Annotated in this window: 56 protein-coding genes and 1 riboswitch (1 of these 57 running past the window's edge); of the genes, 46 read left to right on the top strand and 10 right to left on the bottom strand. The window is 42.2% G+C overall.

What is annotated here, in order from left to right:
• From IEW67_RS05690 to IEW67_RS05670, 5 genes are all read left to right on the top strand, one after another.
• Positions 1–327, top strand: partial view of a lmo0954 family membrane protein gene (locus IEW67_RS05690; protein WP_188632100.1) — the 3' portion only. The gene continues 24 nt to the left of window position 1, outside the view; 327 of the gene's 351 nt are visible here — the last part of the coding sequence; the start codon falls outside the window, past its left edge; it ends in the stop codon at positions 325–327.
• Positions 328–348: 21 nt separating this feature from the next.
• A complete protein-coding gene (locus IEW67_RS05685) occupies positions 349–978 on the top strand; it encodes a PspA/IM30 family protein (protein ID WP_188632116.1) in 630 nt (209 codons plus the stop codon).
• A gap of 297 nt (positions 979–1,275) precedes the next feature.
• Positions 1,276–2,007 (top strand): cell wall-active antibiotics response protein LiaF, encoded by a 732-nt coding sequence (gene liaF / locus IEW67_RS05680; protein ID WP_188632099.1) that lies wholly within the window; start codon positions 1,276–1,278, stop codon positions 2,005–2,007.
• Positions 2,004–3,047: a sensor histidine kinase gene (locus IEW67_RS05675; RefSeq protein ID WP_188632098.1), complete on the top strand. Its 1,044-nt coding sequence runs from the start codon at positions 2,004–2,006 to the stop codon at positions 3,045–3,047. Before liaF ends, IEW67_RS05675 begins: the two co-directional genes overlap by 4 nt.
• On the top strand, positions 3,040–3,669 hold the full coding sequence (locus IEW67_RS05670) for a response regulator (protein WP_188632097.1): 630 nt from the start codon (positions 3,040–3,042) through the stop codon (positions 3,667–3,669). The genes IEW67_RS05675 and IEW67_RS05670 overlap by 8 nt, the downstream gene beginning before the upstream one ends.
• A gap of 164 nt (positions 3,670–3,833) precedes the next feature.
• Here IEW67_RS05670 and IEW67_RS05665 read toward each other — a convergent pair whose 3' ends face one another.
• Entirely contained in the window at positions 3,834–4,853 is a 1,020-nt protein-coding gene (locus tag IEW67_RS05665) for an aromatic acid exporter family protein (RefSeq protein WP_188632096.1), read from the bottom strand.
• 375 nt (positions 4,854–5,228) lie between these two features.
• Between IEW67_RS05665 and aceA the strand changes: the two genes are divergently transcribed.
• The 3 genes from aceA (at position 5,229) to IEW67_RS05650 (ending at position 10,528) form a co-directional block, all read left to right on the top strand.
• Positions 5,229–6,509 (top strand): isocitrate lyase, encoded by a 1,281-nt coding sequence (aceA, locus tag IEW67_RS05660; protein WP_188632095.1) that lies wholly within the window; start codon positions 5,229–5,231, stop codon positions 6,507–6,509.
• A gap of 383 nt (positions 6,510–6,892) precedes the next feature.
• Entirely contained in the window at positions 6,893–8,161 is a 1,269-nt protein-coding gene (locus tag IEW67_RS05655) for a C40 family peptidase (RefSeq protein WP_188632094.1), read from the top strand.
• A gap of 867 nt (positions 8,162–9,028) precedes the next feature.
• Positions 9,029–10,528, top strand: coding sequence for a BCCT family transporter (locus IEW67_RS05650; protein ID WP_188632115.1), 1,500 nt, complete (start codon positions 9,029–9,031; stop codon positions 10,526–10,528).
• Between the two features lie 51 nt (positions 10,529–10,579).
• On the opposite strand, the gene IEW67_RS05645 is transcribed toward IEW67_RS05650, so the two are convergent.
• Positions 10,580–11,164, bottom strand: a complete 585-nt coding sequence (locus IEW67_RS05645) for a YitT family protein (RefSeq protein WP_229671681.1) — start codon at positions 11,162–11,164, stop codon at positions 10,580–10,582.
• A 96-nt stretch (positions 11,165–11,260) separates the two neighbouring features.
• On the opposite strand from IEW67_RS05645, the gene IEW67_RS05640 reads away from it, so the two are divergent.
• From IEW67_RS05640 to IEW67_RS05625, 4 genes are all read left to right on the top strand, one after another.
• A complete protein-coding gene (locus tag IEW67_RS05640; protein WP_188632092.1) occupies positions 11,261–12,484 on the top strand; it encodes a hemolysin family protein in 1,224 nt (407 codons plus the stop codon).
• Positions 12,485–12,557: 73 nt separating this feature from the next.
• Positions 12,558–12,650: riboswitch (guanidine-I (ykkC/yxkD leader) on the top strand.
• Between the two features lie 335 nt (positions 12,651–12,985).
• Complete coding sequence (locus IEW67_RS05635) at positions 12,986–13,324, top strand: DMT family transporter (RefSeq protein WP_373288492.1); 339 nt, start codon at positions 12,986–12,988, stop codon at positions 13,322–13,324.
• Positions 13,321–13,635, top strand: a complete 315-nt coding sequence (locus IEW67_RS05630; protein WP_188632090.1) for a DMT family transporter — start codon at positions 13,321–13,323, stop codon at positions 13,633–13,635. Before IEW67_RS05635 ends, IEW67_RS05630 begins: the two co-directional genes overlap by 4 nt.
• A 78-nt stretch (positions 13,636–13,713) precedes the next feature.
• A complete protein-coding gene (locus tag IEW67_RS05625) occupies positions 13,714–14,517 on the top strand; it encodes a VLRF1 family aeRF1-type release factor (protein ID WP_188632089.1) in 804 nt (267 codons plus the stop codon).
• Between the two features lie 402 nt (positions 14,518–14,919).
• Here IEW67_RS05625 and IEW67_RS05620 read toward each other — a convergent pair whose 3' ends face one another.
• The 5 genes from IEW67_RS05620 to IEW67_RS05600 form a co-directional block, all read right to left on the bottom strand.
• A complete protein-coding gene (locus IEW67_RS05620) occupies positions 14,920–15,333 on the bottom strand; it encodes a Fur family transcriptional regulator (RefSeq protein WP_188632088.1) in 414 nt (137 codons plus the stop codon).
• On the bottom strand, positions 15,320–16,171 hold the full coding sequence (locus tag IEW67_RS05615; RefSeq protein ID WP_188632087.1) for a metal ABC transporter permease: 852 nt from the start codon (positions 16,169–16,171) through the stop codon (positions 15,320–15,322). The genes IEW67_RS05620 and IEW67_RS05615 overlap by 14 nt, the downstream gene beginning before the upstream one ends.
• 17 nt (positions 16,172–16,188) lie before the next feature.
• Positions 16,189–16,944: a metal ABC transporter ATP-binding protein gene (locus tag IEW67_RS05610; protein WP_188632086.1), complete on the bottom strand. Its 756-nt coding sequence runs from the start codon at positions 16,942–16,944 to the stop codon at positions 16,189–16,191.
• 5 nt (positions 16,945–16,949) lie between these two features.
• The gene (locus IEW67_RS05605; protein WP_188632085.1) at positions 16,950–17,891 is read right to left on the bottom strand and encodes a metal ABC transporter solute-binding protein, Zn/Mn family; all 942 of its coding nucleotides are present in this window, start codon (positions 17,889–17,891) and stop codon (positions 16,950–16,952) included.
• A gap of 140 nt (positions 17,892–18,031) precedes the next feature.
• Complete coding sequence (locus IEW67_RS05600; RefSeq protein ID WP_188632084.1) at positions 18,032–18,886, bottom strand: YitT family protein; 855 nt, start codon at positions 18,884–18,886, stop codon at positions 18,032–18,034.
• A gap of 354 nt (positions 18,887–19,240) precedes the next feature.
• On the opposite strand from IEW67_RS05600, the gene IEW67_RS05595 reads away from it, so the two are divergent.
• From IEW67_RS05595 to IEW67_RS05480, 25 genes are all read left to right on the top strand, one after another.
• Positions 19,241–21,640, top strand: a complete 2,400-nt coding sequence (locus IEW67_RS05595; RefSeq protein ID WP_188632083.1) for a 3-hydroxyacyl-CoA dehydrogenase/enoyl-CoA hydratase family protein — start codon at positions 19,241–19,243, stop codon at positions 21,638–21,640.
• 20 nt (positions 21,641–21,660) lie between these two features.
• Positions 21,661–22,836, top strand: a complete 1,176-nt coding sequence (locus IEW67_RS05590; RefSeq protein WP_188632082.1) for an acetyl-CoA C-acetyltransferase — start codon at positions 21,661–21,663, stop codon at positions 22,834–22,836.
• A 117-nt stretch (positions 22,837–22,953) separates the two neighbouring features.
• Positions 22,954–24,738: an acyl-CoA dehydrogenase FadE gene (locus tag IEW67_RS05585; protein ID WP_188632081.1), complete on the top strand. Its 1,785-nt coding sequence runs from the start codon at positions 22,954–22,956 to the stop codon at positions 24,736–24,738.
• A gap of 248 nt (positions 24,739–24,986) precedes the next feature.
• The gene (locus IEW67_RS05580; protein WP_188632080.1) at positions 24,987–25,343 is read left to right on the top strand and encodes an arsenate reductase family protein; all 357 of its coding nucleotides are present in this window, start codon (positions 24,987–24,989) and stop codon (positions 25,341–25,343) included.
• Between the two features lie 83 nt (positions 25,344–25,426).
• A complete protein-coding gene (gene gcvH / locus IEW67_RS05575) occupies positions 25,427–25,810 on the top strand; it encodes a glycine cleavage system protein GcvH (protein ID WP_188632079.1) in 384 nt (127 codons plus the stop codon).
• 261 nt (positions 25,811–26,071) lie between these two features.
• The gene (locus tag IEW67_RS05570) at positions 26,072–26,425 is read left to right on the top strand and encodes a toprim domain-containing protein (RefSeq protein ID WP_188632078.1); all 354 of its coding nucleotides are present in this window, start codon (positions 26,072–26,074) and stop codon (positions 26,423–26,425) included.
• 10 nt (positions 26,426–26,435) lie between these two features.
• Positions 26,436–26,750: a thioredoxin family protein gene (locus tag IEW67_RS05565; RefSeq protein WP_188632077.1), complete on the top strand. Its 315-nt coding sequence runs from the start codon at positions 26,436–26,438 to the stop codon at positions 26,748–26,750.
• 197 nt (positions 26,751–26,947) lie between these two features.
• The gene (locus IEW67_RS18565) at positions 26,948–27,154 is read left to right on the top strand and encodes a YuzK family famiily protein (RefSeq protein ID WP_505735173.1); all 207 of its coding nucleotides are present in this window, start codon (positions 26,948–26,950) and stop codon (positions 27,152–27,154) included.
• Positions 27,155–27,377: 223 nt separating this feature from the next.
• Positions 27,378–28,322 carry a fumarylacetoacetate hydrolase family protein gene (locus tag IEW67_RS05560; RefSeq protein WP_188632076.1) on the top strand — a complete coding sequence of 315 codons (945 nt, stop codon included), beginning with the start codon at positions 27,378–27,380 and terminating at the stop codon, positions 28,320–28,322.
• A 201-nt stretch (positions 28,323–28,523) separates the two neighbouring features.
• Positions 28,524–31,757, top strand: a complete 3,234-nt coding sequence (gene carB / locus IEW67_RS05555; RefSeq protein ID WP_188632075.1) for a carbamoyl-phosphate synthase (glutamine-hydrolyzing) large subunit — start codon at positions 28,524–28,526, stop codon at positions 31,755–31,757.
• The gene (gene argF, locus IEW67_RS05550; protein WP_188632074.1) at positions 31,758–32,720 is read left to right on the top strand and encodes an ornithine carbamoyltransferase; all 963 of its coding nucleotides are present in this window, start codon (positions 31,758–31,760) and stop codon (positions 32,718–32,720) included.
• 141 nt (positions 32,721–32,861) lie between these two features.
• Positions 32,862–34,124 carry an argininosuccinate synthase gene (locus IEW67_RS05545; protein WP_188632073.1) on the top strand — a complete coding sequence of 421 codons (1,263 nt, stop codon included), beginning with the start codon at positions 32,862–32,864 and terminating at the stop codon, positions 34,122–34,124.
• Positions 34,121–35,527: an argininosuccinate lyase gene (gene argH / locus IEW67_RS05540; RefSeq protein ID WP_188632072.1), complete on the top strand. Its 1,407-nt coding sequence runs from the start codon at positions 34,121–34,123 to the stop codon at positions 35,525–35,527. The genes IEW67_RS05545 and argH overlap by 4 nt, the downstream gene beginning before the upstream one ends.
• A 251-nt stretch (positions 35,528–35,778) precedes the next feature.
• On the top strand, positions 35,779–36,564 hold the full coding sequence (sufC, locus tag IEW67_RS05535) for a Fe-S cluster assembly ATPase SufC (RefSeq protein WP_188632071.1): 786 nt from the start codon (positions 35,779–35,781) through the stop codon (positions 36,562–36,564).
• A gap of 18 nt (positions 36,565–36,582) precedes the next feature.
• Positions 36,583–37,893 (top strand): Fe-S cluster assembly protein SufD, encoded by a 1,311-nt coding sequence (gene sufD, locus IEW67_RS05530; protein WP_188632070.1) that lies wholly within the window; start codon positions 36,583–36,585, stop codon positions 37,891–37,893.
• Positions 37,893–39,113: a cysteine desulfurase gene (locus IEW67_RS05525; protein WP_188632069.1), complete on the top strand. Its 1,221-nt coding sequence runs from the start codon at positions 37,893–37,895 to the stop codon at positions 39,111–39,113. Before sufD ends, IEW67_RS05525 begins: the two co-directional genes overlap by 1 nt.
• Positions 39,103–39,534 (top strand): Fe-S cluster assembly sulfur transfer protein SufU, encoded by a 432-nt coding sequence (gene sufU / locus IEW67_RS05520; RefSeq protein ID WP_188632068.1) that lies wholly within the window; start codon positions 39,103–39,105, stop codon positions 39,532–39,534. Before IEW67_RS05525 ends, sufU begins: the two co-directional genes overlap by 11 nt.
• A 68-nt stretch (positions 39,535–39,602) precedes the next feature.
• Positions 39,603–41,000: a Fe-S cluster assembly protein SufB gene (gene sufB / locus IEW67_RS05515; protein WP_188632067.1), complete on the top strand. Its 1,398-nt coding sequence runs from the start codon at positions 39,603–39,605 to the stop codon at positions 40,998–41,000.
• Between the two features lie 350 nt (positions 41,001–41,350).
• On the top strand, positions 41,351–41,638 hold the full coding sequence (locus IEW67_RS05510; protein WP_188632066.1) for a DUF4282 domain-containing protein: 288 nt from the start codon (positions 41,351–41,353) through the stop codon (positions 41,636–41,638).
• Positions 41,639–42,035: 397 nt separating this feature from the next.
• On the top strand, positions 42,036–42,818 hold the full coding sequence (locus IEW67_RS05505; protein ID WP_308430710.1) for a sulfite exporter TauE/SafE family protein: 783 nt from the start codon (positions 42,036–42,038) through the stop codon (positions 42,816–42,818).
• A 122-nt stretch (positions 42,819–42,940) separates the two neighbouring features.
• Complete coding sequence (locus IEW67_RS05500) at positions 42,941–44,341, top strand: bifunctional metallophosphatase/5'-nucleotidase (RefSeq protein ID WP_188632064.1); 1,401 nt, start codon at positions 42,941–42,943, stop codon at positions 44,339–44,341.
• Positions 44,342–44,408: 67 nt separating this feature from the next.
• Complete coding sequence (locus IEW67_RS05495; RefSeq protein WP_188632063.1) at positions 44,409–44,711, top strand: YunC family protein; 303 nt, start codon at positions 44,409–44,411, stop codon at positions 44,709–44,711.
• A 52-nt stretch (positions 44,712–44,763) separates the two neighbouring features.
• Positions 44,764–45,564, top strand: coding sequence for a sporulation protein YunB (gene yunB / locus IEW67_RS05490; protein WP_188632062.1), 801 nt, complete (start codon positions 44,764–44,766; stop codon positions 45,562–45,564).
• Positions 45,565–45,739: 175 nt separating this feature from the next.
• Positions 45,740–47,278: a sodium-dependent transporter gene (locus IEW67_RS05485; RefSeq protein ID WP_188632061.1), complete on the top strand. Its 1,539-nt coding sequence runs from the start codon at positions 45,740–45,742 to the stop codon at positions 47,276–47,278.
• A complete protein-coding gene (locus tag IEW67_RS05480; protein ID WP_188632060.1) occupies positions 47,279–47,386 on the top strand; it encodes a methionine/alanine import family NSS transporter small subunit in 108 nt (35 codons plus the stop codon).
• A gap of 96 nt (positions 47,387–47,482) precedes the next feature.
• Here the strand turns inward: IEW67_RS05480 and IEW67_RS05475 are convergent, their stop codons facing one another.
• Together IEW67_RS05475 and IEW67_RS05470 are read right to left on the bottom strand one after the other, a co-directional pair.
• Positions 47,483–48,424, bottom strand: coding sequence for a M23 family metallopeptidase (locus IEW67_RS05475; RefSeq protein WP_308430709.1), 942 nt, complete (start codon positions 48,422–48,424; stop codon positions 47,483–47,485).
• Positions 48,425–48,501: 77 nt separating this feature from the next.
• On the bottom strand, positions 48,502–49,080 hold the full coding sequence (locus IEW67_RS05470) for a YhcN/YlaJ family sporulation lipoprotein (RefSeq protein ID WP_188632059.1): 579 nt from the start codon (positions 49,078–49,080) through the stop codon (positions 48,502–48,504).
• A 142-nt stretch (positions 49,081–49,222) separates the two neighbouring features.
• Between IEW67_RS05470 and IEW67_RS05465 the strand changes: the two genes are divergently transcribed.
• The gene (locus IEW67_RS05465) at positions 49,223–49,498 is read left to right on the top strand and encodes a YutD family protein (protein WP_188632058.1); all 276 of its coding nucleotides are present in this window, start codon (positions 49,223–49,225) and stop codon (positions 49,496–49,498) included.
• Positions 49,499–49,616: 118 nt separating this feature from the next.
• Here the strand turns inward: IEW67_RS05465 and IEW67_RS05460 are convergent, their stop codons facing one another.
• Positions 49,617–49,889 (bottom strand): hypothetical protein, encoded by a 273-nt coding sequence (locus IEW67_RS05460; protein WP_188632057.1) that lies wholly within the window; start codon positions 49,887–49,889, stop codon positions 49,617–49,619.
• Positions 49,890–50,248: 359 nt separating this feature from the next.
• On the opposite strand from IEW67_RS05460, the gene IEW67_RS05455 reads away from it, so the two are divergent.
• The 8 genes from IEW67_RS05455 to IEW67_RS05420 all read left to right on the top strand — a co-directional run.
• The gene (locus tag IEW67_RS05455; protein ID WP_188632056.1) at positions 50,249–51,025 is read left to right on the top strand and encodes a flagella basal body P-ring formation protein FlgA; all 777 of its coding nucleotides are present in this window, start codon (positions 50,249–50,251) and stop codon (positions 51,023–51,025) included.
• Positions 51,026–51,055: 30 nt separating this feature from the next.
• Entirely contained in the window at positions 51,056–52,186 is a 1,131-nt protein-coding gene (locus IEW67_RS05450) for a CpaE/TadZ family protein (RefSeq protein ID WP_188632055.1), read from the top strand.
• 21 nt (positions 52,187–52,207) lie between these two features.
• Positions 52,208–53,581 carry a TadA family conjugal transfer-associated ATPase gene (locus IEW67_RS05445; RefSeq protein WP_188632054.1) on the top strand — a complete coding sequence of 458 codons (1,374 nt, stop codon included), beginning with the start codon at positions 52,208–52,210 and terminating at the stop codon, positions 53,579–53,581.
• A complete protein-coding gene (locus IEW67_RS05440) occupies positions 53,553–54,482 on the top strand; it encodes a type II secretion system F family protein (protein ID WP_188632053.1) in 930 nt (309 codons plus the stop codon). The genes IEW67_RS05445 and IEW67_RS05440 overlap by 29 nt, the downstream gene beginning before the upstream one ends.
• Positions 54,483–54,485: 3 nt before the next feature.
• Positions 54,486–55,421 carry a type II secretion system F family protein gene (locus tag IEW67_RS05435; protein WP_188632052.1) on the top strand — a complete coding sequence of 312 codons (936 nt, stop codon included), beginning with the start codon at positions 54,486–54,488 and terminating at the stop codon, positions 55,419–55,421.
• 25 nt (positions 55,422–55,446) lie between these two features.
• On the top strand, positions 55,447–55,656 hold the full coding sequence (locus IEW67_RS05430; RefSeq protein WP_229671682.1) for a Flp family type IVb pilin: 210 nt from the start codon (positions 55,447–55,449) through the stop codon (positions 55,654–55,656).
• A gap of 51 nt (positions 55,657–55,707) precedes the next feature.
• Positions 55,708–57,117, top strand: a complete 1,410-nt coding sequence (locus IEW67_RS05425) for a VWA domain-containing protein (protein ID WP_188632050.1) — start codon at positions 55,708–55,710, stop codon at positions 57,115–57,117.
• A gap of 182 nt (positions 57,118–57,299) precedes the next feature.
• The coding region (locus IEW67_RS05420) for a hypothetical protein (protein WP_188632049.1) at positions 57,300–57,671 on the top strand (372 nt) is incomplete at its 3' end.

The raw sequence follows: 57,671 nt of genomic DNA, 5'->3' as shown, positions 1-57,671 counted from the left end.
GGAGGCTTGTTGGCATTTTTTATTTTACTGGCAAACCTCGGACCGATGATATTACTGGGACTTAGCATATGGCTACTATATGTTATTTTCAAACAGTTTCTCAAAAGCGATTCCACAGCGGGGAAAATTGGCTGGATAATAGCCGGTTTGATTGTGGTTGGAATAGGATTATCCAACATATATGCTGTTATTGGTGTTGCGGCAGCATACGCAATGTACCTGATTTATAAAAGTTGGAGACGTGATGATGTATCTGCTGAGTCGGTGGAGGAAGCTAACGACCCATTTCGAAATTTTGAGCGGCAGTGGGCGGAAATCAATCGTTAATATTAAAGGAGTGTATAAATGATGTCGAACATATGGACACGGATTAAAGATTCTATTTCAGCAGATCTTCATAATATGCTGGATCAAAAAGAACAACATAATCCGATTGCATCACTTAATCAATACTTGCGTCAGAGTGAACAGGAAAAAGAAAAAGTAAGGAAGCTTGTTGAGCGTCAATACAAGCTGAGAGATGAGTTTGCTAGGGAATATCAGAAAGCACAGGATATGGCCGATAAGCGATTGAAACAGGCTGGTATTGCAGAGAAAGCCGGTGAAGAAGAGATGCACACATTCGCCGTTAAAGAACATGAAGAATATCAAGCACGGGCAGACCGGATGAAAACCTCCCGCGCAGAAGCTGTCCAGCAGTTGGAAACTCTGGAACAAAAATATGAAGAAATGAAACACAAGTTGAAAGATATGCATCTCCGCCGGATGGAACTAATGGGACGTGAGAATGTGGCTCATGCCAACCAACAAATTAGTCAGGTTGTTGAAGGGACGTCAGATAAGCTCTTTTCCCGTTTTGAAGAACTGGAGCAGTACATTGAGAGCCTGGAGTATAAAGTGAACAGCTCTTACTATCGCAGCACATTCGACAGCAAAATGGCCAAACTTGAAAAAGAATTACAGGAACAGACAAATTAGGACTTGTTACAGTTGCATTGGAAACATGATATACTTGAACAGGCGCAGTCATTCTGCGTCTACCCTACATAAAGTGAAACTTCATTCAGTGGGGTGTCCTTCCCCACTGAATGTTAGTTGAACCAATCAGGGACTTAAGGTCAGTTGACCGCCGTAATTGGGCGGTTTACTGACCGTTAGAGCGTGGAAAAGTGAAACTTCATTCAGTGGGGTGCTTTTCCCCACAGAATGTTAGTTGAACAGAATCGGACATCTACCGGCGGTTTATACGAAAAAATAATGAAAGGGGATCACTTCATGTTTCAGCGCTTGTCGACAGATACATTTAACTGGATATTAATTGTTGGAGTGATTCTCTTTGTTATAGAAGTAGCTTTTTTTCATGGCGGAATGATCGTTTCAGCACTGTTTTCAGCGGCTTTCGTATATGTTGGCTGGAAAAATTTTAGTCAGCTATGGGGTAAAGTATTATTCTGGTTAGGAGTTATCGGGCTTATATTTGCGATACTGAATATGCTGGCTGTCCGCTTTTTAATTTTAGCGGCGATTGTTTTATTTCTTATCAACTATTCGAAGTCCAAACAGGAAGCACAACGTCTTCAGCCTAAACTACCCCGTGATGATGTTGTGAGTACGGATCCGATTATCCAGTTAAAGCCACTATTCGATCATAAAGTGTTTGGAGACCAACATACTTCGGAAATGTCCTATCAGTGGCGGGATATCAATATCCATGGTGCATTTGGCGATCGGATAATTGATTTGAGCAATACGGTTCTTCCAAACGATACAGTTGTTATTTCGGTACGCCATATGGTCGGCAATATTATCATTTACGTGCCGTACGAAGTGGAAATAAACGTTCATCACAGTTCAGTATTCGGGCGAGCTCATATTTTGGGAGAAGACCATTTAAAGCTGATGAATCAGTCGCTCTTATATCAGACAGAGAAATATGATACAACATTGTCCCGGGTGAAAATTGTAACCTCGCTGCTTTCCGGAGATATCGAGGTGAAGCGGATATGAGTCCCATCTTACGCCACGTCTTCACTGCGATATTATTCAGCTTGTTAATAACATTCGTGATGATCGGTATAACCTTTGCTGCATTTCCGCTTAACGACTGGGCACTGTTATTAGAAAAAACACTGTATGATATTCCGTTTTTTGTATTGGTTCTCAGTATACCGGTTGTTGCCGGGGCAGTTATCGGCATAACTACCGGTTGGTATTGGCGGCAGCGGATCCAAAGCGTTTCAAGACATTTAGATGAAATGGCAAAAGGCCAAAAATTGACTGCTGATGGTGAACCATACAAAGAACTGGAAAAGATCCGGCAGCGTATGGAGCAAATACAGGAAAAAATACGTGTGCAGACTGAAAATGCTCAGCGGTTGGCGACTGAAAGAGCAAAAGAACGGGAACAAAGTCTGCAGGAGATCGTTGTCCAGGAAAGGAATCGCTTGGCAAGAGAACTGCATGATTCGGTCAGCCAACAGCTATTTGCCGCATCCATGATGATGTCGGCCATAAACGAATCCAATTCACCTGAAAATTCATCTATCAATAAACAGCTGCAGATGGTTGAAAAAATGATACACCAGTCGCAGCTTGAAATGCGGGCGTTGCTCCTTCATTTAAGACCAGTTGCATTAAAAGGAAAATCGTTGCAGGAGGGGACCAAGGAGCTACTGGCAGAGCTTACCCAAAAAGTCCCGATGGAAATTGAATCAAAACTGGAAGAATTTACGATTGATAAGGGTGTGGAAGACCAATTATTCAGGATACTGCAAGAATCTGTTTCAAATACATTCCGCCACGCCAAGGCATCGTCCTTGAATGTGATGCTGATCAGCCGTGATGAAACGATTATATTGCGCATCGTTGACGACGGCGTCGGATTTGATATCGAAAATGTAAAAACAAGCTCATACGGGTTGCAAAATATGCGTGAGCGGGCTTCTGAAATTGGCGGCACATTTAAAGTCGTCAGTCTTCCAAATGAAGGTACACGGATGGAAATCCAAGTGCCTGCCTTGAGAAAAGAGGGTGAAAATAGTGATTGACGTATTATTTGCGGATGACCATGAGATGGTACGTATAGGCGTATCAGCTTATTTATCTGCTCAACCTGACATCAATGTGTCAGCTGAAGCCGATGATGGGGGAGAAGCAGTTCGGCTCGCTCTTGAACTAAGACCTGACATTATCTTGATGGATTTGGTTATGAAAGAGATGGATGGCATTGAAGCCACGAAGCAGATTATCGAACAATGGCCTGAAGCTAAAATTATCGTTGTGACAAGTTTCCTGGATGATGAGAAGGTTTATCCGGCCCTTGAAGCAGGTGCAGTAAGCTATATGTTGAAAACTTCTAAAGCAAGTGAGATTGCAAAAGCGATCAGGAAGACATATGAGGGTCAGTCGATTCTGGAACCAGAAGTAACCAGCAAGATTATGAACCGGATGCGGGAAAAGCCTGAAGCTAATCTGCATAATCAGTTAACAGACAGGGAGATGGAAATATTGCTGCTTGTTGCGCAGGGAAAGTCAAACCAGGGGATAGCAGATGAATTATTCATCGCATTAAAAACAGTTAAAGTTCACATTAGCAATATCCTGGAAAAGTTAGAGGTACACGACCGGACACAGGCTGTTATCTATGCGTTTGAGCATAATTTGGTCTGATCTTCACAAACAAATGCGCTGGTGTCGGACGAAGCCATTTTCGATAATGTAATGTGACGTTAGTATGGGCGGGAAAGCCGAAACATGTTCCCGAGAGTCGAAACATGGGCGGGAAAGCTGAAACATGTTCCCGAGGGCGTTTTATATTCTAAAAAAGCCACATGTTATTGTGGCTTTTCGAAATATCTTTCTACCAGATTATAAATGGATAAAAGTTCATATAAAATTGTCAGTTCAGGCGGCAGATTTGCCGGCTGCTTTTCTTTTTTTTCGGCGATCGCCCTGTTGTCATCCCAGAATATATTCGTCAACCGTGTGAACTGCTCACGGTGTTTACTGCGCTCGTATGCATCCGGATGTTTTAGCGATTGGGCCATCTCCGTGACAGCATTCATGATAGCTGTACGTTTTTCATCGGGCCATTCAACTGCATTAAAAGATGAATAGATCAGATTACCTAAATGATAATGAATTAAGCGCAGTCTGACGAGTTGCTCCTGCTCCTGTTGAAAATGTGTCTGTTCACTTCCCGCGAGCGGATGGAATTTGGCTTCTTCTTTTTGAAACCGGATAAGCTGTTCCGTCTGATGGATCATTTTATCTAGCTGTTCAGCTAAGTCCTGTTCAACAACAACGACTTGATGTTGGTTATCAAGTAGATCCTGAATGACTTTTTCAACGGCGATACCTGTTCTGAAAGCAATCGATTCCAGTTTCTTGGCAATCTCATTCGTGTATTCCGGCGGCATCATAAACATATTGACCACTGTTGAAACAACAAGACCTGTGGTAGTGGTGCCCAGTCTAATAAAAAATGACATAAGTACATTGGTATGAATTACTTCAATCATTGCAACGGCGGTTAATGTGGCAACAAGGAGCCCGGCGTGCAATTTTAATCGGAAACAAGTTGCGATTGTAAAAACAGCAGCCAATGCGTAAGTAAGCGGCGAATCGCCGAATAATGATATGAAGAGTACTGCATATGCCGATCCAATAGCGGAGGCCGGAAAGCGCACGATTCCTTTTTTGATGGAATCAGACACTGTAGGCTCAATGGTTACGATTGCTGTAATAACGGCGAAAACAGGCGGCCAATTTAATAGAACACAAATCCAGGCAGTAATAAAAATGGAAATACCCGTTTTGACAACACGGCTTCCTGCCAATTTAAAATGCTTCATCAATTTCATCTCCAGATAATTTCTATCAGTATCCTATTCTTCCAATAAAACAACTTGATTGCAACTTTTTTTAAAAAAAGGGTTGCATTTTTAAATTTAAACCCATAAACTGTATTATAACAATTAAATAATATATAAACTGTTATATAAAAGGAGGGAGGGTGTAACGTGAGAAGTCCAATTTGTCCGGAATGTGGTGAACAGGTTGATAAGCATAGCTATACATTGGAATGTGATTATTGTTTATCAAAAAGAGAGGAGTAATTTTTTGTCTATTGTGTTATATAACAAAACTTTATAAACAATTTTGTTTTATAACAATGGTATTTCATATAGGTATAAATAACATGGGAAAAATAAAGGGGGACACGGTTGATGGGTCAAAATGATCGAATCGAAAATATCAGGAATGAATGGAAAAATGATTTGCGGTGGGTCGGGGTTGAACGCCCGTATACAGCTGAAGATGTTGACCGTCTGAAAGGATCAATCGATATTGAGCATACACTTGCTAAAAGAGGTGCGGAAAAATTATGGAGGCTTGTGAGCAACAAAGACTATGTGAATGCGCTCGGAGCACTAACAGGGAATCAAGCAGTGCAACAGGTAAAGGCCGGATTACAGGCAATTTATTTAAGTGGCTGGCAGGTTGCAGCGGATGCGAATTTAGCCGGTCATATGTACCCGGATCAGAGCTTGTACCCGGCCAACAGTGTTCCGAATGTGGTTAAGCGGATTAATCAGGCATTACAGCGGGCTGATCAAATTCATCATGCAGAAGGTGACGATTCCATTGATTGGTTTGCACCCATAGTCGCTGATGCTGAAGCTGGTTTTGGCGGTCAATTGAACGTCTTTGAATTAATGAAGTCTATGATTGAATCCGGTGCGTCTGCCGTTCACTTTGAAGATCAGCTCTCATCAGAAAAGAAATGCGGTCACCTTGGTGGAAAAGTGTTATTGCCCACACAGACCGCCGTGAGGAATCTGGTTTCGGCACGGCTTGCGGCAGATGTCATGGGAACACCAACACTTATTATCGCCCGGACCGATGCGAATGCTGCAGATATGATCACGAGTGATCTTGATCCATATGATGAGCCGTTTATAAAAGATGATCGGACGACAGAAGGATTCTTCCGTACGAATGCAGGCATTGATCAAGCAATTGCCCGGGGTCTGGCATATGCGCCATATGCTGACATGATCTGGTGTGAAACATCTGAACCAAACTTGCATGAGGCAGAGCGTTTTGCCGACGCCATCCATGAGAAATATCCGAATAAGTTGCTTGCCTATAATTGTTCGCCTTCGTTTAATTGGCAAAGTAAGCTGTCAAATGAAGAAATCGCCAATTTCCAGTATGAACTCGGCAAAATGGGCTATAAATTCCAATTTGTAACGTTGGCCGGATTCCATGCCCTCAACCACAGCATGTTTGATCTGGCAAGGAAGTATAAAGATTCGGGTATGGCTGCCTATTCTGAATTGCAGCAGAAGGAATTTACCAGCGAGAAATATGGGTATAGTGCAACACGTCATCAGCGGGAAGTCGGAACAGGTTATTTTGATGATGTTGCACAGGTGATTTCGGGAGGCACGTCATCAACCGGGGCTTTAAAGGGGTCAACAGAGACAGAACAATTTGTCAGGTAAAGAAGTTATAAGTCCACTAAAGATCCATCTTTATATAAAAGATGGGTCTTTTCTGTAGTACGAGCTGCATACAATTTGTAATATTTTGTAATGAAAATCAGAATATTATTGTCGGCTTAAGCCGGGAGAAACAACTGTACAGCCGGGATTTTTGTGCCCTTTTTGCATGGAACAGTGTCATATAGACATTCATACCGTTTCCTTCCGATTGAAATATAATTGTAATCTATTGATAATGTGCATGTTACGATTTGTTGATATAATTCGAATTACCTAAAGATATTAGGAATACATAATCAAAAAATAGATTACCGCAATGATGCACTTCACGGAATGATACATAAACAGACTGTTTGCGGCTCTGAAAGTGGGGGAAATGTAACGTGAAAAAAGCAATCGGAACAGCAGTTACTGCCGGTGTGGTGTTATTTGGAAGTGTCTTTGTGAGTGATACGGTGCATGCTGAAACATTGCAGGGTGTAAAGGAAGAGCGCTCAGATGTCCGGGAAAATCTATCAGAAGCCGAGTCTAAAGTTGCAGATGTTATGTTAGAAATGGGAGACTTGAATGAGAAAGTTAATTCCGTGAATGACGCATTGGATAAAAATGAACGGAAAATGAACGATACCAAGCAAAACATTACAAAAACCAAGGATGAAGCAGAAAAAATAGAAAAAGAAATCACAAATATAGAGAAAAAGGTAGAGGAACGCAAGGCGATTTTGAAAGAACGGATAGTATCACTGCAAAAAAATGGAGGCGATATCAGTTATCTTGAAGTTGTCTTTGGCTCTAAAAGTTTTGGTGATATGATCAGCCGCGTGTCTGCCGTCTCCAAGATTGCTGACTCTGATGAAAAATTGATGAGGCAGCAGGAAGAAGATAAATCCGAATTACAGAAGAAAAAAGATGTCAAACAGGAAAAGTTGTCCGAACTCAAGGATATGAAGATAGAATTAGAAGGCATGAAACAAACGATCATAGCTCAAAAAAAGCAAAATGAACAAGATAGGAAACAATTGAAAAAGAAAGAAAAACATTTAAAAGGAATGAAAGCTGATCTGGAAGATAAAGACGCCAGTCTCGGTTCCATCGAACAAGAGATTAACCAGCAGCACAGCAACAACGATCCTGATGATTCCAAATCTAATCACTCCGGCGATGGTTCAAATGCAACTGCAGCCCACCCTCCAGTTAAATTAAACCATGCATCCGGTTCGTCGTCATCTTCTGATAATGATGATGGTGATATTAAGCAGCTGGGCAAAACAGTCAGTTCCGGAAGCGGCAGCTATAGCTCAGCCATACAAGCGGGATATTCACAGACGGGGACACCATATGTGACAGCCGGTAGAGGTCCAGGAGGCTTTGATTGTTCCGGGTTTGTGTCGTGGGCATATGGACAGGCCGGTGTCTCTATTCCATCCAGCACAGCAGCTATGCAAGGTGTCGGTTCAAAGATTTCCTACAGCAGTGCACAGCCGGGGGATCTTGTATTCTTCAACACATATAAAACAAACGGCCATGTTGGCATTTATCTTGGAAACGGCAAATTTCTTGGTGCGCAGAATAGCACCGGGGTAGCAGTAGCTGATATGACAAGCGGCTATTGGAAAAACAAATTTGCCGGTCATGTCCGCCGTATTCAATAACGACATACGTCAAGACCTATCTTTTCAGGTAGGTCTTTTTTGTAACGTCAGAAAGTATAAATTATGAATGACCTTATAAGAAAAGCTTCGGCATTCGCTATAAGACGAGGTGAATGCCGAGTTTTTCTAAAATTTTGGTTTTCGTTCAAGATGCAGTGCTATTGGATTGGCTCAAGTTCACATGATTTTCGCTTAAGTTCACATAATTCCGGCTCAAGTTCACACAATTTCCGCTCAAGTTCACAAATTTTCGGCTCAAGTTCACAATTTGTTCGCTCTTTTCTAGTCAAAATGACACCCAAACTTGCTAATATGGTCATTCACGAAATTTAATAAAGGATTTTGGTTTGAAAACGAAAACAGCTCATCGGCGGGCTTTAGTTGACCATAGCTTACTGATCGGTAAGTATATCAATAACAGGGAAGCACGATGTTTTTTTAAATCTTAAATCTAACAGTATCACAAGAAAAATTTTACAATGTGAAGAATTGGATAAGATTGGAGTTGAAAGCGGGATGCGATATCGGTTGGCAGTTAAGAAAGTATAAATTCTTGCTTACTGCATAAGTGCAACAAAGGCTTTCGTCACTAGAGCTTGGCGAAAAGGCAAGTTTTCTAACTCCGAATAAATAAAACCAAGGTTTCTGTCTGGAAGTAGTAAAAAAGGACTGAATTGCAAAAGATAGCATCAATATAGTTAGAAAAACACCATCAAAAACTGTACAATTGAAACGATACCTTATAACGGATAGTTAAAAGCACTGTCCTTTTTTACATCAAAATCATCTTAATCACTGTTGTCGGGTGTTGTTTTTGTGCAATCATTAACATTCACTATCTGCATCTGTGAAAAGAAAGGAATTGTTATGGAGAAGCATACATACAAAAACCCGGTATTTTTCGTGTCAGCTATTATTGTTTCTTTATTGGTTTTAACAGGAGCGATTTTTACCGGCACATTTAAAGCAGTAGCCACTACATTGTTCAATTTTACCACCTTTAACTTCGGCTGGTTTTATCTGTTGGCAGTGTTCATCTTTGTCCTGTTCTTAGTGGTGTTGTCAATTACTAAGTACGGAAAATTACGGCTTGGTCCAAGGGGGTCCCGACCTGAATATCCATTCTTCACATGGATTGGTATGCTTTTTTCAGCAGGGTTTGGAGCAGGTCTGGTATTCTGGGGTGTCGCAGAACCGATGAGTCACTTTTTTGAAACCCCTTTTTCAGACATAGAGGCACAGACAGAAGAAGGCGCACGGGTTGCAATGGGTTACGCTTTTTTTCATTGGGGTGTCAGTCAATGGTCAGTTTTTGCTGTTGTCGGTTTGATAATTGCATTTTTGCAATTCAAAAAGGAGAAGAAAGGTTTAATTTCAACAGCCATCTCCCCTGTTGTTGGGAAAAACAGAGCTTTAGGCGGCACGGTTGATACTCTTGCTGTCATTGCAACGGTCATGGGGGTGGCAACATCACTTGGTTTGGGAATTTCCCAGATGAATGGCGGTTTGAAAAGTGTTTTCGGCCTGCCGAATTCCATATGGATCCAAATGGTTATTGCGGGCGTTATGCTGGTGACTTACTTGCTTTCATCAAGCACAGGATTGAACAGGGGTATTAAATGGTTGAGCAATTTGAATCTTGGCTTATGTCTGCTTCTACTCGTGTTTGTTTTTCTGGCGGGGCCGACCGTATTTATTTTGGATACCTTCGTTTTAGGCTTAGGTGATTACTTAACCAATTTTGTTCAATACAGTTTGCGATTAACACCTTATTCGGGTGAGACATGGGTGACTGAATGGACTGTATTCTATTGGGCATGGTCCACAGCCTGGTCACCATTTGTAGGTGCCTTCGTCGCCCGGGTTTCAAGAGGCAGAACAATCCGCGAATTCGTATTTGGTGTCCTGGTAGTACCGCCGGTCATTGCCTGTCTGTGGATTGCTGCGTTTGGCGGAACGGCTATTTATAGCGATTTATTCAACGGAACTCAAATTGCTGAAGCGGTAAACGCAGACATGACGGTTGCACTCTTTCAGACGTTCGGTGATTTGCCAATGACAAACATTTTATCTCTGTTGGCTATATTCCTGATTTTTACGTTTTTGGTAACGTCAGCGGATTCAGCCACTTATATCCTGGGAAGCATGACGTCAAAGGGGAGCCTGAATCCGGCTCTGGCGGTGAAAATTATTTGGGGCGTGCTTATTACAGCCATTGCTGTGGTGCTGTTATTTGCCGGTGGTTTAAATGCGCTGCAGACCGCATCGCTTACATCCGCACTGCCATTTACCGTTATTTTACTGCTAATTGTTGTGGCGTTTGTCCGAATGGTAAAAAAAGAACCAGTGCCCAAAAAGGATGAATAGAGAGATAGAAGTTTTAATCAGCGGGTCTTGTATCCCCCTCCCCGCTGATTTTTAATGTTGCGGTGAAAATGTTGTGGTGATGCAGAAAGTCGTTAAACCAACCATTCCGACCATTAAGCCGGAATAAATAAGTGTTGACTCTTGAATAATCAGCCAGCCAAATAAGACCACGACACTGTCAAAAATCAAAATAATGATTCCTACATTGAGCGAAATGACTTTGGCAAGTATTAATGCCAAGAGATCGACACCCCCGGCACTTGCTTTTGTCAGCAGCATCATGCCTATTCCGGCACCAAGCAAAAATCCGCCGGTGATAGAACTTATCAGAATGGGAGGTGTATGCAAAGCTGTCAATGAGTGAAAATAATCAATGAAAAATGATGAAACTAATACACCATGCACGCCGTTGTAAAAATAAGAGCGGAACTCAAACCAAGCATAAATGTACAGGGGCAGACTGACGAGAATAATCGTTAAACCCGGTTTCAGACCGAGGGTGTATTTAGCAATCAGACCCAAACCAATGATACCGCCGTCGACGAGATGATTTGGTATGATAAAATAGTTCACACCAATGGCGATGAATATACTCCCGATCAGGACGGTCACTATTTTTTTTAGCAAACATATCACACACCATTTAACTTGTCCTGAAGATTATGCTTATAACACAATATGTGTAACCCGTCCAATTTATCCATGGGAATGCTTTGAAAGGGGAAAATTGTTGTGATCATTGCAATTATCATATTACTGTTTGTTTCATTTTTCTTTTCAGGAAGTGAAACGGCATTAACTGCTACCAATAAGATGAAACTGCAAACAAAAGCCGACAGTGATGATAAATCGGCACAAAAACTTCTGGATTTAGTTTCCAGACCAAGTGAGTTTATCACAACTATTTTAATTGGCAATAATATCGCAAACATACTGCTTCCGACACTTGTAACAGCGCTTGCGATACAATACGGCTTTAGTGTCGGGCTGGCATCTGCCATGTTAACTGTTATCATCATTATCTTTTCCGAAGTTATTCCGAAATCGGTGGCAGCCGCATTTCCCAATCGGATTTCTATGCTCATCTCACCAATCATCCGTTTTTTCGTTGTGGTATTCAAGCCGGTAACTATCGTGCTTAATTGGCTGACAGACGCTATCACCCGCATACTTGCAAGGGGGCAGCCAACTGCTGATGCTTCAGTGTCCAAAGCAGAACTTCGCAGCATGGTTGAAATTGCTGACTCGGAGGGGACCTTCAATGAGGCGGAATCCAATCGCATCAAAGGTGTCCTTGATTTTTACAATCTGGATGTCAAGGATGTTTTAAAAACACCACGGGTTGATATAACAGCATTACCATCAAGTGCTTCATTTGAAGAGGTGCGAAATGTTGTCATTCAAAACCCGTTTACACGCTATCCGGTCTATCATGAAGACATAGATGACATTGTTGCCGTTTTCCACTCCAAGTATTTGATTTCCTGGTCAATCGAGCCGGAAAAATCATTACATGAATTCAGTTACACCGATCCCTTGATTGTATTTGAATTTCAGTCGATTGAATGGGTTTTTCGAAAAATGACAAAAGAAAAAAAGCATATGGCTATTGTTCTTGATGAATACGGGGGCACTGAAGGAATCCTGACACATGAGGACGCTATTGAAGCAATGATAGGATTGGAAATAGCAGATGAAATGGACCCTGAGAGTGAGACAATCGTTGAAAAACTTACGGAAAATGAGATGATCTGTGACGGAAAAATCACGCTTTACAGGCTTAATTCACTTTTTGATACGGATATTCCGGAAGAAGAGGATGTACTTGCGGGATATTTGTTTAAAGAATTTAATGCTTTTCCCGAAAAAGGAGACGTTATCGAGCGAAATCAGCTGACGTTTAAAGTACTGGAAATAGAAGGGAGAATGATCAGGAAAGTTCAGATTAATAAATGATGAGATTCCGTCTGCTATAGTGCTACCGAAAAAATTGACTGAAACATAATAGTTTGTATATACTGTCACCATATAAAAGGTTTTCTAGGGTTCCGCAGTGGAAGCTGGCCTGGTCCAAGAGAAAACGCACGGAATGTGTACACGGCGGGGAAAAAGCCCGGGAGGATATCTGAATGCCGGATATCTTCCCGGGCTTTTTGTTAAAATGTCGGAACCATTATGGATGTCCTTGAAGGAAAGGTTCAAGATTCGATATCTGCTATAAGGTGAAGTAAATGCTGTATTTTTCTAATAACGTCAGAAAGTATAAATGATGGATGACCTTATAAGAAACGCTTCGGCATTCGCTATAAGGCGAGGCGAATGCCGAGTTTTTCTAAGCAGTTAAGAAAGTATAAATTATTTCTTACTGCATAAGTGCAACTAAGGCTTTCGCCATTAAAGCTTGGCGATAAGCCAAGTTTTCTAATAATGGCAGACCCGAGTTATGAGGTGATAAATGTGAATAAAAGCTGGAATATTTTATTTTTGGCAGGATTGTTCGAAATCGGCTGGGTCGTTGGACTGAAACATGCGGACAGTATTTTGACATGGGTCCTGACAGCGGTTGCCATTTATCTAAGCATGCATTTACTTGTGCTTGCTTCCCAAAAGCTCCCGGTTGGAACAGCATATGCCGTATTTGCCGGCATGGGAACGACAGGAACCGTCATCCTTGAAATGGCGGTGTTCGGTGAGCCGTTTAGATTGATTAAAATTATTCTTATTTTAGTATTGCTTGGCGGCGTGGTCGGGCTGAAATTAGTAACAGATAAAGAGGCAGGTGAGCACAGGGCATGAGCTGGATATATTTACTGATAGCAGGTTTTGGGGAAGTAGTGGGTGTGACAGGGATTAATAAAGTGAATCAGGATAAATCTTTTCTTGCCTTTACATGGCTGGCAGGCGGTTTTGTAATTAGTTTCGTCTTTTTAACGTTGGCTATGGAAGATCTGCCAATGGGGACAGCATATGCTATTTGGACCGGAATTGGTACGGCCGGGAGTGCAATCGCCGGGATGATTTTTTATAATGAGTCAACAGATGGAAAGCGGATTGTATTCGTCAGCATGATTATTGCAGCGGCTGTAGGTCTGAAACTGATAACGTGATATGTTTGGCAAACTGGATATACGGATAAACCTTAATTAAGAAATGGTGAATAATGATTAAGGGAGTGCCAATATCCAATGAATATGCGCCAACGGATTAAACACCTGGAAAATGTAAAGAAAGAGCAGGACAATAAGGTGCTGACCATGTATTTAAATACAGACCCATCTGATCCCGAACAGCAAGCGGGGGAGTGGAAAATACATCTTAAAAACGGTCTCAGGAATTTTGAAAGTTATTTAGAAGAAGATAATAACAAAGAAGAGCTGAAAAACTATCAACTTGTTAAGCAAAAAGTCGAAAAATTTGTTCATGGCAATGAACAGCAATTCCGCAAAGGTATTATACTATTTGCGTCTGCCGATGAAGAGGTATGGTTTGCAGACCGATTCCAGGTTCCTGTGAGAACTGAGTTTTTCTGGGAAAAGGAGCCAAAGCTTGAGCAATTAAAGGAACTTCTTGAATCCTATCCGAAATCAGGTATCATTCTTGTACAAAAGAATGAAATCAAATTGATTGAAGCAGACTTGAATGAAATCCTGGATACTGAATATTATGAGCTTGATATTGATACCGAAAAATGGCGTCAGTTTACAGGTCCACATAAGGCACAGGCTTCAATGGGGTCCGGGGGCAAAAGTTCCCAGCAGGATAAAGTCAATGCTCGTTATGAAGCAAATAAACAACGCTGGTACAAAAACATTGCTCCAAAACTTGATAAGAAAGCCAAAGACCGGGAATGGGAGAATCTATATGTTGTCGGTGAACCGGATGATGCTTCCGAACTGGAACATGAATTGAACAAACCGGTCACAGAATTGATTCAGAAAAATTTGCTGGATCAGGAAGAATCAAAGGTGCTGGAAGAAATTTTCGGCTGAACTTCAGAAGGAAAAAGTAGTTCACACATGGTGGTGATAATATAAATCAGATCGTATATAGCGTGCTAAATCACATAAAATTTAGTACGCTATTTATTTTTTCTTGTAACGTTATAATGATGATCTCCTCATCCCGGGAATAACACGGCAAAAGGCAAATTAGATAGTCATCATCTAATTTGCGGAATGAGCAATTACTTGTTAAAGGGCTTGCGTATTAAATAACGTATTCGTATTTTCATAATAGTAAGATAAAGAATAAGTAGAATGCGGGGTTACCGCACGAGTTAGAAGTTTTTCCGCTCAAGTTTAGAGTGCGCGAATGACGTGTTAGGGCAAAGCAAATTGTAAGTTGTGAGTTGTTGAGATGCCTCGTGTACTACGTTATTGATTCGGCAATTTTTATGCCTCCTGACAAACCGGGCATAAGCCGTAAATTTCGAATTTGTGGTCTTCGATTGCATAATTTCCCAACTTCTGCCGCACCTCATTCATCGGACAAACATCTATCTCCTTCGTTTTTCCGCAATCTTTGCAGATAAAATGATGATGATGATGCTGAGTACAGGTGATGCGGAAGTGTTTTTCACCATTTAGCTGGGTCGTCTCCAGTACACCAATCTCATCAAATAAGTGCAGGTTGCGGTAAACAGTATCAAAACTGATCCCGCTATAGGCAGGTTCCAAATAGTTAAGCAAATTCTTCGCCGAGCGGTAGCCGTCAGCCTCAGCAAAAAATCTCAGCATATCTTTTCGCTTGGCGGTCATTTTATAGCCTTCCCGCTTCAATTTTTGAATAGCTTCATTTAGTTCCATGAGTAGTCCTCCTTGTAAGTGAAAATCGTTTGATCCCGATTGCCGCAAGCATGATGATGATGGATACAACAACTATGGTGCCACCGGGAGGGATGCTGAAGTAGTAGCCGGATATTAACCCTATCATGACAGCTATTTCACCAAATACAATTGACAGCACAATCATTTGTTTAAACCCGCGGGCCAGTCGCATGCTTGCTGCTACCGGCAGGGTCATTAATGCCGACACTAAGAGGACACCAACAACGCGGATGGATGCAGCAATAACCAGTGCAGTAAGAATAATAAACAATAGATGAATCCATTTTGCGTGAATTCCTGATGCAACGGCATGCTCCTCATCGAATGATAAGGTGACTAGTTCACGGTAAAACAGACGGATTACAAGGACAATTATAACGGATATTCCTAAAATGGAATAAAAATCCGTTTTACTGACGGCGGAGACGGAACCAAATAAATAGTTGAACAGATCCGTGTTGAATCCATCTGCCAGTGCAATGAAAATAACACTTAAGCCAACACCGCCGGATAAAATGATCGGAATGGCCAGTTCCTGATACGCTTTATAGACACTACGCAGCTTTTCAATGAAAATGGATCCGAGTACTGAAAAGCCCATCCCGCTGTATAATGGTGCTATCCCCAAGGCAAGTTTCTTATCGATAAAAAGGCCAAAGGCAATACCTGCAAGTGTCACATGTGACAGAGCATCTGCGATTAGGGAAAGGCGCCGGACCACAATGAATGTACCAAGTAACGGTGCGACGATTCCGATTAAAAGTCCGGTTAGAAATGTATGCTGTAAAAAGTCGTATTCTAAAAAGTCTGCAAGCATAATTGAGTCCTCCAACGTTAATGATCGTGTGTCACAATGTTAACGGGGTGACCGTAAAACTGTGATAAATCTCTATTTGTCAATGTTTTGTATTCACTGGGGTCGCCGTGAAAATGCAGTGTCTTATTCAGGCAAACAATATCTGTTGCATGCTCTGTCATCGTTCCGGTGTCGTGCGTCACAAGTAGCAGTGTGATATTATGTTCATTGTTTAATCGGTGGAGTAGCTCGTAAAATTTTTGGACGTTTTGTTCGTCTACACCAACGGTTGGCTCATCAAGAATCAAGAGTTCCGGATCACTGACAAGTGACCGTGCGATAAAAACGCGCTGCTGCTGTCCGCCTGAAAGATTTCCAATGTTCTCATATGCGTAATCGCTCATGCCGACTTGGTCGATTGTCTGCAGCACTTTATTTTTATGTGCTGCTGTAAAAAATTTAAAATAGCCGATTTTGGCAGTTAATCCCATTGATACAACTTCATAGACTGTGGCGGGAAACCCTTTATTGAATGAATTGGCTTTTTGGGAAACAAATCCGATTTTGCTCCAGTCCTTGAATTTTTCGATGGGCTGGCCGAATAGGCGAATGGTTCCATTGTAGGGTTTTATCAGACCGAGAATAAGATTTATCAGAGTTGTTTTACCCCCGCCGTTTGGTCCGAGCACACCCATGAACGCACCCTCAGGAATTTCAAAATTGATATTGCTCAGGACATTCTTATGTTCGTACGCATAGTTGATGTTTGCCATTGATACAACCGGCTCTTTCATTGCTTTTATTCCTCCTTGTCTGTTGCCTGACTGAGCACTTCAAGATTGTGTTTCATTAACGATAAATAATCATCGCCGTTTTCGATATCAGCTTCTGTCAAAACAGCAAGATTATGAATGAATAGGCTCTTGGCATTGATTTGATCCTGTATGATTTCAGAAACGCGATCAGAAGTATTCTGTTCAAAGAGAATATAGTCCATATTATAACGCCGGGCCTGATCGATGATTTTTGTCAAATCCTTTTGTGACGGTTCTTGGCTTGATGATAACCCTCTAATGGCAATTTGTTCAATTCCATAACGCTCTTCCCAATACCCGTAAGCAGCATGCGAAACGAGAATTTTTTTGTTTTCCTTCGGCTGGAGCGTTTTCCGGAATTGTTCGTCGAGCGTCAGCAAATCATCTTTCAATTCATTAAAGTTTTCAGTGTATTGCTCTGATTTTGGTGGATTTAAATCAATCATTTGGTCTTTAATAATGCCGGCCATATCAATCATCCGTTTTGGGTCAAGCCAAATGTGCGGGTTATGGTCATGGTGATGTCCCCCGTGATCGTGCGCGTCTTGGTCGCTCGTTCCATGATTAAATAATGCCTCGTTCGCACCCAATTCGATTAATGCAACATCCTGTGAATCAAGAGCTTCAGAAGCGGTTTCTGCAAATCCCTCCATTCCGGCGCCAAGATAGATGAACGCGTCGCCTTCAGCAATGGATGTCATCTCCCTGGATGATGGTTCATACGTGTGGGCATCAACACCGGGGGGATAGACGGATTCGGTTTCAACAGAGCCACCGCCGATACGCTCAACTGCATATTGAATGGGATAAAGGGATGTATAGATTTTTAAACCGGCCTTGTTGTTTGTATCGGATACAGACGGTGTGCAGCCGGCTACGAAAATCCCTATTAATAATACGATTATAATGGCTTGATATTGTTTCATCCTGCAAAGTCCTTTCCTAAAGAATACATCAATATTATCGTAATGATTACGATTTGTAAATAGGAATGATTACGATTTATAAATGTGACAATATTGCCAAAAAAAGAAATCGGCAACTTGCCGATTTTTGCTGGGGTTTACTAAAATTTTTGCCCGTAATATTTATCAAGTGTGAACCCCCGTCCCAACACTTCTGATGCATCAATAAAGACAACAAATGATGTTGGTTCCTCATCTTGCATCATTCTTTTCAATTTTACGGCCTCTTGTTGTTCAGCAACACAGAGAATCATGGTTCTGTCCTGGTTGGAATAGCCGCCGATAGTTTGGACCTTTGTCAGTCCGCGGTCAATCTGGTCGCTGATCATATCATGGATTTTCACTTCATTTTCTGTAATGATCATGATCAGTTTAGTTGCTGATGTACGCAACTGAACGATATCAATGGTTTTACTTGTAATATAGATGCACATGAGTGCGAATAATGTTAGTTCCAGATTGAATACAATAATAGAAGAAATGACAACCAGACCATCAACAATCAGTTGAGAATACCCACTTGAAAAGCCGGTAAATTTTTTAACAACCTGTGCAATAGCCGCAGTGCCACCCGTTGATCCACGTCCTTTGTAAACTGTTCCAAGACCGACCCCAAGAATAATACCACCATAAATTGCAGCGAGCACAGGATTTGAAACTGTGTAAGGGATATCTGCTGTCAGGAATATCATAAATGGTACCCAAAAAGTACCCAGCAGCGTTTTCCAGCTGAAATCTTTTCCCAGGGCGATCCAGCCGATAATGAAAATGGGGAGGTTGATTAATAATTGGGTGAGGGCAGGACTTAATGCATACAATTCATAGAGAATGGTACTGACTCCTGAAATCCCGCCCGCTGCCAATCTGGAGGGGAGGAGGAAAAGGTTATAGGAAAGTGCAACTAGTGAAGCACCGATAATAATTTGAGCATATTCTGTCATAAGTTTTTTGTTCATATGATGCAAATCCTTTCTTTAGTAGCGAGACTGTTGGTCTTATTGTACATCTGAATTCAATTTTTCGTTTATCAAAACCTTTATTATTCTAACGCAGTTTGTCAGTTCATAAAAGGTTTTTATACTGATCTTCACAAAGAATAGCCGACAGTTCGCAACCGAATAGGTCTTGAATGAACTTAAATATTCGATTACGCTAAATGACGTGTCACGTTATCGAAAAAATATGCCATGTTTTTATTGCGAACTATCAGAATATAACTTATACTAACAAATAGATAGATAGGCGACTATCTTTTATTTTTCAAGAAAAATGAATGAGCATTCATTCAAACGATGATAGGGGGAGAAAATATGGAGCGAAGTATCAAGCGTGCTGCAGTATTGGGTTCCGGTGTCATGGGTGCCGGCATTGCTGCACACTTGGCAAATGTCGGTATCCCGACAGTGATGTTGGATATCGTACCACGTGAACTGACCAAACGTGAGGAAAAGAAAGGTTTAACGCTTGAAGACCGTGCTGTACGGAACCGTATGGCTTCCGACAGTAAAAAAGCTTTATTAAAACAAAAACCATCACCCATTACATCAAAGAAAAGTCTCGACTTAATCGATGTCGGTAATATAGAAGATGATATTGACAAATTAGCGGACGTTGATTGGATTGTAGAAGTAGTTGTTGAAAATCTGGAGGTAAAACAAAACGTTTTTGCAAACATTGATAAGTATCGCAGGGAAGGAACCATTGTGAGTTCCAATACGTCCGGTATTTCAGTGGAGGCCATGGCTGAAGGGCGTTCTGAGGATTTTTGCAAACATTTCCTTGGAACACACTTTTTTAATCCGCCACGCTATCTGAAATTATTGGAAGTAATTCCGACTGAAGCTACAGATCCGCAAGTGCTGGCGTTCATGAAAACATTTGGCGAGGATGTGCTTGGGAAAGGCGTGGTTGAAGCCAAAGACACACCGAACTTTATTGCCAACCGGATTGGAACATATGGGCTGCTTGTCACTGTACAGGAAATGCTGAAAGGCGGTTACAGTATCGGTGAAGTGGATTCTATCACCGGACCGATGATCGGCCGTCCGAAGAGCGCTACTTTCCGCACATTGGATGTCGTTGGGCTGGACACGTTCATTCACGTTGCCAACAATGTGCATGATCAGGTAGAAGGTAACGAAAAAGACGTATTCAAAGTACCGAGTTTTATGCAAAAAATGTATGAAAAAGGCTGGCTCGGTGCCAAAAGCGGACAGGGCTTTTTCCTGAAGAAAAAAGGGAAAGACGGAAGCACGATCTATGAATTGAATCCTCAAACATTTGAATATGAAGACCGCAAAAAAATAAAAACAAATGCTACAGAAATGGCAAAACAGGAAAAAGTTCCAAGCCGAAAACTGAAAGCGCTTGTATCTGCTGAAGGTGATAAGGCCGGTGATTTTGTCTGGTCTGTTTTAAAACCGGTGCTCATTTATTCTGCTGAGCTTGCCGGTGAAATTGCTGATGACATTATCGCCATCGACCAGGCGATGAAATGGGGCTTTGGCTGGGATATTGGTCCATTTGAAACGTGGGACGCTCTTGATCTGCCGAAATCAGTCGAACGTATGCAAAGAGAAGGTTCGGAAGTTCCCGAATGGGTATTGAACATGCTGGATTCCGGAAATGAATCTTTCTATCATACCGAAAATGGCAATGTGTATTACTATGATAAGGGTGAATACAAACGGCAGCATTTTAATCCGAAGGAAGTTAATTTGAAGCGATTGAAAGACGAAAAGGACGTTATTAAAAAGAATGCCGGTGCCAGTTTAATCGATTTAGGAGATGGTGTTGCGGGATTGGAGTTCCATTCACAGGGTAATGCCATCGGTTTGGATATTATCAAGATGATTAATGATTCAATTGAGGAAGTGAATAAAAATTACAAAGGGCTGGTAATCGGTAACCAAGGCAAAAACTTCAGTGTCGGTGCTCACCTTGGCATGATGCTGATGTCAGCACAGGATGGCGATTTCTTAGAACTGGATATGGTTGTCCGTCAATTCCAGAATACAGCCATGACTATCAAATACTCGAAAAAGCCCGTGGTTGTTGCGCCATTTAACATGACAGTTGGCGGTGGTGCTGAACTTTGCTTGCCGTCTGCATCTATCCAGGCCTCTGCTGAAACCTATATGGGACTGGTTGAATTCGGTGTTGGTCTTATCCCGGGCGGGGGCGGTACGAAAGAACTTTACTTGAAAGAGCTCCGCCATTTGCCTAAGGGCGTAGATTTTGATCTGACCAAAGTTGCCAACGATGTATTTGAAAAAGTAGCCATGGCCAAAGTATCGACATCAGCAGAGGAAGCACGGGAAAATGGATTTTTGAATAGCAGAGATGCCATCAGTGTGAATGCCGATCACCTGTTGCATGATGCAAAGCAAAACGTATTGGCACTTACTAAAGCAGGCTATCAGCCACCGAAACACGAAAAGATTCCGGTCGTCGGTGATGGAGGTTATGCCGCTATGCTGATGGGAGCGAAATCACTTCGGTTCAGTGGCTATGCCTCTGATCATGATTTGAAAATTGCCGAAAAGTTAGCATATGTCTTATCAGGGGGACGAATTAAGGAAGGAACGCTGATTGATGAACAAACGATGCTGGATCTGGAGCGCGAAGCATTTCTCAGTCTGATAAGCGAACCGCTGACACAGCAGCGTATGCAACATATGCTTTTAAAAGGAAAACCATTGCGAAACTAATTTGAAGAGGGGGATAAAACGTGAAGGAAGCAGTAATTGTTGCAGGAGCAAGAACCCCTGTAGGAAAAGCTAATAAAGGAACATTGGCCAATACAAGGCCGGATGACCTGGCAGCACTAACGATCAAAGCGACATTGAAACGAGCAGGGAATTATGATGGAAACATTGATGATGTAATTATCGGCTGTGCAATGCCTGAAGCGGAGCAAGGTATGAACATGGCGCGCAACATCGCGGGCTTGGCCGGTCTCAGGAATGATGTGCCGGGCATCACGATTAACCGCTTTTGCTCATCCGGACTGCAAAGTATCGCATATGCAGCAGAGCGTATCATGATTGGTGCAAGTGATACGATTATTGCCGGCGGAGCTGAGTCCATGAGTCTGATCCCAATGGGTGGTCATGTCATCAAGCCGAATACGAAGCTTGTCCAGGATGCACCTGGATATTATATGCAAATGGGGCATACAGCTGAAGAAGTGGCAAAACGCTTCGACATTTCAAGAGATGAACAGGATAACTTTGCTGTCCGCAGTCATGAGCGCGCAGCAAAAGCACTTGAAAAAGGTAAATTCAGCGATGAAATTGTTCCAGTCGACGTAACAGAACGTGTAATTGGGGAAAAGAACAAAGTTGAAGAGAAAACAACGATGTTTGAAATGGATGAAGGTGTACGTGCAGGAACAACAAAAGAAATTCTCGGCAATTTGAAGCCGGCATTTTCCGCCACCGGATCCGTGACGGCGGGAAATTCTTCACAAATGAGCGATGGGGCAGGCACTGTTCTTGTAATGGATCGCGAAAAGGCTGATTCAGAAAGGATGAAACCGCTTGCCAAATTTCATTCATTTGCTGTGGCAGGCGTTGAACCGGATATCATGGGGGTCGGCCCCGTTGAAGCAGTACCGAAAGCCTTGAAGATTGCAGGACTGGATTTATCTGACATCGGTTTGATTGAACTGAACGAGGCATTTGCCTCACAGTCAGTTCGTGTCATTCATGCACTTGATCTGGATCCGGAAATTGTCAATGTTAATGGCGGTGCCATCGCGCTTGGTCACCCGCTCGGCATGACAGGTACAAAATTGACACTCAGTCTTATTCATGAAATGAAACGCCGCCAAGTACAATATGGTGTTGTCACGATGTGTATCGGCGGCGGTATGGGAGCAGCCGGAGTTTTTGAGCTGCTGTAGGTTTGATGTGTTCTGGAAAGCCGCTGAAGTTCGTATCAAAGCGATACAAAGTGATTAAACGTTCGCCATTCAGCGGAGGGAATCCACTAAAATCCAACATTGAAAGGAACGATTAATATGAGTGAAACAACCGAAAAATTATTTAAAGGTGGCGGGTTTTTGACGGAAGACCTGCAACCCGAAGATATAGTGACACCTGAAGATTTTACCGAGGAACACAAGATGATCGGCAAAACGACAGATGATTTCATTGATGGGGAAGTTATTCCGAAAATTGACAACTTAGAGAACCATGAATTTGAGTACTCTGTTGATTTATTGAAAAAAGCCGGTGAACTCGGATTGTTAAGTGCAGATATTCCGGAAGCGTATGGCGGACTTAATCTGGATAAAATCAGCTCAGCCATCATCACCGAAAAATTTGCCCGCGCCGGCGGTTTTTCGATAACGCATGGCGGACACGTCGGCATTGGAACTCTGCCAATCGTTTTTTTTGGCGATGTTCAACAAAAGGAAAAGTATTTACCGAAATTGGCGACCGGTGAGAAAATCGCAGCCTATGCTCTGACTGAGCCAAGCGCGGGATCGGATGCTATGAGCGGAAAAACAACAGCAACACTGAATGAAGCTGGAACCCATTATATTTTAAATGGAGAAAAACAATGGATAACTAACTCAGCCTTTGCGGACGTATTTATTGTTTATGCGCAGGTTGATGGTGATAAATTCACAGCATTTATTGTTGAGCGCGAATTCCCCGGTGTCTCAACGGGGCCTGAAGAAAAGAAAATGGGTATCAAGAGTTCCTCGACACGTACATTGATTCTGGAAGATGCTGAAGTGCCGGTTGAGAATATGCTTGGTGAAAAAGGCAAAGGCCACAAAATTGCTTTTAACATCCTGAACGTTGGCCGTTATAAACTCGCTATGGGCGGCGTTGGTGGTTCTAAACGAGGAATTGAAGTCGCAACAAAATATGTTAATGAACGGAAACAATTTAATACCGCAATCTCCAGTTTTTCACTGACCCAGGAAAAGTTGGCTGACATGGCGGCAAAGACGTACGCAAATGAAAGTGCTGTCTATCGCACAGTCGGTTTGTTCGAACAACGAATGGGGTCATTGACAGATGAGCAGTTAACAGATGGGAAAGAGGTAGCAAAGGCAATTGCTGAATACCAAATTGAGTGTTCATTGAATAAATTCTCCGCTACCGAATGCTTGGATTATGTTGTCGATGAAGCCGTTCAACTTCATGGCGGATACGGTTTCATGGAAGAATATGAAGTGGCAAGAATGTACCGGGACTCACGGATCAACCGGATCTTTGAAGGAACCAATGAAATTAACCGTCTGATCGTACCCGGGACGCTAATGAAAAAAGCAATGAAAGGTGAATTGCCGCTCCTTCAGGAAGCACAGAAATTGCAGGAAGAACTCATGATGATGATGCCTGAGGAACCCAATGATGCGACGTTGGAGCAGGAAAAATATCTGCTTAAAAATGCTAAGAAGATGGTGCTGCTTGGCGCTGGCTTAGCTGCTCAAAAATATCAGCAGAAGTTGGAGCATGAACAGGAAATTCTGATTAATTTGGCTGACATGGTTAACGACATTTACAACATGGAAGCAGCCATCCTGCGTACTGAGAAGGCAATCAGCAAAGACGGTGAAGATCAACACAAACAGAAACTTCTTTACACACAAGTATATGTGCAGGAAGCCTTCAACCGAATTGAGGCGGACGCAAAAGAATCACTCATTGCCGTGGAGGAAGGCGATAACCTTAGAATGATGCTGTCATCATTGCGTAAGCTAACCCGCCACATGCCAAGCAACGTGATTGCCAAGAAACGCAAAATTGCTGCGAAGGTCATTGAAGAAGAAAAATATGTTGTTTAATTGACAGCTGTGGAAAACTGCCCCGGCCGAAAAGGCTGCAGGGCAGTTTTTCGTTTATAACGTCAGAAAGTATAAATGATGGATGACCTTATAAAAAACGCCAGCACTTATAAGGCGAATGCCAAATTTTTCTAATAAAAGAAAACTCCGAAGTTCACAACTTTGCGGCTGAAATGCGTACAACAGCTCGCCTCTCCGTATTAAATTTGCTATAATGAATGAAGCCTATTTATAGAGGAGAGAAGCATATGGCATTAACATTTTACTGGTATCCGAAATGCGGCACATGCCAAAAAGCGAAAAAGTGGCTTGACGGGCATAACATTGATTATACAAGCATACATATTGTAGAAGAACCTCCAACGAAAGAACAAATGTTGAATCTTATGTCAAACAGTGATATCCCACCGAAAAAGTTCTTCAACACAAGCGGAAAAAAATATCGCGAGCAAAATATGAAAGAAAAAATCACGGATGCAAGCATCGAAGAAATGGCTGAATGGCTGTCATCAGACGGTATGTTGATTAAGCGGCCGATTGTCACAGATGGCCAGAAGGTGACGGTCGGGTTTAAAGAAGACACATTCACTGAAAACTGGCTTTAAAAATAGAATGAAATACTAGAAAAATACATGGCTGCCTAGTATAGTTGAAGTGACAGTTGCAATGATTTAATGGAGGGATATCGATGAACTTACCAAAGGATTTGTTTTATACTGAAGAGCATGAATGGATTAAGAAAGAGGATGGAAAAGTTCGGATTGGGATTACTGACTTTGCACAGGATGAGCTTGGTGACATTGTTTTTGTTGAACTGCCTGAAGTCGGTGATGAAATTGAAGCAGATGAGCCATTTGGCAGTGTTGAGTCCGTTAAGACGGTTTCAGAATTATATGCCCCAATCAGCGGAAAAGTTGTCGAAATTAATGAAGACCTTGAGGACAGCCCTGAATATGTCAATGAATCACCATATGACAAAGCCTGGATGGTCGTTTTAGAACCTTCCAATGAATCGGACGTCGATCAGCTATTATCTGCTGAGCAGTATGAGAAAGCCGTCAGTCAAGAATAATAACAAATGATGATGAAAAAGCTGACAAACTCGCTGATGAGAAGTCGGCTTTTTTATAACGTCAGAAAGTATAAATTATAAAAAAAGCTTCGGCATTCGCTATAAGACGAGGCGAATGCCGAGTTTTTCTAAGGCAGTTAAGAAAAATTATTTCTTACTGCATAAGTGCAACTAAGGCTTTCGCCATTAAAGCTTGGCGATAAGCCAAGTTTTCTAAATTTATATCCCTATCATGGTGTTTCTTTAAGGAGTGCAATATAGATGACAGAGTACACCGAAAAAGTTATCATTGTGGAAGGATTGACCGACAAAAAGCAAATCAAAAAAGTGATTGCTGAGGATGCCGACATTGTTTGTACTAATGGAACACTTGGCGTGGAAAAGTTTGATGAACTTCTTGAAAATTATGACCTTGACAACCGGGATGTTTTTATTATGGTTGATGAGGACAATCCGGGTATCAGACTGCGCCATCAGCTGTCACGCGAGCTTCCGCATGCTGAGCATATTTATATCAGCAGTGATTATCGTGAAGTGGCGACAACTCCCGAAAATATATTGGCCGCTGAACTAGCAGGAAAGCGAATTGAGGTTAATCCGATTTTTCTGATTTAGGGTGATTTTTTTGCAGCAGATTACGGATGATGTATTGCAACAGGAACGTTATTTACTATATATTTATACACCATTTTGCGGCACGTGTGCGCTTGCGAGATCCATGCTTGAAAAAATAGAAGCTGTTCATCAGCAAAACATTTTCTATGAAATGAATGCGTCACTCAATCCTGATTTTATGCAAAATTATAAGGTCGAAAGTGTCCCTTCTCTGTTGATTAAACAAGATGGAGAAGTGAAGGATAAAGTATATGCTTTTAAGTCGATTGCCAATGTATACAGCTATCTGATGACATACAAGCCGGAGCTTTTTGCTGCGAATTAATTGTGCCGACTGGCAGCGCAATGAAGCTGAGGTAGTTTTTAGGGAATTTAAAGCAATTAGCAGTAATTTGCTTTATGATTAAATGAAACTCAGCATAGTCAATTCAGTCATAATATTTCTGAATTCTGCCGTCTATAAGCCTTTATATGCTGATTGTCGTGGCATTGAGGATATGGTATCGTTAATACCGTAATCAAATGAAAGGATGGTTCACTATTAATAGTGGAATAAGATTGCATTACACGCCGGAAATGGAAAGAGCAATGCAACAATCGCACCAAATGGGCTATGTTGAGTATGAAAGGAATCTTGATAAGCGCATAGCCGTTGAAAAAAGGCGACAGAATGAATATGAGAGATGTAAACATATGGTAGCTGAAATCGACAGTCACATTCAATCGTAATAGACATAATCCGGTACTCCTGCTGCAGAGGGGTGCCGGATTTTAATATGTTATTGGTTGTGACTTTATTTTAAGCGAGCGATTGGCCGCCGATGTTTCTGTATTCAAGTTCCGATTTTCTCAAAAAAAGAAAATTAGTATGAAAATTAATGTTCCAAACAAGGAATATGGTGAAAAGAGTCGAATATATATATAATCGTTAGTATTAAGGGAGGTACATTGTTTGAGATTATTAAGCTACCGTATAAAAGGTAATCCCGGACCATCACGGATGGGCTTCTTACATGGAGAAAAGATTATTGATCTTCAGAAAGCCTGGAAAAAATTTAAGCATGCTAATAACGACAATGATGCTGCAAATACCGCAGACAGATTTTTCCCGGCAGATCCGATGCAATTTTTCACAGCAGGCTCTCGGATGATTGAACAGGCTCAAGATGTACTGATATATGCCAAATATAATCGTGTAGATGATATTAGCTTCAGCCGCGATCAAGTGTATCTCTTCACCCCTCTCTCATCTCCGGGGAAAATTATATGTGTCGGCAAAAATTATGCAGCGCATGCAGCCGAAATGGACAGCAATGTACCGGACTATCCGGTATTGTTTGCCAAATTTGCAAATGCATTGATCGGACCTGAAGATGTGATCGAAAAGCCAAAATTTGTTAACAAACTTGACTACGAGGCAGAACTGATCGCAGTCATCGGAAAGGAAGCTTCACATGTCAGACGTGACAAAGCATTTGATTATATTGCCGGCTATACCATCGGCAACGACATGTCTGCACGTGACCTGCAAAAAAGGACACCACAGTGGCTGCAGGGAAAAACATTGGACCGCTCAACACCTGTCGGCCCGTGGGTTGTGACTCCCGATGAGGTGGGTGATGTCGGGAACTTAGCAGTGCGTTCCTATGTGAATGGTGAGGAACGCCAATCCGCAACGACACAAAAGCTTATCTTTGATATTCCATTTTTGATTGAATTTATTTCGTCTTTGGTTACATTGAACCCCGGTGATTTGATTATGACGGGTACGCCGGATGGAGTTGGTATGGGGATGACACCACCGCAATTTGTAAACGACGGCGATATTGTAACGATAGAGATCGACAACATTGGAAGGATAGAGAATAAAGTGAAAGAAAAAGCAAAAATACAATAAAGACAGTCATGCCAGCAAGCAACATAAGTGCAGACCAACATAATGGTCCGCACTTTTTTATTTTGATAAACGGATAGTAAATTTCCGTTTTGAATAAAAAATTTAATATAAGGTGTTGCATTAATATAAATTATATTGCATAATAATACACAACAATTTATCTAGCACATGTTAAAGATGAAAGGGAGGTGGAGGAACAGTATGCCTGCATTACAGCATATCCGGAAGGTTCTGGTGGTTGGGTCGGGTCCCATTATTATCGGTCAGGCAGCTGAATTTGATTATTCCGGCACACAAGCTTGCCTGGCATTGAAGGAAGATGGTATTGAGGTCGTTCTCGTCAATAATAACCCGGCAACAATCATGACGGACCATACAATGGCTGATCATGTCTATTTAGAACCATTGACGACAGATTCACTTACTGCGATTATTCAAAAAGAACAACCGGATGGTATATTGCCGACACTCGGTGGACAGACAGGTCTGAATATGGCAGTAACTTTATACGAGGCAGGTGTATTAGAGGAATATAAAGTAGAACTGCTTGGTACCTCTTTAGATGCAATTCAAAAAGGTGAAGACCGTGATATTTTCAAAACGACGATGAATACAATTGGAGAGCCTGTTCCTCAAAGCTTATCAGTCCATTCAGTTAATGAAGCGATTCACTTTTCACAGACAGCTGGCTTCCCGATTATTATCAGACCGGCTTATACACTTGGCGGTGCCGGAGGAGGAGTCGCTGAAAGCAAATACGATCTTAAATCAATTGTGCAGCATGGTCTTGATATGAGCCCTGTTGGCCAGGTACTTGTCGAGCAGAGCATAAAGGGCTGGAAAGAAATTGAATTTGAAGTTATCAGGGATGCAAACGACGATTGTGTGATTGTATGCGATATGGAAAATGTTGACCCGGTTGGTATTCATACAGGTGACAGTATTGTTGTTGCGCCTGTCCAAACGTTGACTAAAAAGCAACTTAACATGCTTAAAAATGCATCACTGAAGGTGATTCGAGCCATTGGCGTTGTCGGCGGATGCAATATTCAATTTGCTCTGGACCCGAATAGTAATGAGTACGTCATTATCGAGGTTAACCCAAGGGTCAGTCGTTCAAGCGCGCTCGCGTCAAAAGCAACCGGTTATCCGATTGCCCGAATTGCAACCAAGATTGCTATGGGATGGCATCTCAATGAATTGCAGAACCCGGTCACCGCTGATACATATGCGGGATATGAACCGATGCTTGATTATATTGCTGTCAAAATACCACGCTGGCCATTCGATACATTCAAGACTGCTGACCGAACACTTGGAACGCAAATGAAAGCAACAGGGGAAGTGATGGCGTTAGCTGACAATTTTCCGGCAGCATTGAATAAAGCTATCCGTTCGCTTGATATCGGAATCAATCATCTGCCATTTCTTCCCGATTGGACAGAAGCAGCAATTGAAAATGCGCTCGAGCAGGCAACAGATGATCGCTTGTTTGTGACAGCCGAAGCCATGCGAAGAGGTTATTCACTTGATGATATTCACAGTTTGACAGGTATCAATCGTTTTTTCCTGAACGGTATAAAAGCTGTAACGGATATGGAGAAACAGCTTGAGGAGAAAAGCTGGCATACAATCAGTCGGGAAGAATGGCTAAGCGTCAAAACGTTGGGTTTTTCGGATCAGATTCTGGCTTCGTTATTCAACAAAGAATTAGATACAGTCCGGGAACATTCTCTGACAATGGCTCCTCCTATCTATACAAAAGTTGATACAGGTAAAGATGAAGCATCATTAGATACAGGTTATTTTTACAGTACATGGGGTAATACGAATGAAGCAAAGCCATTGAAGGGTCAAAATGTTGTAGTTTTAGGTGCCGGACCAATCAGGGTCGGTCAGGGGATCGAGTTTGATTACTGTTCGGTGCATGCAGCGAAGTCTTTGCAGAATCAGGATATCAATGCTGTTGTGATAAATAATAACCCTGAAACAGTCAGCACTGATTACAATATGGCCGATCATCTTTATTTTGAGCCGCTGAATGCTGAAGATGTTTTGGCAGTGGTTCAGAATGAAAAAGCAGATGGTGTTGTGATACAGTTCGGCGGACAGACAGCGGTTAATCTTGCAGAGGAATTATACAAACACGGTGTTCATGTCTATGGCACGACCTTACCGGCCATTAATGCAACAGAGGACCGGGATAAGTTCTACCAGCTCCTGCACGCGCTGAAAATTCCGCATATACCCGGAAAAACAGTATCAAGATTCTCAGAAGCAGTCGAATCTGCATCTGACATAGGCTATCCTGTATTGGTACGGCCGTCATACGTCATTGGTGGAAGTGGCATGGCGATATTATATAATGAATCGGAATTGATGACATACTTGAACGGACTGAAAACAGACGCAATGGAATCAGCTGTTTTTCCGCTATTGATTGATCGGTTTATTGCGGGAAAGGAATTTGAGATTGATGCTGTCTGTGACGGAGAAGATGTGCTGATACCCGGTGTTTTTCAACACATTGAACGGGCGGGGACCCACTCAGGAGACAGCATTGCCGTATTTCCGGCTCCCGACCTTTCAACACCGCAAAAACATCAAATTGAGTCATATACAAAATCTATCTCGAAGGAATTGAACTTGCAAGGGATGGTTAATCTTCAATTCGTGCTCAGTGAAGACGGCCGGGAATTATATGTGCTGGAGGTTAACCCACGATCATCACGGACAGCACCAATTGCCAGTAAAGTAACAGGTATCCCGCTGATTGATCTGGCCGTGCGCGTGCAAATGGGTGAGCCGCTTAAAGAGCAAGCGTGGAAACTTGGCCTGCAGGCTGACACACCTTATTACGCAGTGAAAATGCCGGTCTTTTCCTCAACGAAATTAGCAGGAGTTGATCCTTATCTTGGACCTGAAATGCAGTCAACCGGTGAAGCTATCGGATTGGGGAGAACCATTGGTCAGGCATTGACAAAAGCGTGCGGCTGGATGGAAAATACCGCTCTTGATACAACGGCGAATAAACCCATTTATTTATCGTTTCACTCAACTGATCATTTAAACGAACAGCTTTTGACATTGCTTTCGGACTTACCGGTTAAAATAGCTGCCGATCCGGAAACTGCCGCCTATCTAAGTGAACATGACATTCATGCAGATCAGGTTTGGGATACTGCACAAGCCAGCACGATTTGTTCACAAAACGGATTTTCATTAGTTTGTGATACACAAAAGTCATTTACGAAGGATAAACATACCCGGCTTAGAATGGCTGCCTTGACAGTTAATACAACATGCCTTACATCGATTGACACATTACTAGCTTATTTATATGCGTCAGACCAGACGCTGGAGGCACCTGTTCCGATGAATGATTATTTGAATGAGAGCCGTGAATTGAATCGGCGAAAGGAGCGTGCAATGTAAATGAAAACAGAAGCTGAGCCCGTATTCACCGGTGACAAGCTGAAAGGCCGTAGCTTTTTAAAGCTTACTGATTTGAGCAAGCAGGAATTAACCCATTTACTCGAATTGGCTGATGAACTGAAACAACGGCACAAATCAGGGGCGTATGAGGAACCCTTGAAGGGAAAAACACTTGGCATGCTGTTTGAAAAACCATCGACCAGGACCCGGGTTTCATTTGAAACAGGTATATTCCAGCTTGGCGGTGCAGGGATTTTTCTTAATTCAGAAAACCTGCAGCTGGGAAGAGGGGAAACAATGGCGGACACAGCCAAAGTTCTTTCCAGTTATCTTGACGGCATGATGATCAGGACATTTTCCCACGAAGTCCTACAAGAATTCGCTGACAATGCCTCGATTCCGGTGATCAATGGGCTGACTGATATGTATCATCCGTGCCAAGTGCTTGCTGACTTGCAGACAATTCAGGAAGTGAAAGGCGGACTGGACGGGATAAAACTCACCTATATTGGTGATGGCCATAATATGGCACATTCCTTGCTCATTGGAGCAGCCATGACAGGCATGGATGTCAGTATTGCCGCTCCTGAGGATTATTTGCCGGACACTCACATTGTCCAAGAAGCTTTGTCGAACGCAAGGCAGTCCGACAGCCATATAGAAATCACTTCAGACCCGCAAGCAGCTGTGAAGCAGGCAGATGTTATTTATACCGATGTATGGGCTAGCATGGGGCATGAAGAAGAACAAAGAAACCGCAAACAGGCATTTTTCGATTTTCAGGTGAACAAAAAACTCTGTTCGCTGGCAAACAATGACGCCATCTTTATGCATTGTCTGCCGGCTCACCGCGGCGAAGAAGTGACAGCGGATGTCATTGACGGGAAGCAGTCGGTTGTTTTTCAGCAGGCGGAAAACAGACTGCACGCTCAGAAAGCACTGATGTCAGCATTAATGGGCTGACTATTAAAAAAATACAACGCTATTTTATAACGTCAGAAAGTATAAATTATGGATGACCTTATAAGAAAAGCTTCGGCATTTGCTATAAGGCGAGGCGAATGCCGAGTTTTTCTAAAATAGTTATGACAAGGAGAGGATACCATGCGTAAAGAGAAGATTGTTTTGGCTTATTCCGGAGGGCTTGATACGTCTGTTGCGGTTAAATGGCTACAAGATAAATATAACTACGATGTTATCGCGGCAGCAATCGACGTTGGAGAAGGAAAAGATCTTGATTTTGTTAAACAGAAGGCGCTTGATGTTGGCGCCGTGAAATCATATGTGATCGATGCTAAATCACTCTTTGCTAATGAATATGTACTGCCCGCATTACAGGCTAATTTACTATATGAAGGGAAATATCCACTCATTTCAGCACTGTCCAGACCATTGATTGCAAAACTTCTTGTTGACATTGCTGAAAAAGAGGGGGCTGCGGCTGTTGCTCATGGCTGTACCGGAAAAGGTAATGATCAGGTGCGGTTTGATGTTGCTTTCGCTGGTTTGAATCCGAATCTCGATGTTGTTGCACCTGTACGCGAGTGGTCAATGTCAAGAGAGGAGGAGATTGCGTTTGCTGAAGAGCACAACATCCCGGTTCCTGTCGGTTTCGATAGTCCATATAGTATCGATGAAAATTTATGGGGACGCAGCAACGAGTGCGGTATTTTAGAGGATCCTTGGGCAGAGCCGCCGAAAGATGCTTATAATCTGACGGCTGATCCGACTGATGCCCCGGAAGAACCTGAACTTGTTACGGTATCGTTCGAACAAGGCAAACCAGTCTCATTGAACGGTGAAAAACTTGAGCTTCATGAACTGATATTGTCGCTAAATGAGATGGCGGGGAAGCACGGCGTCGGAAGAATCGACCATGTGGAAAATCGTCTGGTCGGCATTAAATCACGAGAAATTTATGAAGCACCGGCAGCTGCTGTGCTGCTAACAGCCCATCAGGAACTGGAATCATTGACATTGACACGTGAAACATCCCGTTTCAAGCCGGGGGTTGAGCAGAAGTTCGCCCAAACGGTCTATGACGGTTTATGGTATTCTCCACTGACAGATGCTCTTAAAGCATTTGTAACGGAAACACAACACTATGTATCCGGGACAGTTAAGCTGAAACTGTATAAAGGACACGTTCATACTGTCGGCCGTGAGTCAGAGCAGTCGCTTTATGACTTTAATCTGGCAACCTATAATGCTGATGACGCATTCGATCATGATGCCGCCAATGGGTTCATTAAATTATGGGGGCTTCCGACAAAAGTTCATTCGTCTGTCAATGCCTCGTCTAAAGACGACCATTTACAGGCAGATATCACGATAGATAGCGCAGAAAAGGAAACGCAAAGTCAATGAAACTATGGGGCGGCCGATTCACAAAACCAACGAACCAATTAATGGATGAGTATGCCTCATCCATTCACTTCGATAAAAAATTGGCGAAGCACGATATTATGGGAAGCCTTGCGCATGTCAGAATGCTCAAAAAATGTAACATCCTATCTGACAACGATGCGGATAAGATAGTTGAAGGACTGCAATTTGTGGCTGCTAAAATAGAAAATGGTGAAGCGGTGTTAAGCGAAGAACATGAAGATATCCATATGAATATCGAGAAACTGCTGATTGATGAAATCGGATCTGTCGGCGGGAAGCTTCATACAGGAAGAAGCCGGAACGATCAGGTGGCTCTCGATATGCGCTTGTACTTGCGCGAAGTTGTTCATGAACTGGTTCAACTAGTTACAAATGTCCAGAAGTCACTTTATAAGCAAGCTGAAGCTAACCTGGATACTCTCCTGCCCGGCTATACCCATTTACAACGGGCCCAGCCTGTTTTATTTGCTCATCATATGCTGGCATATTTGTTCATGTTTCAACGGGATGCCGAGCGACTTGCAGATAGTCTGAAACGGATTAATAAAATGCCGCTTGGAGCCGGCGCACTTGCGGGCACGTCTTTTCCGATCGACCGGCAATATGTGGCAGATGAACTTCAATTTGACAGTATCTGTGAAAACAGTCTGGATGCCGTTAGTGACAGAGATTTTGTTGTTGATTTCCTGTCGCACGCCTCTATGATCGCAATGCATCTGTCGCGATTGTGTGAGGAGATGGTGCAATGGTCAAGTGCTGAATTTAATTTTATTGAACTTGATGACGCCTTCTGTACGGGAAGTAGTATGATGCCGCAGAAGAAAAATCCGGATGTGGCAGAACTCGTACGCGGTAAAACCGGACGCGTATACGGCAACCTGACCGGAATGCTGACAACATTAAAGGGGCTGCCACTCGCGTATAACAAAGATATGCAGGAAGATAAAGAAGGAATGTTTGATTCTGCGGAAACGTTGCGCGGAGCACTCGCACTATTTGCCCCTATGATTGAAACGATGCACGTTAAAGAAACAGAGATGTATGAAGCTGTCAGGCAGGATTATTCCAATGCGACTGATTTGGCGGATTATTTGACCAGCAAGGGAATGACATTCAGAGAATCCCATGAGGCGGTCGGAAATATTGTGCTGCATTGTCTCAATCAAAACAAGTATCTGCTTGATTTATCACTGGATGAATTCCGCTCGTTCTCAGATTTGATTGAAACGGATATTTTTAAAGCGCTAAGTCCCGAGTCAGTTGTGAATGCCCGGAAGGTTCCGGGTGGAACAGCAAAAGAAAGTGTAAAGAATCAGCTTGAAAAAGCAGCCGCACTTCTTAAGACAAATGAAGAATGGCATGCATTGAATTCAAACAAATAAGCAATCATCAGTGTCCGGTTCATAAACCGGGCATTTTGCTGTTCATCGTATTTAACAGAAATTTGTGTTTGTACTATAATGGAAATTGTGAGTCTGGTGCTGATAATACAATAATCCCTGATAAGATAGACTCCCTAAGAGTTGATAATACATTCGAAATGATTTAAGATGATAATGAGAATAAATTGAGAATGGATAGTGACATATCCATTTACAACAATAGCATAACAACAGTAATTGGAGGTATCGATATGGCAGGCTCAACACTAGAGATTAAAAATCTTCATGTTGAAATTGAAGGTAACAAGATATTAAAGGGTGTCAACTTGACAATAAAAGGCGGCGAATTCCATGCGGTAATGGGGCCGAACGGAACAGGTAAATCAACCCTGGCTTCTGCGATTATGGGGCATCCAAGCTATGAAATCACAGAAGGCAGTGTCCTGCTTGACGGGAAAGAGGTTCTGGACATGGAAGTGGATGAACGTGCAAAAGCCGGTCTGTTTCTAGGCATGCAGTACCCGAGTGAAATCAGCGGTGTCACAACTTCCGATTTCCTGCGCTCTTCCATTAATGCCCGCCGTGAAGAAGGCGATGAGATTTCGTTGATGAAATTCATCAAAGAGATGGATAATGTGCTGGATTATTTGGATATTGACAAAAATATGGCACAGCGTTATTTGAACGAAGGTTTCTCAGGCGGTGAAAAAAAGCGTAATGAGATTCTGCAATTGATGTTACTGAAGCCGGAGATTGCCATACTGGATGAGATTGACTCCGGACTGGACATTGACGCACTGAAAGTTGTTTCAAAAGGAATCAACAAATTACGTGATGATCAATTCGGCTGTTTGATTATTACGCACTATCAGCGTTTGCTTAACTATATCACACCGGACAACGTTCACGTTATGATGCAAGGCCGTATTGTGAAATCCGGCGGTCCTGAACTTGCCGAGCGCCTTGAATCTGAAGGCTATGACTGGATTAAACAAGAACTTGGCATTGAAGACGAAAACGTCGAGCAAGAAGTCTAAAAAGCTAGGAGGGGTAATATGACTGTAGATACAAAACTACCTTACGATAAAGACTATATCACCCGGTTTTCACACGATAATCATGAACCGGACTGGATGCGTGATTTACGCCTTCAAGCTTTGGAACAAGCTGATTCGTCGGAAATGCCGGAACCCGACAAAACAAACATCACCAAGTGGAATTTCAGCACGTTCAAGCATGATGCAGTTAAAGGCGAAAAAATAGCATCACTGGATAAGCTACCTGAGGATATACAGGATTTTCTTGATAAAGAAGACGCGCAGGAAAATCTTTTGATACAACGAAACCATACAGTAGCATTTGCGTCCTTGAACAAAGAACTTGAAGAAAAAGGTGTTATTTTCACTGATATCTTCACTGCGTTGCGGGATCATGAAGAGCTGGTTAAGCGTTATTATATGAAAGACGCTGTTTCCGTTGATGAACACCGGCTTACTGCATTGCATGCAGCGTTGATGAACGGCGGAGCGTTTGTTTATGTACCTAAGAATGTCCAATTGGAAGAACCGTTGCAGGTCATTTTCTGGCAGGAAGACCCGGAAACGGCCATGTTCAACCATGTGCTGGTCGTAGCTGATGATAACAGTTCATTGACATATGTTGAGAATTATTTCTCCCAAAATCACGAAGAAGAAACGGTAGCCAATATCGTGACCGAAGTGATTGCCCATGCTAATGCGCAGATCTCATTTGGCGGTGTGGATAACTTTGCAGAAGGCACAACGTCATACATCAACCGACGTGGTGTCACATACCGTGATGCACGGATTGAATGGGCATTGGGGCAAATGAACGACGGCAACACGGTCTCTGAAAATGTGACCCATTTGGTTGGAGAAAATTCAGGTTCCCATGCCAAAACGGTTTCAGTCGGCCGGGGTAAACAATCCCAAAACTTCACATCAAAAATTGTTCATTTTGGTAAATTTACCGAGGGACACATTCTGCAGCATGGTGTTATGAAGGATAAAGCCCGCTCCATCTTTAATGGCATAGGCAAGATTGAACATGGCGGTTCAAAATCGAATGCAGAGCAAGAATCACGCGTCCTGATGTTAAGTAAAGATGCACGCGGTGACGCCAATCCGATTCTGTTGATTGATGAGGACGATGTTGAAGCAGGCCACGCGGCATCAGTCGGTCGTGTTGATCCGATTCAGCTGTATTATCTGATGAGCCGGGGGATAAGCCGTCATGAAGCAGAGCGCTTGGTTATTCACGGGTTTCTTGCCCCTGTTGTCAATCAGCTTCCGATTGAATCCGTCAAAACGCAGTTGAGGCAGGTTATTGAAAGGAAGGTATACTGATGGATGTTAACGCCATACGGGAGCAGTTTCCAATTCTGCACCAGGAAGTGAACGGGCACCCTTTGGTATATCTCGATTCATCTGCAACATCACAAAAGCCGCGTCCTGTAATCGAAGCGGTCGATGCTTATTACAGGGAAGACAACTCCAATGTGCATCGCGGTGTCCATACATTGGGATCAAGGGCAACTGAGAAATATGAAGGTGCTCGTGAAAAAGTACGGAATTTCATTCATGCGAAAAGCACGGCTGAAGTTATTTTTACACGCGGCACGACAACATCGATTAATACAGTAGCTTATAGTTATGCGCGCGCCAACCTGACTGAAGGGGACGAGATTGTGATTACGCCAATGGAACATCACAGCAATCTGATCCCCTGGCAGCAGGCTGCCAAAGCAACAGGGGCAACATTGAAATATGTATCATTACAAAAAGATGGTACGGTTTCACTGGATGCTGTCCGTGAAACGGTAACCGAAAACACGAAGATTGTTGCGATCACGCACGTGTCGAACGTTCTTGGTACTATTAACCCTGTTAAGGAAATAGCTGGAATCGCACATCAAAACGGTGCGGTTATCGTCGTTGACGGAGCGCAGGGAGCGCCTCACATGAATGTGGATGTTCAGGACATGGATTGTGATTTTTATGCTTTTTCCGGGCACAAAATGGGTGCGCCAACCGGTATCGGGGTACTGTATGGCAAGCAACATCTGCTTGAAAACATGGAGCCGTTCGAATTCGGTGGTGAAATGATCGATTTTGTGAATCTATACGATTCTACCTGGAAAGAGCTCCCATGGAAGTTTGAAGGTGGAACACCAATCATTGCAGGTGCTGTCGGAATGGGTGCAGCCATTGACTTTTTGAATGAAATCGGAATGGATAACCTTACAGCGCACGAGCAAAAACTAGTCGACTATACAATGGAAAAACTGCACACAATAGATGGCATCAGCATATACGGTCCGAAAGAGCGCGCAGCACTTGTTACCTTTAACCTGGACGATGTTCATCCGCATGATACTGCGACTGTACTGGATGCAGAAGGGATAGCGATTCGTGCCGGTCATCATTGTGCACAACCGTTGATGAAATGGCTGGATACAGTTGCAACAGCAAGGGCGAGCTTTTATTTATATAACACTGAAGATGATGCCGACCGGCTGGTAGATGGACTTTTGAAAACGAAGGAGTATTTTGGTGATGTCTTTTAACAACCTTGATACACTATATAGACAGGTTATTATGGATCATTATAAAAATCCAAGAAACAAGGGCTCGGTTGAGGGAGACGCGCTAACTGTTGATATGAACAACCCGACATGTGGTGACCGGATTCAGCTGCAATTACAAGTTGAAGGTGGCGTTGTCCAGGATGCCAAGTTCTCCGGCGAAGGCTGCTCCATTAGCATGTCATCCGCATCAATGATGACCCAGGCAGTCAAAGGGAAAAAGCTTGATGACGCATTGAATATGTCGAAAGCCTTCTCTGATATGATGCTTGGTGAGGATGTGGATACAGAGGAAATGGATATGGGCGATGTTGAGGCATTACAGGGCGTTTCCCAATTTCCGGCGCGGATTAAATGTGCAACCCTTGCTTGGAAGGCAATGGAAAAAGGTGTTCAGGAGTAGCAGGCAGACATTGGGATCACAGGATAGAAAGAACACTTTAAGAACGACTACTTTAAGGAGGTATATTCATGGCAAAAGAAATGCCAGACTTGGAAGAATACAAATATGGCTTTCATGATAAAGACGTTTCGGTTTTTCGTTCCGGAAAAGGGTTGACACGTGAAGTAGTTGAAGAAATTTCAAGAATGAAAGAAGAGCCCCAGTGGATGCTGGACTATCGCTTGAAAGCATTGGAGAAATTCTATCAAAAACCAATGCCGCAGTGGGGTGGTGACCTTTCTGAACTTGACTTTGACGAGATTGTTTATTATGTAAAACCGTCTGAACGACAGGGTAAATCGTGGGATGAAGTCCCTGATGAAATTAAGCAGACATTTGATAAATTGGGTATCCCGGAAGCTGAGCAGAAATACTTGGCCGGTGTATCCGCACAGTATGAATCAGAAGTTGTTTATCACAGCTTAAAAGAAGACCTTGAGGAACTGGGTATCATTTTCAAGGATACAGACACTGCCCTTAAGGAAAACGAAGAACTGTTCAAAAAATATTTCGGCAAAGTTATCCCGCCATCCGATAATAAGTTTGCAGCATTGAACTCAGCAGTCTGGTCCGGGGGATCATTCATCTATGTTCCAAAAGGTGTTGAAGCAAAGACACCGCTTCAGGCATACTTCCGAATTAACTCGGAAAACATGGGACAATTTGAACGGACACTAATCATTGCTGACGAAGGTTCTTCTGTGCACTATGTGGAGGGTTGTACAGCACCGGTTTATACAACCAACTCACTGCACAGTGCGGTTGTAGAGATTTTCGTTCATAAAGATGCTTACTGCCGTTATACAACTATACAAAACTGGGCCAACAACGTTTATAATCTGGTTACAAAGCGTGCAACAGCAGGTGCAAATGCTACGATGGAATGGATTGACGGAAATATCGGTTCGAAGTTAACGATGAAATACCCATCCATCTGGCTTAAAGGGGAAGGTGCACGCGGCAATACATTGTCCATTGCAATTGCAGGCCGCGGCCAGCATCAGGATGCAGGTGCGAAAATGCACCACTTGGCACCAAACACGTCATCAAGTATCGTGTCCAAATCAATCTCTAAACAAGGCGGTAAAGTTACGTACCGTGGAATTGTTGATTTCGGACGCAAAGCAACCGGTGCTCGTTCGAACATTGAATGTGACACGTTAATCATGGATAACGAGTCAACATCCGATACCATTCCATATAACGAAATCAATAATGACAATATTTCATTGGAGCACGAAGCCAAAGTTTCCAAGGTTTCCGAAGAACAGCTCTTCTATCTGATGAGTAGAGGTCTCGGTGAAGAAGAAGCAACGGAAATGATTGTCATGGGCTTCATTGAGCCATTCACAAAAGAACTCCCAATGGAATATGCAGTCGAAATGAACCGCCTGATCAAAATGGAAATGGAAGGTTCCATCGGCTAATAACCATAACCCTTGTCACAACACCGTTTGTGGCAAGGGTTTTGTTTTTTAAAAAGATAAGAGAAATTATAAAATGTGAGGAGGATATCACAATACCTAATACTCTGGTGTTTTAACCCTCCCCTCGGTAGGGAAGTCCAGGTGATCCAAATCCACATGATAACTTTTAAGTGTTGTATTTTAAATACATTAGCGTTTTTTCATATAAACATGTTGGATATATTGATATAATCTTCAACGATTAAAATATGCTGTTCCAGTATAATGATTTGATCTTTTCTCTTCATGTATCTAGGAAATTATTGGAATATATTATATAATATTTATAACAAAGAAGGGAGGGAAAGCAAGTGAATGAATTTTTAAGTTTTGACAAAATGCTTACACCAACAATTATTAAGATTGTATTCTGGATTGGCATTGTTTTTTCTGTACTTAGCGGGCTCGGAATGATGGTAACTGGCGCTAATTCAGTTGTCGGTGGTGGTTTTCAAGTTATTATGGGTCTTTTGATCATTATTGTGGGACCATTATTAACGAGAGTTTATTGTGAACTATTAATTATTTTTTTTAAAATGCATGAATCACTACAGGAAATTAAAAAATCCTTATCCGATCAGCATAATGTTGAAGAGTAGTTATACTTAATCGACAGATAAGGTTAAAAAAGTGCATGAAGACTTTTGACTTTAATCGTGATTTACAATAAACCATTATCATGTCAATCGAAGTATCTCATAGAGCCCGTTCCGGCGGGTTCTTTTATAACGTCAGAAAGTATAAATTATGGATGACCTTATAAGAAAAGCTTCGGTATTCGCTATAAGACGAGGCGAATGCCGAGCTTTTCTAACATATTCTTTTCACTCCTATAATCGAATTGGCAGCGGAAAAAGAGGCATTAAAAAATTTAAAATATGCCTTTTTGTGCCGCTTTTTCAATTTTATTTTCGATTATAATGGTAAGAAGTGAGTATAAAAATATAAAAAACACCTTGATTCGTGCTAATATAGATGAAGACTATTGGGTTGGAAGTGATATTATTGGTTTACGTTATTTCTGTACTGATCGCTCTGATGGCCGCTTTTATCGGAAGTCTGGTTGGCTTGGGTGGCGGCGTCATATTGATTCCGAGTATGTTATTCTTGCATTACTATTCAGATGCCTTTGCATGGGCAACTCCCCAGGTCATTGTAGGAATTTCGCTGATTACAATGGTATTTACAGCATTTTCATCAGCTGCTGCTTACTATCGGAACAATCGAATAAATATTAGAATTGGTCTGTTGTTTTTAACAGGCAGTATTCCGGGTGGTATAATTGGATCATGGCTGAATCAGTTTATCAATACGGATTATTTTTCATTATATTTTGGGTTGCTCATGATTGCCATGTCATTTTTGTTTCTGATGAAACGAAAAGAGCCGGTTAAGGATAGTTCATCCAGACAAAAGACTCCTTTTCTGTCCATATTTTTGATATCGTTGATTATCGGTATCATATCCGGGTTATTCGGTATTGGCGGTGGTTCAATTATTGTGCCGGCTATGATTCTTCTCTTGGGATTCTCGGTGCATACGGCTGCAGCAACGTCAATGTTTGTCATTTTCTTTATCAGCATTATGAGTGCAGGTACACATATAATTCTGGGCCATGTTGTCTGGGAATATGTCATCTTTTTCATTGCCGGTGCCTGGATTGGTGGAACATTGGGAGCCAAGGTTAACCAGCTTGTCAAAAGCAATATACTTGAATGGATATTGCGTCTGCTGCTGATTATTATAGGGATCAGACTGATTATTGAGGGTTTGCTATAAGAGATTGTTCAAAAAACCTGGTAAAATGTTAAAGATGCATTTCGCAGCTCGAAACCGCAATGCCTCGAACTCCCGGTCTTTTTATCCTCTTTTTTGAACACGCGCTAAAAGGAGTATGTGACATGCAGGAAAAACTTTACTTTTATTATACGAATGACTTACATAGTAATTTTGAAATTTGGCCGCAAGTTGCCGGTTATTTAAAAGGGGCAAAAGAAGAACGTTTGGCAGAAAATCATGCGTGTTGGGTGATTGATATCGGTGACCATGTGGACCGGGTACATCCGATTGCCGAAGCATTCATGGGCAAAGCGAATGTGGAGCTGATGAATCATGCCGGATATGATTTGGTCACAATCGGCAATAATGAAGGCATTACGATGGCACACGATGATCTCCATCATTTATATGATAATGCGGATTTTGAGGTGGTTTGCGCCAATTTGCACAGCTTGACAAGCGCTGAGCCGAATTGGCTGCACTCCACAGTACATATTCAGTCGGATAGCGGGATAAAAATCGGGGTAATCGGTCTGACTGCTCCATTTAATGCCTTCTATGAACTGCTTGACTGGCATATCTCTGCGCCGTTTCAAACACTTGAGGAACACATCAGCAGGCTGAAGGAATCGACGGATATCATTCTCTTAATGTCACATTTAGGTATTAATGAAGATCAGGAAATCGCTCGCCGCTTTGACGATATCGATGTCATTATTGGCGGACATACCCACCATTTGCTGCGCACGGGTGAAATAGTCAATAACACCATTATCACAGCCGCAGGAAAACACTGCGGATTTGCCGGTGAGGTCGTGCTGACATGGGACCATGATCAAAAACAGCTTGTTGATAAGGAAGCAACTGTTCAGGATATGACAGTACTTCCGCGTGATTTGGCAACAGAACAAGCGCTGAATGATTTGACATACAAGGCCGATGCTTTGCTGGAACAGACGGTTATCGAATTAAAAGAACCGATCGATGTGAAATGGTTTCAGCATACCGCAATCATGCAGAAACTGACCGAAACGCTTAAGGAATGGACCAATGCAGATGTGGCTATGCTAAATGGCGGTTTATTGCTTGATCAGATTCCGTCAGGAGAGGTGACACATAAGGCTATTCATCGCATTTGTCCGCACCCGATCAACCCTTGTATGGTGGAGCTGACCGGTGCTGAGTTGACAGAGGTCATTCAGGGATCATTGACAAGGGATTTCACCGAACTGAAGCTAAAAGGTTTCGGGTTTCGGGGAGAAATTCTCGGTAAAATGATTTATGCCGGTATCGATGTTGAGACAGTACTGAGGGAAGATGGAAGTGAATATGTGGAGCGAATTCTGCATCACGACGAGCCGTTGGATCCGGAGCTTTTGTATAAAGTAGCGACGGCTGACACCTTTACGTTCGGGCGTCTGCTTCCTGAAATTGCCGGAGCCGAAGATAAGCATTATTTTCTCCCTGAATTCCTCAGAGATCTCCTAACCGATACACTGCGTCATAAATGGAATGATCATTAGGTTTGTGACATGATGTCCTCTCGCTGCATACCATATCGTGTATATGGAGAGGGAGGCATTGATATATATGATGACAGTGAATCCGTTGGAACTGGAAGGGATGCATTTTACGGCAGTCACAGTGGAACTTCCTAAAACAAATCTGCTGGTCATCTCCAATGAGGTGGGTTACATTATGTGCGGCGCGCTGGATGTTGATCTTTTAAATGACGTCCTGAAAGACAGAAAAGTAATTGCCGGGCGCGCGACAGGTGTTAAAACAATTGATGACCTTCTCAATGCACCACTGCAAAAGGTGACCGATGCGTCTAAAGTGTATGGTTGGGAACCGGGGATGACAGGTAAAGAAGCTTTATTAAAAATAGCATAATGATATTCTAACCTCTTTAAAACAAGCATAAGGTGTTTTAAGGAGGTTTCTTATGCTAAGGAAACGAATGGTATTCCGCAAACGAAAAATATCCAGATCACCGCCTCCCGTGCAACATATTGTTGTGATCACCATGATTGTATTTGCATTAATGGTATTTCTCAGTATCATGATAATCGACAAAGGAATCAAACCTACCCTTATGGATATAGCCCAAACAAAAACGACTGAATTTGCGACACGGGGTATTAATACGGCTGTTCGGTTTGCCGAAAATTATAATTATGATGACTTATTGAATATTACATATGATAATGAAGGTAAAGTCGCAACATACAACTGGAACTCGTCAGTCGTAAGTGAAATCAATCGTGTGGCAACTGACCGGGTCGAGGAATATTTCAGATATATGAATTCGGGTGAACCACCTGATTATGAAAATTCATTATTTGAGCCGGAAGAATTTGAAGATACAACAGAAAATTTGCCTGAAAAAGATCCGACAGTTGTGGAAATCCCACTGGGTCAAGCAACCGGCAACACTATTTTGGCTAATCTGGGCCCCAAGATTCCCGTTAACTTTGAAATTGTCGGGAATGTGCGCACCAATATTGTCCGGGATGATGAGCCGCTTGGATTAAACGGTTCGTGGGTGTCGTTATATGTAGAAGTGGAAGCGGATGTACAAATTGTCGTTCCATTTTCAACAGAGACCAAGACTGTTGCAACAGAAATCTATATTGACGGCGGAGCTCTGATGGGTGATGTACCGGACTTTTACGGTGGCGGTGGAAGCGATGGCCCATCCATTTCGGTGCCAAAAGACTCGATTACAAACGAAAACCAAGAGTAGTGTCTCACTATAAACAGTAATGGAGGATAGGTATAGTACAGCTAAGCTTTGACATAGTAAAAAAGTACCGTTATAATACAATCATAAATATCTGAAAACAGTAAAAAATATAAAGATTATGCTGGCTTCTGATTCTTTGGAAACAGACATAATCAGTAAAGAGGAGGGTATTTAAATGGAAAATCGTTCTCAATGGGGAACACGAGCGGGTTTTATTATGGCTGCGGTAGGTTCTGCGATCGGACTCGGCAATATTTGGCGTTTCCCGACGACAGCGTTTGAAAATGGTGGAGGGGCATTTATGGTTCCCTACCTGATTGCGCTGTTGACAGCAGGAATACCCATTTTAATTATGGAATTTACCATGGGTCACAAATATCGCGGATCATCACCGCTCACATTTAAACGAATGAATAAAAATACGGAGTGGGTCGGTTGGTGGGGGGTACTGGTTGCTTTCGTCATCTCGACCTATTACTCGGTCATTATTGCCTGGGCAATCTCGTATTCAATCTTTTCATTTAATCTGAACTGGGGATCGGATACAGAGGGATTTTTGTTCAGCAACTATTTGGAAACGGCAGCACCCGGTGAATTTGGAGGCTTTGTGCCTAGTGTACTTATACCATTAATTATAGTTTGGCTGGTTGTTTTAGGTGTTCTTTACCAGGGTGTTAAAAAAGGTATCGAAATGGCGAACCGAATATTTATCCCAACGCTGGTAGTTGTTTTTCTTATTATCGTTATCCGGGCAGTGACCCTTCCAGGAGCTTTTGAAGGATTGAACACTTTCTTCACACCTGATTTTGGCGCGCTTGCCGATCCGGATGTCTGGGTGGCGGCATATGGGCAGATATTCTTCAGTATGTCCATCGCGTTTGCCATTATGATCACATATTCGAGCTACCTGCCTAAGAAATCGGATATTACGAATAATGCATTTATTGTAGGTTTCGGCAACTCGAGTTTTGAACTACTTAGCGGTATCGGTGTCTTTTCGGTGCTTGGATTTATGGCAGTGAATCAGGGCGTTGCAGTGGAAGATGTGGTTACCGGCGGTGTTGGCCTTGCATTTGTGGTATTCCCGCAGATTATCAACCAATTTCCGGCACTGAACGAACTGTTCGGCTTTCTGTTTTTCGCATCACTCGTTCTGGCCGGATTGTCATCGCTCATATCAATTATTGAAACGTATGTTGCCGGTTTGTCTGATAAACTGAACATATCCCGCAATAAAGCTGTACTATTTGGCGGTGGCTTTGCATTCATTGTGTCATTGATATTTGCAACTCGGGGCGGTTTGAACTTCCTTGATGCAGCGGACTATTTCATCAACCAATTCGGTGTTGCGGCGCTTGGCCTGGTCGAAGTTGTCATTATCGCCTGGTTCCTGCGCAAGCTTAATGAATTCAAGGCACATGCAAACGACATTTCCGACATAAAAATCAGGTACTGGTGGAATATCAGTCTGATGGTTATCACACCGATTGTTCTTGGTTACAATATGATTATTTTGCTCCGGCAAAACTTATGGAAGCAATTTGAAACGGAAACCGGCAACTATGCAGGCTATCCGGATAGTTTTATCATGTATAGCGGCTGGTTTGTTGCCGGCGGGGCACTAGTGGTAGGCATCATCCTCGCTTTAACGAAATGGAAAGGATCCAAAGGCGATAACGGAGGCGAATCACACAATTCCTGGGAGGCGAAATAAATGACTGGAGGCGCTATTATATTCATGATCATCTCCATGCTGATTATATGGGGAGGATTGGCAGCAAGTATTACAAATGCCGTGAAAAAAGGTGCAGAACGAAAATAATTAAGATACAAAGTAAAAGAGCCTTTGCCAATAGGGTAGAGGCTCTTTTTTGTTTTAAAATGGTTTGCGCTGTTTAAATGTTATCCAACGGGTCTTTTAGTCCGACATTCGCTTCCACCTTTGCAAATATGGATACGGATTGAATGACCACTCACTGTGACCATTGTCCTGGTACAAGCCATAATGCAGATGTGGTGGGAATTTTCCCGATGTGCCGGGCGGCCCGTAACCGGTTGAACCGACCTTGCCAAGCAGATCACCCGGTTTGACAACCTGACCGACTTTAATGTCATCATTATAGCTGCTCATGTGGGCATAATAATGGTAAACATTATTAATATCACGAATGCCAAGCCGCCATCCGCCGTATAAGTTCCAGCCTTTCAATTCAATCACGCCGTATGTTGTGGATTTGACCGGCGTGCCATAATCCGCGAATATGTCTGAACCTTCGTGTATCCTTAACCCTCCAAATCCACGGCGATCACCATAGTTATTGTTAACACTATAATTATAATTTGTATCAACTGGAAAATCCCTGTCGGTCAGATCCAGCCGGTCAAATTTTTTGAAAACGTCGGCCGTATTCATGATCGTCTGTACAGTCAAATCACGCTGATAATAATTCCAAAGCGCAATTTTTACTTCGTCACGGGAAGAACCATATTCCAGCAGAATCGATGCCATCGTATACAGCACATCTTCCGGATTTTTCGGATCGGCTTTATTGTCATCATTTCCATCTTTGCCTTTCCCCTGAAACAAGCCGATAATGCTTTCCTTTTTTATCATCGAACTGTTTCCTATCCCATACCATAGTTCATCGGGGATTGAAATGGATACAAGCTGATCGTCCTTATCTTCATCTGAGCTGTTCCGTTCATACTGGTCAATCGCAGCAATATAATACCAGGGAACCTGCGTGACAGTCTCTGTTTTTTTGTATAAAGCCATTCGTTTCTCATGCAGATCCTGTTTCTTTTCTTCTGCCTGCGCTGGATTCAGAGCGGCAGCGAAAAAGATTAAAACTGCCAGCATAAAGGACATTTTTTTAAAAATTGAGCTCACCACCTTCGTAAACAGACAGGACTAGCGAAGAAACGTCTGTTAGTTGATTATTCTTCCGCTCCTTGTGAAGAATGTTCCATTTGTTCAATAATCTGGTTGATGGTATTGTCATATTTGTTATCCTCAATGCTGGAATTGTGCAGGCTTTGGATATCGCCTATCAGAGCCGCATTGTCTGAAACATAAACATCAAAATAACCCGGCAGGATTGAGACCGCTGTCTTATTAGCGATATCAGCAGCTTTGTCTTTATCCAGTGCATCTTCCTTATCATATGCAATGAGAGTTTTATTATCGGTAACAAGTGTTGCCGCTTCAGCAAATCCGTCATTCCGCAAAATGATTCGTGTGATCATGTTGGCAAGCGCAGTTCGATCGATATTGACACCGTGCTGTTTTTCAGTTTCATTTTCAACCTGCTCTTTTGTGTATCGCACATAGCCAAGTTTGTTGTCACCGGATGGGTTGGATGGCGTTGTTTCCCGCTCCGGATCTAATTCCTCAACCATCTGATCACGTTCTTCAGCCTGACGGCGCTCATCATCTGCAGCATTGTCCGCTCCGCCGCATGCTGCCAGCATGATACTTACGACGAATAAAAATAAGAGAAGTAAGTTCCTTTTCATGATAGTCCTCCTGTTGCTTGAAAAAATTTGTTTAACTTAGTTTGCTGTATCCGGTAAATTTCATACAGTAAATTTCCCAAAAATATTGGTTGAACAGCGCCAGGTTATGATAAACTGAGGTTACGCAAATGGGGTGAATTTTGTGATTGAGTTACAAGGAAAGACATATGAAATCATTGAAAATGAAAAAGACGGTTTTCATGAAGAACATTTAAAAGAACGCTTTTCCGACATTTTGTCAAAATATGATTTTGTTGTCGGTGACTGGGGCTATGATCAGCTACGACTCAAAGGTTTTTATGATGATCAGAACCCCAAAGCCGGCTTTGATACAAAAATAAGCACACTGGATGACTATCTTTACGAGTATTGCAACTTCGGCTGTGCCTATTTCATCATCAAAAAAGTGGATAAATAAGAGCAGCAGCCCGTAGGCTTGCTGCTCTTATTTATAACCTCAGAAACGATAAATTATGGATGACCTTATAAGAAAATCTTCGGCACTCGCTATAAGACGAGGGTAGGCCTGAGTTTTTCTAATCATCCGGATCTTCTTCGCCCGGTTCATCATGAATCGGGTGGGCACCGGGGGTTTGTCTAGGCAAATCGTCATGAAGTTCCTTATCCGGGTAAACAAACGCACTTTTCCGTTTCTGCCCTTCTTTCCACGGTGTCGATTTACTGCCCTCCAGCTCTCCATCGTTTATTCCTGAACCAAATGGCCCCTCTGGAAATTCTTCAGGGACCAGATTTTGCTGATTCCGGACATTCGAAAAATCACTGTATTGTTTTTTACCTCTTTTGGCCATTGGTATCACCCTTTCTAATCGTTATTTTTCCCTTTATGAAGCAATTATTTGTACCAGTTATTGTCAATATTAGACTGAATTCAGACTAATTGGTAATTGTTGCTAAAAATAAGTCTTATTACCTATAAAATAAAATAACACATACGTTATAACCCCGTTAAATGATTCTTATTACCTAATTTAACTGGTTTATTAAAGCAATTAACCGGCTTCAGGAATATTATGTCTAGTTCTTTCTGATCATTATGATTAAGGCGGTTTTTGTCATAGGATTGACATATTTATGTTTTTTGTCATTATAGTTTTAGGTAACTATTGATATAAGTATTCATTGGATAGAGAAAGAGGGTTTGCGGTAAATGCTAGAATCGAAGCGGAGAGCAATTATATTTTTCTTATTGGCCATATTATTGGCTGCAGTGTCCGGTTTTCTTGTATTAAAGAAAGTTCAGGCAATTAATACCGATCTTGGGACATTCGTAACCATTTACACGGCAGACAATGAAATTTCATCAAGGAAAGTCATAACACCTGATGATGTATCAACAGATGAAATACCTCAGCAGTACCTTCGTGATGAGCACATAACAGATGTTGAGGAGCTGATGAACAAAGTTTCCGTTGTACCGTTATCACCCGGGGATGTTATAACTGATAACATTTTGAAAGAAGCTTCTGCAGTAACGGAGGCCAACAATCGGCTAGTATCAGTGTTTAAATCAGAGAAGGTGTCGTTTGATGAGGAAATGACGGCGTTGGATCGTGCTGATATCATTGTTTCCCATAGTTTCGATGATGAGCCGGTTACGGAAGTGTTTATGGAGGATGTGAAGGTTGCCAGAACAGCTTCCAATGGGGATGGAGACTTTGCAGGGGTACAGCTGGAAATTCCGTATGAAAATGTTTCAAAGTTAATACATATGCAGAATTATGCAGACAGTTTACGACTTGTCAAAGCAAATGTGGCCGAATCAGAGCAACAGGAAGAGGAGTCGGAGGAGAGCAATCAGACCGAGAGCACCGAAAATGCCCCGAATGCCGACAGTGATTCAAAAGATGGAAAAGAAAAATCCGATAAATCGGACGATGATAACAAAGATAAGAACAAAGATAACGATAATAATAAAGATGATTAAAATTCATAGATATGTTGTTGGAGGAACCGTATGAGTAAAGTAAACGATATATATGTTATAGGGGAAAATGAAGAACTGGCGGCAGTAGTAGAGCAACAAATAAACGAATCCTTTCAGCTTAATTTTCTGACTGTAGCAGACTTGAGAAAGACAGACGCACAATTGATTCTGATTATAAATAATGGAGAGACTGCCATAGAAGATGCGCAAATAGCATTATCTGAACATCCTCATTCATCGATTGTTTGTCTGAGTGATGAAGAAAATTTCAGTTTGCTCAGAAGTCTTAATCAGCTCGGTATCACTGATTTTTATGTACTTCCGGGTGAAGAGCTGATTTTCAAGGAACGCCTAGAAATCATGGCTGCAGAAGTTGGTATGCAAAATGAAACAGAATCCGAAAAAGTTTTTAAACGCGGGGGTGGACAGATATTCGCTTTTTATAGCGGGGGCGGGGGCACAGGAAAATCGCTGATCAGCACAACTTTTGCACAAACATTGAAACTGGAATCAACCGCAAAAGTTCTATTTATAGATTTGAATTTGCACTATGGAGGCGCTGAGACATTTCTGGGAATTGACAGCAGCCGATCAATCATTGATCTTCTACCCGTTATGGAGGAACTGGGTGAACACCATATCCGGAATGTATCCGAAAAGGAAAAGCATTCGGATTTGAATATGCTTGTAAGTCCCAGAGATGCTGAACTGGCCGAGAAAGTAACGGAAGATTTCATTGTAAAGCTGTTGCGTGCCAGTAAGCGCCACTATGATTTTATTATCGTCGATTTACCGGTGTTGATGGATGAACGGACAATGGCAGTTTTGGAAGAGGCTAACCGTATTTATTATTTGATGAATCTTGATACAGTAGCCATCCGCGTGTTGAAGAATGTAGAAAACTTGTTTCAGCGCTTAGGTGTCATCACACAGGATCGGCTTGAGTTCGTCATAAATTTTAAAGGCAAAGACAATGAACTGACCAAAAAAGATCTGGAGCGCTTTTCAACTTATCCGGTAACGTCGGAAATCAGGAAGGATATTAAAAATGTTCAGGCATACATTAATCAGGGTGAACCATTAAGAAAAACACCTCAGGAAAAGAAACTCCCTCCATTTTCCAAGGATGTACACAAATGGGTTCATTCAATGCTGAAATAATGATCAGATGGTGGTGGTATCGTGTCTCTTTTTCAAAGAAATACAAAAGCGCAGCCTGACAATAATGACATAGATACTGGAGTTGTGTCCAATTTCGGCTACCTGGATGAGCTGGTGGAGCATTATAAATCTAGACTGTTGACTGAAGTTAACCTGGATCAGATAACCAGCCTTGGTGACTCAGATAAACGTTTGAAGATTGAACGTTTCATCAATCAGTTTATGTCAGAGGAAAAAGTGGTTATTCCAAGACAGGACAAAGAACGTATGCTGAGCATGCTTATTGATGAAAGTGTCGGCTTTGGACCGCTGGAGCCGCTGCTGAAAGATGATTCAATCACGGAGATACTTGTCAACAACCCGAAAGAGGTCTTCGTCGAAAAGAGTGGGCGTCTTGAAAGGGTAAATGTTTCGTTTAAAGACGAAGCACATGTCAGGCATATCGTTGACAGGGTCGTTGCACCGCTTGGAAGAAGAATTGATGAAAGTTCTCCGATGGTTGATGCTAGATTGCCCGATGGAAGCCGTGTCAACGCTGTTATCGAGCCAATTAGTCTTGGCGGAACACTTCTGTCAATCCGGAAGTTCCGAAAGACACCATTCATAATGGATGACTTACAGGAACTTGGCACATTCACAAATGATATGTCAAGGTTTATGCAAGCATTGGTACAAACGAAATTAAGCCTGCTTATCTCCGGTGGTACCGGGAGTGGTAAAACTACTCTGCTGAATGCACTGGGTAAATCAATACCCAATGGTGAACGCGTTGTCACCATTGAGGATTCTGCTGAACTGAAGTTTGACCGGCCGAATGTCGTTGGTATGGAAGCGCGGCCTCCAAACGTGGAAGGCAGCGGTGAAGTAACCATCAGGAATTTAGTGAAAAACTCGCTTCGTATGCGTCCTGATCGGATCATAGTCGGGGAAGTTCGTGGAGCCGAGGCTTTCGATATGCTACAGGCCATGAACACTGGTCACGAGGGTTCGCTGACAACGGTTCACGCTAACACCCCGTTTGATGCGATCAATCGTGTTGAGGGAATGGTTGTCATGGCCGGAATGGATTTACCGACGCACGTTATCCGTGATTATATTGCCGGTGCACTTGATTACATTGTGCAAGTCCAGCGTTTAACAGATGGAACACGAAAAATCACAAATGTATCAGAAGTTGAAAAGACAAAAGATAATCAGATTGAGGTAAGGGATATATTCCGTTTCCAACGTACAGGTGTTGACGGAGAAGGCAATGTTCGGGGACACTTTACGCCAACAGGCATCATTCCAAAATGTTTACCCCATATGGACGTATTTGGTATACATTTTGATAAGGATTTGTTTATGCCACAAGAGGAGGGCAACTATGGAACTGACAGTGTCTATTCTTTATAGTTTAGGTGTTTTGTCTTTTCTCTTATGTGTCTATTTTTTCCTTGGATACAGAGCACAGAAGAAAGAATGGAAACAGAAGGTGAAAGAATGGTTCCCTGAGGAAGAAAGAAAAAGTTTCATCAGTACGTGGGGAGACAGGTTTGATGAGAAAGAATCTGCAGAGAAGTTAAGGATTAAGTTACATAATGCAAATCTCAAATTATTGCCTTCTGAATATCTTGGGATTTTAATTGTTGGTTATCTTGTGTTGTTCGTCATGTTTTATTCTGTTTTTGGAATGCCATTAACATTGAGTATGATTTTACCGATAGTGCTGCTATTTGTATCTAACTATCTATTATTCTATTTTCGAAAAAACAGCTATGAGTTACGTTTTAATGAGCAATTAAGTGAAATCTGCAGAATCCTGGGTAATGCGGCAAGATCGGGATTAACGATTAATCAGGGTATCGATATAGTTGCCCGTGAAGTTTCTACCCCTGCCAAAGATGAATTTAAACGAATTTCAAATGAATTGAAACTGGGGGTTAATTTGGAAACGGCCTTCCGGGCGGTACAAAAACGGAATAAATCACGCGATTTCAATTTGTTTATTGCAACGCTTCTCATTCAGAAACAAACAGGCGGGAATTTGGCACTCACACTGGATACGATGGCTAATACATTTGAGGACAGGAAAGTACTAAACCAGGTCATTAAAACGATGACATCTGAAGAAAAGTATATTTCATTCATTGTACCTGCGTTACCAGTTTTTTTGCTGCTTGTTATGAATAATGTCATTGATGGGTTTATTGATCCGTTATGGTCAGGATTTGGATTGGTTATATTGGTTGTATTTGTGGCAGCTATTGTATTATCGTTTTTTCTCATTCGTAAAATTACAAATATAAAGGTGTAGCTTATGGATGCATTAATCATTTTATCGATTATCGCTTTTTGGTTTTGTATATTATTATTCCTGAAACATTTTTGGTCTTTTTTAAGTGACAAGCGTTATGTTCTCGGGCGCGTTTCAGAAGTTACCCATGTTGATCCATTTGAAAAGAAGGAAAAAAAGAAAAGCAGACGTGCTCAAATATTCAGCCGCGTCACAAAGTATGCGGATGACTTTACCGACCTGGGTCAGCGGATAAACTTTTTCAGTGAAAACCACATGGTGGAGGAGTGGCTCAGAAAATCAGGAAATCCGTTGAAACTAACAGTGTCCCGATTTCAGGGTTTGAAAATATTTTTATTGATAGTTGGTTTTTTCACCGGAATACTGACGATTATTATGGGGCTTCCATTCTCGCAGTATATGCTTGTATTCAACCCGATTGTGGGTTATTTCATACCGATTGTATTGATCAGAAGGGAGGTAAAGAAAAGACAGCAGCAAATCAGAGCAGAATTACCCGATTTTATGGACACTGTCAGTACCAGCCTTCAAGCTGGGGTGAGTCTTGATAACGCATTAAGGGAGGTGATTCGATATTTCGATGGCCCCATCCGTGAGGAGTTTTCACGTTTCAATCAGGAAATTGACCTTGGAGTTCCCCGTGAAAAAGCCTATCGTGAACTTCTGAAGCGGAATGATAATGAAGAATTCCAGTCACTGATTAAAGCACTGATACAAGGGATGGATCTCGGAATACCGATAGCGAAAACATTTCAGATTCAAGCTGAAGAGCTGCGGGAGATACGTCAGGAACAAGTGAAGGAGTTGGCGGCAAAAGCATCGCCAAAGGTTACATTGGTTACAACGTTTTTGATTGCACCCGTGTCGATATTGATGATTGCCGGGTTGATGATCATGAATATGCTGATGGGTGAAAACAGTATCTTTAATTTATTTTAAAATGGAGGAATGAAAAGTGAAATTTATGAATGGAATTTATGCAAAGACTTTAAATAAGTTTGCAGAGTTCAAGCGCGATGAAAGAGGTTCGCAGACTTTGGAATGGATTGGAATTGCGGCTGTTATTGTAATCCTTGTTGGAGTTGTTTCAAAAGCGTTTAGTGGCGGTGAATTTGGCCAAACACTAGTGAAAAAATTTGAAGAATTAATTGAGGATATCGGAAGCGGAGGCTGAGAATAAATTATACTTAATCTTTAATATAGAATGTAAAATAGGAGACTATTTATGAAAAGCAAATCCTTCTGGGTTTTTATGTTAGTATTATCTGTATTTTTAGTTGCTTGTACTGAAAGTGAAGATGAATCAGCACAACCTGAAGGAAATACTGAACATAACACTGAAGAAATTAATAATGATACAGACAATGACACTAATGAAAACGAATCAGATAAGGAAAATAACGGCAGTGTTAAAGTTTTAGAAAACGTAGCCGAAATACCACAGGTTACAAATGGATTTATCCAGCAGCAAAAAGGACCTTATGCGGGAGTTGACGTCCGGGATGATCACTTAGAAGATGACGTAATGGAAGATGTCCAACAACTGGAGCCCCTTCCTGAAAATGCTAGTGAAGAAGAATTAAATCGTTATTTTGATTACCTTTATTCATTAGTTGCCGAGGATTTTCCTGATCCCCAGGATACCATCAAAAAATGGGAGTTCGGGTCCTTTGGAAACCCTGATCTTCCAGACTCGCGATATCACTTTAAAGAAAACTATAATGTAGAAGTATTGCTTGATGCGAGCGGAAGTATGGGCACTTATATTGGAGAGAAAACGATGATGCAGATTGCGAAAGAATCCATTAACGATTTTATGAAGCAAGTACCAGAGGAAGCAAATGTCTCGTTTCGGGTTTATGGACATAAAGGGACCGGCTCCGATAGTGATAAAAAAATGTCCTGTGAAGCAATTGAACAAGTTTATGGCTATGCGCCATATAAGGAGGATGAATTTCAGAAAGAATTGGACAAAATAGAACCGGCTGGCTGGACACCACTTTCTGATGCACTGAAAAAGGCAAAGGATTCTCTTTCAGAATTTGATGCTGAGAATAATACTAACCTGATTTATGTTGTCAGCGACGGGGTGGAAACCTGTGGTGGTGACCCTGTGAAAGTCGCCGAATCACTTTCAGATTCGAATGCTCAACCTATCATGAATATAATCGGCTTCAATATAGGCTCCGATGCTCAGAAGCAGTTAAAAGAAATGGCTGATGCATCAGGTGGTGTCTTTGCAACAGCTAACAATCAGGATGAGTTGGAAGAAGAGTTTAATCGGGCAGAAGAGGTGTTAGAAGCATGGGAAGATTGGAAAGACGATGCACTTAGGGATTTAGATCATACTAGGGTTGAGAACAGCTTTGATATCACGAGTGTATCAAATGAGTGGGGACTAAAAAACACAGAACAGTATAATAATTTATCACGTTTAACCCGGATATTTGAGGATGAAGGCATTATCAATAGAGAACAAAGAAAAGAATTCTATTCAAAACGTAATGATGTGAGAGACTCTATTGATGAAGCTCAGGAAGAAGTTGTGTCAGAACTTGAAAACATTAGTGCTACAAATATTGAAGAAACGAAAAAGTCCATCAAAGAAAAATATGATAATCAAACCGAGAATTAATAATCAGTTATAACGCGGTCTGAAGAAGGTGATGAAAATTGCCAAATGGTTAAGGAAAAGTCTGTTACTGTCTGCCGTATTATTCATAGCTTTCTTTCCGGTAATAACCCCTACAGTTTATGCCGTTAGTTCTTGGACCGGGGACACATGGGAAGGTAATGCATGGGAGGGCGACACCTGGAATGGGAATCCATGGGATGGATCCAATCTGGAATGGCAAGGTGAAACGTGGCAGGGTGACAGTTGGCAAGGTGAAGGAACTGAATCCCCTCCTGCAAGTGACTGGTCCAGCATCCCATGGTATATGGAAGGTTGGCAATCTGAGGGCTGGTCTGCTGATGGTTTCAGTGGAGATCCTTGGTCTCAGCCAGGATTCAACGGCGACGGAACAAATGGCCAGGGAACAAACGGAAATAGCACAAATGGCAACGGAACAAATGGCCAGGGAACAAACGGAAATAGCACAAACGGCGACGGAACAAATGGCCAGGGAACAAACGGAAATAGCACAAACGGCGACGGAACAAATGGCCAGGGAACAAACGGAAATAGCA

This window comes from Lentibacillus kapialis, from assembly GCF_014646635.1.
Classification (GTDB): Bacteria; Bacillota; Bacilli; order Bacillales; family Amphibacillaceae; genus Lentibacillus; species Lentibacillus kapialis.
Note: the sequence above shows the minus strand (reverse complement) of the source record. Positions and strands in the feature narration are given on the sequence as shown.

Excerpts from the sequence above, each read along its gene's own strand:
- IEW67_RS05685 (WP_188632116.1), top strand. The coding sequence starts at position 349 with ATGTCGAACATATGGACACGGATTAAAGATTCTATTTCAGCAGATCTT.
- liaF (WP_188632099.1), top strand. The coding sequence starts at position 1,276 with ATGTTTCAGCGCTTGTCGACAGATACATTTAACTGGATATTAATTGTT.
- IEW67_RS05675 (WP_188632098.1), top strand. The coding sequence starts at position 2,004 with ATGAGTCCCATCTTACGCCACGTCTTCACTGCGATATTATTCAGCTTG.
- IEW67_RS05665 (WP_188632096.1), bottom strand. The coding sequence starts at position 4,853 with ATGAAGCATTTTAAATTGGCAGGAAGCCGTGTTGTCAAAACGGGTATT.
- aceA (WP_188632095.1), top strand. The coding sequence starts at position 5,229 with ATGGGTCAAAATGATCGAATCGAAAATATCAGGAATGAATGGAAAAAT.
- IEW67_RS05650 (WP_188632115.1), top strand. The coding sequence starts at position 9,029 with ATGGAGAAGCATACATACAAAAACCCGGTATTTTTCGTGTCAGCTATT.
- IEW67_RS05630 (WP_188632090.1), top strand. The coding sequence starts at position 13,321 with ATGAGCTGGATATATTTACTGATAGCAGGTTTTGGGGAAGTAGTGGGT.
- IEW67_RS05625 (WP_188632089.1), top strand. The coding sequence starts at position 13,714 with ATGAATATGCGCCAACGGATTAAACACCTGGAAAATGTAAAGAAAGAG.
- IEW67_RS05620 (WP_188632088.1), bottom strand. The coding sequence starts at position 15,333 with ATGGAACTAAATGAAGCTATTCAAAAATTGAAGCGGGAAGGCTATAAA.
- IEW67_RS05615 (WP_188632087.1), bottom strand. The coding sequence starts at position 16,171 with ATGCTTGCAGACTTTTTAGAATACGACTTTTTACAGCATACATTTCTA.
- IEW67_RS05610 (WP_188632086.1), bottom strand. The coding sequence starts at position 16,944 with ATGAAAGAGCCGGTTGTATCAATGGCAAACATCAACTATGCGTACGAA.
- IEW67_RS05605 (WP_188632085.1), bottom strand. The coding sequence starts at position 17,891 with ATGAAACAATATCAAGCCATTATAATCGTATTATTAATAGGGATTTTC.
- IEW67_RS05600 (WP_188632084.1), bottom strand. The coding sequence starts at position 18,886 with ATGAACAAAAAACTTATGACAGAATATGCTCAAATTATTATCGGTGCT.
- IEW67_RS05595 (WP_188632083.1), top strand. The coding sequence starts at position 19,241 with ATGGAGCGAAGTATCAAGCGTGCTGCAGTATTGGGTTCCGGTGTCATG.
- IEW67_RS05585 (WP_188632081.1), top strand. The coding sequence starts at position 22,954 with ATGAGTGAAACAACCGAAAAATTATTTAAAGGTGGCGGGTTTTTGACG.
- IEW67_RS05580 (WP_188632080.1), top strand. The coding sequence starts at position 24,987 with ATGGCATTAACATTTTACTGGTATCCGAAATGCGGCACATGCCAAAAA.
- gcvH (WP_188632079.1), top strand. The coding sequence starts at position 25,427 with ATGAACTTACCAAAGGATTTGTTTTATACTGAAGAGCATGAATGGATT.
- IEW67_RS05570 (WP_188632078.1), top strand. The coding sequence starts at position 26,072 with ATGACAGAGTACACCGAAAAAGTTATCATTGTGGAAGGATTGACCGAC.
- IEW67_RS18565 (WP_505735173.1), top strand. The coding sequence starts at position 26,948 with ATGAAAGGATGGTTCACTATTAATAGTGGAATAAGATTGCATTACACG.
- carB (WP_188632075.1), top strand. The coding sequence starts at position 28,524 with ATGCCTGCATTACAGCATATCCGGAAGGTTCTGGTGGTTGGGTCGGGT.
- argF (WP_188632074.1), top strand. The coding sequence starts at position 31,758 with ATGAAAACAGAAGCTGAGCCCGTATTCACCGGTGACAAGCTGAAAGGC.
- IEW67_RS05545 (WP_188632073.1), top strand. The coding sequence starts at position 32,862 with ATGCGTAAAGAGAAGATTGTTTTGGCTTATTCCGGAGGGCTTGATACG.
- argH (WP_188632072.1), top strand. The coding sequence starts at position 34,121 with ATGAAACTATGGGGCGGCCGATTCACAAAACCAACGAACCAATTAATG.
- sufC (WP_188632071.1), top strand. The coding sequence starts at position 35,779 with ATGGCAGGCTCAACACTAGAGATTAAAAATCTTCATGTTGAAATTGAA.
- sufD (WP_188632070.1), top strand. The coding sequence starts at position 36,583 with ATGACTGTAGATACAAAACTACCTTACGATAAAGACTATATCACCCGG.
- IEW67_RS05525 (WP_188632069.1), top strand. The coding sequence starts at position 37,893 with ATGGATGTTAACGCCATACGGGAGCAGTTTCCAATTCTGCACCAGGAA.
- sufU (WP_188632068.1), top strand. The coding sequence starts at position 39,103 with ATGTCTTTTAACAACCTTGATACACTATATAGACAGGTTATTATGGAT.
- sufB (WP_188632067.1), top strand. The coding sequence starts at position 39,603 with ATGGCAAAAGAAATGCCAGACTTGGAAGAATACAAATATGGCTTTCAT.
- IEW67_RS05500 (WP_188632064.1), top strand. The coding sequence starts at position 42,941 with ATGCAGGAAAAACTTTACTTTTATTATACGAATGACTTACATAGTAAT.
- IEW67_RS05495 (WP_188632063.1), top strand. The coding sequence starts at position 44,409 with ATGATGACAGTGAATCCGTTGGAACTGGAAGGGATGCATTTTACGGCA.
- yunB (WP_188632062.1), top strand. The coding sequence starts at position 44,764 with ATGCTAAGGAAACGAATGGTATTCCGCAAACGAAAAATATCCAGATCA.
- IEW67_RS05485 (WP_188632061.1), top strand. The coding sequence starts at position 45,740 with ATGGAAAATCGTTCTCAATGGGGAACACGAGCGGGTTTTATTATGGCT.
- IEW67_RS05480 (WP_188632060.1), top strand. The coding sequence starts at position 47,279 with ATGACTGGAGGCGCTATTATATTCATGATCATCTCCATGCTGATTATA.
- IEW67_RS05475 (WP_308430709.1), bottom strand. The coding sequence starts at position 48,424 with ATGCTGGCAGTTTTAATCTTTTTCGCTGCCGCTCTGAATCCAGCGCAG.
- IEW67_RS05470 (WP_188632059.1), bottom strand. The coding sequence starts at position 49,080 with ATGAAAAGGAACTTACTTCTCTTATTTTTATTCGTCGTAAGTATCATG.
- IEW67_RS05460 (WP_188632057.1), bottom strand. The coding sequence starts at position 49,889 with ATGGCCAAAAGAGGTAAAAAACAATACAGTGATTTTTCGAATGTCCGG.
- IEW67_RS05455 (WP_188632056.1), top strand. The coding sequence starts at position 50,249 with ATGCTAGAATCGAAGCGGAGAGCAATTATATTTTTCTTATTGGCCATA.
- IEW67_RS05450 (WP_188632055.1), top strand. The coding sequence starts at position 51,056 with ATGAGTAAAGTAAACGATATATATGTTATAGGGGAAAATGAAGAACTG.
- IEW67_RS05440 (WP_188632053.1), top strand. The coding sequence starts at position 53,553 with ATGGAACTGACAGTGTCTATTCTTTATAGTTTAGGTGTTTTGTCTTTT.
- IEW67_RS05435 (WP_188632052.1), top strand. The coding sequence starts at position 54,486 with ATGGATGCATTAATCATTTTATCGATTATCGCTTTTTGGTTTTGTATA.
- IEW67_RS05430 (WP_229671682.1), top strand. The coding sequence starts at position 55,447 with ATGAATGGAATTTATGCAAAGACTTTAAATAAGTTTGCAGAGTTCAAG.
- IEW67_RS05425 (WP_188632050.1), top strand. The coding sequence starts at position 55,708 with ATGAAAAGCAAATCCTTCTGGGTTTTTATGTTAGTATTATCTGTATTT.